Raw genomic sequence first — 57096 nt, 5'->3', positions numbered from 1 at the left:
TCAGCGGCGCTGAGTTGGGCCTTGGCCGTGTCTGCGGCGGTTTTGATCTGATCGTAGGCCGATGCGGAAATGGCGCCGGCGCTGACCAGAGTGCGATAGCGGGCTTCGTCATCGGCTGTCTGCCTGGCGCGGGCCCGTGCGGCGATGACCGACTCCTGCTGCGCGCGTGCCTGCAGCCCCAAGTCGATGGGGTCGAGCCGCATCAGCGGCTGACCGCGTTTGACGCTCTGCCCCGTGTCAACCAGACGCTCAAGCACCTTGCCCGAAACGCGAAACCCCAGATCGCCCTGAATGCGCGCCGTCACCACCCCCGTGAAGGTGCGGGAACCGTCAACCGCAGCCTGAACGGCGGCGAACCTGACCAGAGGCGCCTGTGTGCGCGGGTCTGCAACGGATGAGGAATCACCGCACGCCGCCAGGGCGAGTGGCAACAGGCATGCGGCAATAGGGGAAATTCGAAGCCGGTGCATAGGTTCACTTACTGAAATAGGATGACCATCATATTCTCATCTTTGTGACCAATATCGTCAACAGTCACATTCCATGAGGTATTCGACGCTCCATTTTTATCATTAATGCCGTGAATGCCTTTTCAAGCCTTAATTGACACGTTGTGACCATTACGTAATATGGTCACGAAAGTCTCGTTAAGGAACGCCGATGCCTCCCCTGCGCCCGATTGCTCTTTTGGTTACCGCCAGCCTCCTGGCAGGTTGTGCGGTGGGTCCGGATTACCATCATCCAGACGCCCCGCTTTCAGATCATTACCTGGGGCAGTCCGCTGTCGAACCGCGATCCGGATCGACACCGGACAGCCTTGCCGTCTGGTGGGAAAGCTTTAATGATCCGCTGCTGACCGACCTCATCGACCAGGCCTTGCAGCAGAATCTGGATCTGGCACAGGCTTCGGCGCGCGTCACCCAGGCCAAGGCCGGCCTGGGCGCCGCAAATGCAGCACTGCTGCCCTCGGCGAACATCAGCGCACAGGCGGCACGCGCTTATCAGTCCGTCGAGACGCCACTGGGCCAGGTATTGAATTCAACACCCGGCTATGACCGTTACGGCAATGCCTACGAGGCCAATCTCGAGGCGGGCTGGGAAGTCGATGTCTTTGGCGGACTGCGCCGCGGGCGTGAGGCGGCACTGGCTGAGTATCAGGCCTCAGCAGCGGGTGTCACGGCGACGAGGTTGGCGATCGCTGCGCAAACGGCCGATATCTACATCACTCTGCGCGGATTGCAGGCGCGGCTGGACATCGCCAACCGGCAAGTCGATACCCGGCGCGCGTTGCTGGAAAAGGTCCGGTTGCTTTACGGCAAGGGGCTGGCCGCGGAGTATCAGGTGCGCCAGGCCGAGGGTGAGTTGTCGCAAGTCGAGGCGACCGTTCCGGTACTGCAAAGCGGTCTGGAGGCAGCCATGAATGCGATGGACGTGCTGCTCGGCACGCCTCCCGGCACTCACCGCACGCAACTGGCACGTGAGGGCGAGATTCCCGATGTGCCGTCGCTGACTGCGCTGGGCACACCGGCAGATCTGCTGCGGCGCAGACCGGACCTGATCGTGGCTGAACGCCGCCTCGCGGCCTCCAACGCGCGTATCGGTGAAGCGATTGCCGAGTACTACCCGAAATTTTCCCTCAGCGCCTTGCTCGGCAGCGCGACAGCCGTCTCCGGCGGCAATCTTTTCAGCAGCGGCGCGAGCCAGTCGAGCGCTGTCTTGGGTTTGCGCTGGCGGCTATTTGACTTCGGACGCATCAACGCCCGGATCGATCAAGCCAAAGGTCAGGAATCTGAAGCATTGGCCGCGTATCGCCAGTCGGTACTGCGCGCAACCGAAGATGTAGAGAACGCGCTGTCCTCACTGGTGAATCGGCAAACCCAGACCACCACCCTGGCCGGCGGCGAAGCGGCGCTGACTCAAGCACGCCAGTCCTCGTTCACCGCCTATGAAAAAGGCACCGCCAGCCTGATCGATGTCCTGCACGCCGACGAAACATTGCTGCAGGCCTCCGACGCCAGAGCGCAGGCGCGGACCGAATCGGCCCGTGCGGCGGTGGCGGTATTCAAGTCGCTTGGCGGTGGTTGGCGACCCGCTGAATCACAACCTGTAGCGGCACGCTGAGCAGCACCAGCAGATCGCTTTCAGGTCAGGGCATCAGGCTGCGCAGAATGAGGTTGGAGGTCAGCGTGGGCGCTACCTCGATAAAATCGAGATTGTGCTGCAGCAACAACGGGTTGACGAAGGGACGCAGGGCCAGATGAATCGCCTCGACGGTCTCGTCCAGCGGAGTCTTGCGCTCGAACTCTCCGAGCTCTCGCCCTTCACGCACGATGTCGAAGATAAAGCGCTTGATCTGCTCCTCATACACCTGAGCACTTGGCCAACGCTCCGCTGCGGAGAATGCCGCGATGTCGTAAAGCTTGCGATCATTGAAGAACAGGTCCACACCCGTGGCAATCACGGTCTTCACCAGCCGGCGGAAACGCTCGGTCGGCGAAATCCCCTCTGCGTTAACAGCCTGTTCGACCGCTGCAACCATTTGCCCCAGACAATTTGAGCAGATCGCTTCGCCGATCGCCTGCTTGGAATCAAAGAATTTATAGACGTACGCCTTGGAAAAACCGATGGCCCTGGCCAGATCGGAAACCGTGGTTTTGCCATAGCCGTATTGGCTGAAGTGTTCATTGGCTGCCGCGACAATCTGATCACGAATGTCGTGATCGACTGGGCCACGTGGGCCGGGCGAAGATATGGATGGCTGATTCATGGGCGTAGCTTACTCAGCCTGTCGAGGTCTTACAAATCGTGACCAATAGCGTACATATTTCACGAAAATCCGACTGGCTGAAAACGCGCTGACGTTCACGCCGTCGAACAGGGCGGATCGGCCCTTCTACGGCGTTTCCACTTCATCGACCGGCAACACCGGCAATGAAGCAAACATTTCGGCGCGGCATACCTCAAGGATTTCATCCGCCAAGGCGGAATCATCCGGACAGGCGCGCGACAAGACAATTGCACCGACCGCACGCGACAGCAAGTCGATCATTTTCTTCCTGCCCTCGCCCTCCACGGCATCCGGCCCTGTCGGATATTTTTCCCCCAGAGTTTGCAGGGTGCGCTCAATACCTTCGGCAAACGTTGCTTTCACATCGTCCGATTGACGCGCCGCGTCGCCACACAGTGCGGCCATCGTGCAACCGCTGCCGCGTCCGTCGCGATGTTCTCTGTTCACATAAACGTTGATGAAACCGGGGACATCGAGCGCCTGGGCACCGGTCAACGATTTGCCGAGACTGCAGGCCGAAGCTTCGGCCATCAGGTCGGCCTTCGACCCGAAATGCTTGTAGAAGCCTCCATGGGTGAAACCGGCAGCCGCCATGAGATCCGCCACACCGACGCCGTCAAAGCCACGCTCACGGAACAGCTCTGAGGCCGTCTCAACGATGTGTTCTCGATTGGCCTGCGCCTGGGCCTTGGTCACTCTCACGTGCAATACCTCGTGTTTAGCGGGAATTCCTGCCTCCGATGATACATAGATGTCGCCCATAATCAAAACCGTTGACAGTTTAGATTTCGATCATCATCCTAATTTCACACCCCACCGATCTCCATTCACGGGCACGGAAGATTCATCAGATGACCAAACAGACTCTGTTCACCCCCTACACCCTGGGCAGTCTCACGCTGTCGAACCGCGTCGTTCTCGCACCGCTGACACGCAACCGCGCAGGCCAGGGCTTTGTCCCCAGCGAATTCGCGGCTGTCTATTACAGCCAGCGCGCCAGCGCCGGTTTGCTGATCAGCGAAGCGACGCAAATTTCCCGACAGGGTCAGGGTTATCAGGACACCCCCGGGATCTACACACAGGCGCAGATAGACGGTTGGCGCACAGTCACCGATGCCGTCCACGCCAAAGGCGGAAAAATCTTCCTGCAGCTGTGGCATGTCGGCCGCGTGTCGCACGTTGACTTGCAAGAAAACGGCGCAGCACCGGTGGCTCCTTCTGCGTTGCGTGCCGCGACCAAAGTGTTCGTCAACAACCGCTTTGAAGACGTTTCCGAACCCCGCGCGCTGGAACTCGGCGAACTGCCGGGGATCGTCGCCGATTTCCGCCAGGCCGCGGCCAACGCGGTCGTCGCCGGGTTCGATGGCGTGGAAATTCACGGTGCAAACGGCTATTTGCTGGATCAATTCCTCAAGGACAACGCCAATCTGCGAACCGACGCTTACGGCGGTTCGATTGAAAATCGTGCGCGTCTGTTGCTCGAAGTGACGGAGGCGGTCGTCAATGAGATCGGCGCGGATCGCACCGGTGTGCGTCTGTCTCCAGTGTCGCCGGCCAACGGCGTATCCAGCAGCGATCCGCAGGCGCAATTCAATTACGTCGTCGAGCAACTCGACGCCCTCGGTGTGGTTTATCTGCACGTGGTCGAAGGCGCGACCGGCGGCCCGCGCGACGTGGCGCCTTTCGATTTTGGCGCCCTGCGCCAGCGCTTCAAAAACACCTATATCGCCAACAACGGCTATGACCTGGACCTGGCGAACGCGCGGCTCGCCGAAGACCAGGCCGACCTGATCGCCTTCGGTCGACCGTTCATTGGCAACCCGGATCTGGTGGAGCGCCTCAAGCAGGGCGCGCCGCTGTCCGCGTTCAATCCCGCCACCCTCTACGGCGGCGGCGCGGCGGGCTACATCGACTACCCGAAGCTGGCTGAATCAAGCGTCAGCGCAAGCTGAGCGCGTTCCGTTTCTCACCTTCTGAAAGAGAGATACCCCATGAGCACTCGCCCTACTGTTCTCATCACCGGCGCCTCCACCGGCATTGGCGCCGTCTATGCCGAACGCTTCGCCAAACGTGGTCACGATCTGGTACTGGTCGCCCGCGATCAGGTTCGCCTGGACACACTGGCAGCGCGCTTGCGCAGCGAGCACGACGTCGCCGTCGATGTCATCCCGGCAGACCTGACCCAACTGGATGATCTGACCACAGTTGAAAGCCGCCTGCGCGACGACGCCCGTATCGGCATCCTCGTCAACAACGCCGGCGCTGCGCTGTCCGGCCACTTTGTCGACCAAAGCACCGACAGCGTTGCGCAACTGGTTGCCCTGAACACCACGGCGCTGGTGCGGCTCGCCAGCGCCATCGCCCCACGCCTGGCCAAGGCCGGCGACGGCGCAATCATCAACATCGGTTCGGTGGTGGGCCTGGCGCCGGAGTTCGGCATGAGCGTCTACGGTGCGACCAAGGCCTTCGTGCTGTTCCTGTCCCAGGGTCTGAGCCTGGAACTGTCGCCGCAAGGTGTCTATGTGCAAGCTGTGCTGCCCGCCGCCACTCGCACGGAAATCTGGGATCGCTCCGGCGTCGACATCAACACCCTGAGCGAAATCATGGAAGTGGGTGATCTGGTAGATGCCGCACTGGTCGGTTTTGATCGTCGCGAACCTGTGACCATCCCGCCGCTGCACGAAGCCGAGCGCTGGGATGACCTGCAGGGCGCACGCCAGGGCCTGCTGGGGCAAATTCGCCAGTCTGCGGTTGCCCAACGCTACCAGACGCCACAGTGATTTTTTGCTAGCGAGCATTCGCGGCAGATTCGATGCAGGCACATGGTATTGCATCGAATCCTGCCCGCTGGCCGGAGTGACAATGAGTTCAATACAGACAAATTCCCGCCCGGGTTCGCCGACGTCATTCATCGACGCGGCGAACCAGTCGATCACGGTCAACGGCATTCCCTTCGCCTACCGCGACACCGGGCCCACAACCGGCGTGCCCCTCGTGCTGTTCAATCATTGGGGCGCGGTGCTGGACAACTTCGACCCCGCGATCATCGATGGCCTGGCGCAAACCAGACGCGTCATCACCACAGACTATCGCGGCATCGGCAACTCGGGTGGGACCGCGCCACTGACGGTGGGTGAAATGGCCGACGATGCCATCCAGCTGATCAGGGCGCTGGGGCTGAAAACCGTGGATGTGCTCGGATTTTCCCTCGGAGGTTTCGTCGCTCAGGACATTGCCCTCAAGGCGCCTGACTTGGTACGCCGGTTGATTCTGACCGGCACCGGACCGGCGGGCGGCACCGGCATCGACAAGGTCGGCACAGTGTCATGGCCATTGATCCTCAAAGGCTTGCTGACCCTGCGCGATCCCAAGTTCTACCTTTTCTTCACCTCGTCGGCCAATGGGCGACGGTCTGCCTCGCAGTATTTAAGACGCCTCAAGGCACGCAAGAACAATCGCGACAAGGGCCCGACGCCGCGCGCCTTCCTGCGGCAATTGAAAGCCATCACGGCGTGGGGCAAACAACCGCGGCAAGCGCTTGGACGCTTGCGCACGCCGACGCTGGTCGTCAACGGCGACAACGACATCATGGTGCCCAGCGTTAACTCGTTTGAACTGGCCAGGCTTATCCCCGACGCGCAGTTGGTGATTTATGAGGATGCCGGGCACGGCGGGATTTTCCAGCATCACGCCGACTTTGTGGCCAAGGCGCAGGCGTTTCTCGATGCTTGATCACGTCACGCAGCAACACCGCAACCCACCGACTACCCTCCGTACAACCAGCAAGAGCCGCACCACGATGAAAGCATTTCTGATTGATGGCTATGGCAAGAACCCCGGACGCATTGGCGAAGCGCCCGCCCCCGCAGTCGGTGCCCACGACGTCTTGATCGAGGTCCATGCGAGCAGTGTCAACGTGCTGGATTCGAAGATCAGCAAAGGCGAGTTCAAGCTGATCCTGCCCTACGCCTTGCCGTTGATCCTGGGCAATGACCTGGCGGGAGTCGTGGTTGAAGTCGGTTCGAAGGTGACACGCTTCAAACCGGGAGACGAGGTGTACGCTCGCCCGCCCGAAGCGCGGATCGGGACGTTCGCCCAATTGATCGCCGTGAACGAAACCGCGGTCGCTCTGAAACCTGCCAATACCAGCATGGTACAAGCCGCGTCCCTGCCCCTTGTTGCACTGACTGCCTGGCAAGTACTGGTTGAAACCGCCCGGCTGCAAAAGGGCCAGAAAGTGCTGATTCACGCAGGCTCAGGCGGCGTCGGCACCATTGCCATCCAGCTTGCCAAACACCTCGGTGCGTTTGTCGCCACAACCACCAGCACCGCCAATGTCGAATGGGTCAAGGCGCTGGGGGCCGATCTGGTGATCGACTACACAGAGCAGGACTTCGAAAAAGTGCTGCGAGACTACGACGTGGTGCTGAACAGCCTCGGCGCCGACGTGCTGGAGAAGTCACTCAAGGTCCTCAAGCCCGGCGGCCAACTCATTTCCATCTCGGGCCCACCCACTGTGCAGTTCGCGCAGGAGCAAGGGTTGTCCTGGCCATTGCAGCAAGTCATGCGCCTGCTGAGCCTTGGCATTCGTCGCAAAGCGCGCAAGCAGGACGTCAGCTATGCGTTTGTGTTCATGCGGGCCAATGGCGCTCAACTGCAACGCATCACTGCGCTCGTTGAGGACGGGATCATCAAACCAGTGGTTGATCGTTCCTTCCCCTTTGAATCAACGGCCGAGGCATTGAAGTACGTTGAGCAGGGACGCGCCAAGGGCAAGGTCGTTGTTGCGCTCAAATGACCACGCCGCCTGTTTCTGAATCGAACGTAGACACTGCACAGCCTTTACTGCTGGAGCGGCCCTCAGCCGAGGTGATTTCGCCAGAGGAGCAGCAAGTGCTTCAACCGGATGATGTGCAGGTTCAACCACCCGTTATCGTTTGGCGCAGTTTGATGCTTGAGCCATGAGGAAGGTTGCAGGTGATCTCGTCAGGCTGTCGCGCTCGACTCGACAAGATGAATTTGCGTGGCATTGCGTCCGGCCAGCCAGGCCAGCACGGAAGCGGCGACCAGGACAGCGGCGCTAAGCTCGAAGGTCGCTTTGTAGCCGCTCAAATCAAAGGCCAGACCGCCAATGATTGCGCCGCCGGCAATTGCCAGTTGGACGATGGCTACCAGCAAGCCGCCTCCCGCCTCAGCATCATCCGGGAGCGTTTGCGCCAGCCATGTCCACCAGCCGACCGGCGCGGCCGTGGCGACCAGCCCCCAGAGTCCGAGCAACACGGCGGTCAGCACCGGCGATTTGCCGAAACTGATCAACGCCAGCGCAATCACCGCCATGATCAGTGGAATGGCGGTCAGCGTGCGGTAGAGGCCGCGCCCCATAAACCGTTCGATCAGAAAGGTGCCGATAAACCCGGCCAGTCCCAGCCCCAGCAGCATGAACGACAAGGTTGAGACACTGACGCCCGTCACGCCCTCAAGAAATGGTCGCAGGTAGGTGAACAGCATGAACTGGCCCATGAAAAAGACGCTGACGGCGACCATGCCCAAGGCCACTGGCAATTGCTTCATCAGCCGCAGAACGTTGCCGCTACCGACCTGGCGCTCGGCCTTGAAGGACGGCAGGCTGATCAGCAGCCACACGGCGGCAAGCACCGCGACCGGAACCACACAGAAGAATGCGCCGCGCCAGCCGATCAACGAGCCCAGAAAGCTCCCCGCCGGAGCGGCGATGACCGTGGCCAAAGCGTTGCCGCCATTGACGATGGCCAGCGCGCGGGAAACCTGTTCAGGCTTCACCAGGCGCATGGCAGTCGCCGCCGACAACGACCAGAAACCACCGATCGCAATCCCGATCAGCGCACGTCCGAACATGAATGACGGGTAGCCCGGGGCGAGCGCGACGACCGTTCCGGAGACGATCATCAGCAAGGTCAGGCCCAGCAGAAGCTGCTTGCGTTCGATGCGAGCGGCGACCGAGGCGATCAACAAACTGGTGATCAAGGCAAAGCCACCGGACACGGAAATCCCCTGCCCGGCCTGGCCTTCGGTGATGTGCAGGTCTGCCGCAATCGGCGTCAGCAGGCTGACGGGCATGAACTCTGAAGCGACCAAAGCGAATGCGGCCAGCGACATCGCCAGCACGGCGCTCCAGCCGCCTGTTCTTTTAGAAGGATCTGTAGAAGGAAACGTCATGGAAACTACCTGTGATGCGAAAAACGTGGGGGGTGATGCGCAGGGGCAAGCAGTTTGTCGCCCGTCCGGGCACTGCCCCTGTAACAGATAGACACATTCTCCCGGTCAATCCGGTGCTTCCCTAGTGCATTCCTCTTGAATGCTTGCCTGATCCTCTGGGGATGCAGGGTGATAGATAGGAAACGTCTCGCGCGCGCATTAGAGTTCGGTCAAAGGAGTGAGCCCACATGATCCCTACCCCTCTGCCCCAGGAATCACCTTTGGCACGGCACATCGACCCGCGTGTGAACGCACCGGGTGACTTCGCCACGTCGATACCCGGGCTGTCGCTGTTTCGTCGCGACCAGCCGGCGCCCCCCGTGGTGTGCATGATCGAACCCAGCCTGATTCTCGTGGGCCGCGGCGAAAAGCGCTTGTGGGTCGGCGGTGAGGGCTACAGCTATGACCCGTCGCGGTTTCTGGTCACGTCGCTGGATCTGCCCGCGAACTCCGAAGTGATGCTCGCCAGTCCCGAGCGGCCCTGTGTCGGCTTCGTGCTGAAGCTGGATGTCAGCATGCTTGCCGAGGTCATCACCAAGAGCGGCTTGCCCGCGAAACGCCAGCCATCAACGGGTACGGGCGCCGCGATTGGCAGCCTGTCGTCTGCCCTGGAAGACGCGCTCGATCGCCTGCTGGCCCTGCTCGATGAACCCGAGGCGATCCCGGTCCTGGCGCCGCTGATCCTGCGAGAAATCCACTATCGGCTGCTCCATACCGACCAAGGCCCACGGCTGCGGCAGATCACTGCCGTCGACGGTCAGGGTTATCGCATCGCCAAGGCCATTGACTGGCTGAAGGTCAACTACACCGATGCCCTGCGCATCGACGATCTGGCCGCGCGAGTGCAGATGAGCGCGCCGACCTTTCACCATCATTTCCGCCAGCTCACCGGCATGAGTCCGCTGCAGTACCAGAAATGGCTGCGGCTCAACGAAGCCCGGCGGCTGATGCTGGTCGAGCGCCTGGACGTGTCGCGGGCGGCGTTTGCGGTCGGCTATGAAAGCCCTTCGCAGTTCAGCCGCGAATATGGCCGCCTGTTCGGTACCGCACCGAGCCGCGACATGGCCCTTTTACGCGGACAGCCCTACGAGGCAGAAGCGCTCGGCACAGTCGCGAATTGAACGAAAACCGGTGATGCGCCTCGCTGCGTGTCACTGCTTATAACAATGCACGTCAACCGATGATCAGCGGGTGAATCATGGAACTACGAATCAACCAGAAGACCTATCAGGTCGATGCCGACGCCGATACGCCCTTGCTGTGGGTGATCCGCGATGATCTGGGCATGACCGGCACCAAGTACGGCTGCGGTCTTGCGCAATGCGGCGCCTGCTCGGTGCTGGTGGACGGCAACGTCGTGCGCTCGTGCGTCACGCCAGTGGCCGGTGTGGTTGGCCGCGAGGTCACCACCATTGAGGCCATCGAAGCCGATGACGTGGGCAAGCGGGTGGTCTCGACCTGGGTCGATCTGCAGGTCGCCCAGTGCGGCTACTGCCAGTCCGGGCAGGTAATGGCCGCCACCGCGCTGCTCAAGCAGAACCCCAAACCGAGTGATGCGCAGATCGAGGCGGCGATGGTCAATCTGTGCCGCTGCGGTACTTACAACGCCATCCATGCCGCCGTGCATGAGCTTGCCGGCAAGGGGGACGCGTGATGAACGTTCGTATCGACCCTTCACAACACGTTTCAGTCCTGGATCTGCAGGAACCGATCAATGTGTCGCGCAGACGTTTTCTGACCGGTACCGCCGTCGGCGCACTGGTGCTCGGCTTCGGTCTGCCACTGGGTACGACGCGCGTACAAGCTGCCGCTTCTGCGACGGCCGAGCGCGGCACGCAGGTCCCGGCGTTTCTCGAGATCCGCCCGGATAACCGCGTGCGTCTGCTCTGCCCGTTCATGGAAGGCGGACAAGGGACGTTCACCGCCATGGCGCAGATCGTCGGTGAAGAACTGGATGCCGACCCAGCGACCTTCCTGGTCGAAGCCGCCCCGCCCGGCGAAGCCTATGTGGTGATGGAAAACGGCATGCGCATCACCGGCGGCAGTATGTCGGTGCGCATGAGTTACCCGGTCATGCGTCGCCTCGGCGCCCTCGCCCGCGCCATGCTGTTGCAGGCCGGCGCGCAGCAACTGGGCGTGCCGGTGAGCGAGTTGACCACCGAGCCTGGCAAAGTCGTGCACGCCAAGTCGGGCCGCTCGCTGGCCTACGGTGAACTGGCCGAGCGCGCAATGGATTTGCCGGTTCCCGGTCCGGCCTCTGTGAAGCTGCGCGATCCGAGTCAGTTCCGCTGGATCGGCAAACCGGTGAAGCGCCTCGATGCCTACGACAAGTCCACGGGCAAGGCGCTGTACAGCATCGATCTGAAGGTCGACGACATGCTGCATGCCGCCGTTCAACATGCCCCGCGCCTGGGGATGACCGTGGGCAACTTGCGCAACGAAGACCAGGTCAAGGCGATGAAAGGCGTGCATTCCGTGCATCGTCTGCCGGGTGCCGTGGCGGTGGTCGCCGAGCGCTGGTGGCACGCCAAACGTGCCGTCGAGGCGATCCAGGTCGACTGGCAAGAGCCGACGGCCGACAGCCAAGTGCGGCCGATGCCCGCCGACTTTTCCAGCGATGCGTGGTTCAAGCGCCTCGCTGAAGATAAAAGCCCCGCCAGAGACGATGAACATGAGGGCGATGTGGCTTCGATTCTCAAGGAGTCCAAGACCCGGATCGACGCCACTTACCACAACCAATACCTGAACCACGGCCAACTGGAACCGCCTTCAGCGCTGGCCCGGTTCAATCCGGACAGTTCGCTGGAAGTCTGGTTGCCGAATCAGGCGCCGGACATGTTTCGCGCCGACATCGCCAAGCGCACAGGACTGGATCCGTCGCGCATCACCTTGCATTCGCCGCTGCTGGGCGGCTTCTTTGGCCGACATTTCCTTTACGACTCGGCCAGTCCCTATCCTCAGGCGATCGCGCTGTCCAAAGCGGTTGGTCGCCCGGTCAAACTGATCTGGAGTCGTGAGGAAGAGTTCCTGCGTGACGTGCTTCGCCCGGTTGCCGCCGTGAATTTCCGTGCCGCGCTGGACAACGACGGCTGGCCGCTGGCAATCGAAGCGATCAGTGCCACCGAAGGCCCGACCGAAGCCCTCGCCGGCAAGCAAGGTGAAAAGCTCGACCCGACGGCGCTTGAAGGGTTGTCAGGCAAGTCCTATGCGATCCCCAACAAGCGCATCGCACAGATCTACGTCAAAGGTCCGGCGATGCTTGGCTACTGGCGCTCGGTGGGTAATTCCCTCAACGACTTCTTCTATGAATCGTTCCTCGATGAACTGGCCGACAAGGGCGGCAAAGACCCGTTCGACCTGCGCCTGCATTTGCTGCGCGACAACCAACGGCTGACCACACTGCTGCAAGCCGTGGGTGAACTGTCGGGCGGCTGGAAGCGTGGGCCGTTTACCGCCGAGGATGGCAGCCGGCGCGCGCGCGGGGTGGCCATGGCTTCGCCGTTTGGTACGGAGACGGCGGTGATCGCCGAGGTGTCCATCGAGAACGGCCAGGTCAAGGTGCATGACATCTGGCAGGCGATTGACCCGGGCAGCATCGTCAATCCGGCGATTGTCGAGGCTCAGGTCAATGGCGCCGTGGCGCTGGGTCTGTCGCAGACGTTGGTGGAAGAAGCCGTGTGGATCGATGGCAAGCCGCGGGCGCGCAACTATGACTTGTATCCGATCCTGCCGCCTGCGCGAATGGCACGGGTTCATGTGCGCGTGGTCGAGAGCGGGGAAAAAATGGGTGGCATCGGTGAACCGCCGTTGCCTGCGGTCGCGCCCGCTGTCGCTAACGCGGTGGCAGCGCTGACCGGTCAGCGGGTGCGCAGCCTGCCCATGAGCCGACACACCTTCAGTTGATCAGCGCCGGAGCGTCCATGAATAACAGCCGATTCGCAAGAACCGCTGGCTGGCTGGCGGTGCCGTGCCTGGTCGCGGCAGGCCTGCTGGCCTGGTATGTCACCCGCGAGCCTGTCCCGCGTCTGGAAAACCATCAGATCGCCGTGGCCGACATCGACCCGGCGCTGGTCGCCCGTGGCGAATACGTCGCCAGGCTCAGCGATTGCGTGGCCTGTCACAGCGTGCCGGGTGGCGCGCCATTCGCCGGCGGCCTGGAAATGGCCACGCCGCTGGGCGCGATCCATGCGACCAATATCACCCCGGACCCGGAAACCGGCATCGGCCACTACAGTCTGGCGGACTTTGATCGTGCCGTTCGCCACGGCGTGGCGCCCGACAGTCGCCGTTTATACCCGGCCATGCCCTACCCGTCCTACGCCAGGCTCAGTGATGACGACGTGCGAGCGCTGTATGCGTTCTTCATGAAAGGCGTGGCGCCGGTCAAACAGGCGAACATCCCCAGTGCCATTCCGTTTCCGCTGAACCTGCGCTGGCCGATTGCACTGTGGAACGGTGTGTTTGTCGACGCCGAACCTTATGTGACCAAACCGTCGCAGGATGAACGATGGAACCGCGGCGCTTATCTCGTGCAGGGTGCCGGACACTGCGGCAGTTGCCACACGCCGCGCGGCCTGGCGTTCAACGAGAAGGCACTGGACGAGTCCGGCAAGCCATACCTGGCCGGTGCCCTGCTCGATGGCTGGTACGCACCGAGCCTGCGCGATGACCACAACACCGGGCTGGGCCGCTGGAGCGAGGAAGAGATCGTGCAGTTCCTCAAGACCGGTCGCAACCAGCACGCGGTGGTCTACGGCTCGATGACCGAGGCGTTCAACAACTCCACGCAGTTCATGAGCGACGACGATCTGACCGCGATTGCCCACTACCTGAAGTCGCTACCCGGGGATCGCGAACGCGATGGCGCGCCTTGGCAGTATCAAGCGGTTTCGGCAGCGCAACATCTGGACTCGCCCGGTGCGCATACCTACGTGACGCGCTGTGCGTCGTGCCACGGTCTGGACGGCAAGGGTCAATCGCAGTGGATGCCGCCACTGGCGGGCGCCACCTCGGCATTGGCCAAGGAAAGTGCCTCGGCAATCAACATCACTCTGAATGGATCGCAACGAGTGGTGACGGCCGGCGTGCCGGATGCCTATCGCATGCCGGCCTTCCGTGAGCAGCTGTCGGATCAGCAGATCGCCGAGGTGCTGACCTTCATGCGCAGCACCTGGGGCAATCAGGGCAGTGCTGTTGATGCAAACACGGTTGGCAAGCTACGTGAGCACACCGATCCGGCCAGCAGCAGTCCGATCATCCTGCAGATGCGTTAAGAGGAAAACCCGACGGGAGCCATCGACTTGCGTGTGGAAACGCTCTTGCGCCGTAGCACATTCCACACCTCGTCGAATGAACATACATTCATCTAAAACATCGCTCCAAGCGTCTAGTCTGCGGGTTCCGACATAGTGACTACAGGAGTTACCCACCATGTTCTCGCATGAAAGCATCCCGCTGATCATCATCTTCACCATCATGCTGCTTGGCGTTCTCGTCGCCGTCCTCCACCCGGTACATGCGGTCATCACGTGGCTTCGCAGACGCCGCGAAGCATCTGCAACGCAACGTACGCGAAACGCCGATTCGCGCTGAATACGTCCATCACCCGCCCGGCAAGGTCCGGGCTTTCGGCTCCCCCCTGCGCTGCACCCGGTTAAAAACGGCCAGGTGTGAATACGAGATCAACCGCCAGTCAGCTCTATCCGTTTCACTCTGGACTAACGCCACCTGCAAGTCCTCTCCCACATACATCCAGCCTGGTTGCGCCCTTGACCTCTTCCACGCCGATAAGGCTACAGAGCGATACAAAAGCGCCACTGCACGACACATCCCGGGTACACGCCAATGCAAAAGTGTGGGCCATCGGAACCTTCGCTGTCCGACATCCCCCATCACTCAGGCAGGTATTTCCATGATCAATCAACTCGACACCGTGCTTTACACCGGCAAGACCCGCACCACTGGCGGGCGCGATGGCGCATCGCGCAGTTCGGACGGCAATCTGGACATCAAGCTTTCGCCACCGGGTTCGAATGGCAGCGGCACCAATCCGGAACAACTGTTGGCCGCCGGTTGGTCGGCCTGCTTCATCGGCGCCATGGGCAAGGCAGCCGCGGCACAGAAGATCAGGCTTCCGGCGGATGTGGCGGTCGAAACCGAAATCGATCTGGGCAAGGCCGGCGATGCATTCTTTCTTCAGGCGCGCTTGAGTGTCAGCCTGCCGGGGCTGGAGCCTTCGGTTGCCCAGGCGCTGGTGGACGCTGCGCATCAGACCTGCCGTTACTCAAAGGCCACTCGCGGCAACATCGACGTCACCCTGCGGCTGATCTGAATCAGCCCTGTTTGATCCTGCAAACCGCCCGATGCACGGCTTCGGGCGGTTTTTTTTTACAGAGTTGAGCGATGCCGTTCCTCCGGTTCAAACAACCAGAGGAGCGAACGGTCATTGAATGATTTACGCGAACGATGTCTCGTGCTCGCTTTCGTGGACGTAAATCCACGAGATTCCCGATGGCGAATCCGGGTCGAGGCGCATGAGCGCCGAGTCGACTTTCTTCTTGGTGATCCCGTTCTTGACCAGGTCGAAAACCGTCAGGAAGAAATCACCGGGAAGCGGCGTGATCGAGAGATTGATGATGTGTGATTCGGGGCTGCCGGCACGCTGGCCGTGCAGGCCCCAAAGGCGTTCCCAGTAATTTTCCCGGTTCATGATCTGACCGTCCGTGAGCACCACCCGGAAATCATTCGCCAGGGCATCGTACAGAGGCTTGATCGCGTCTTCCGACTGGGAAGCCACACCGCGCGACCACGGGAAAAAGAGGTTGTACCAGCGGTACACCTCGGCTTTGACGAGTGCGGTTTTATCGGTTGTTTCGGTGACTCGGCTGATTGCCATCTGCGTTCTCCTTAACGAGCTCAAAGGCGCGGGTTCTCCGTTACGCATCGCCTGGGCGATGCTCCGCGCCTCATTCAAGATCCATCCTGAAATCAACGTCACGGGGTCAGCTCGAAAGCGCTTAATGACTTCAGAATGTCTCCTGTCATTTGGCTGACCCGGCCACAAAAGTAGACACCAACCTGTTGGTTTGCATGGCAAGCTGACCAACGGTGTAACCGGCTCCTGCGCTGCAAGTGCCGCGCTTAAGCGGTTCCTTGATCACGTTTGTCCCCTCCCTCTCCTCCTGTGCAATTTCACATTTTTTTCACGAAGCGCTTTGTTGCTGTAAAAAACCCTGACACAATTATTAGCAATGATTCTCAACAGCTCTTTGTTTGCTATTTAAAAATCAGGAAGCCTTCATGTCGCGCCCTACCTCGCCGCATCGTTTCAACCCGTCACGCAACCTCCTGTCCATGGCCATCTGCATGGCCGTCATGGCCCCGGCGCTGGCCGATGAAACCCGCGAGGCGCAGGACACCGCCCCGCCCGCCACCCTCGAGCTCGGCGCGACCGCCATCACATCGACCCAGCTGGGCAGCACCACCGAAGGCTCCGAGTCCTACACCACCGGCACCATGGCCACCGCCACCAAACTGCCGTTGACCCTGCGCGAAACACCGCAAGCCGTCACCGTGATCACCCGCCAGCGCATGGACGATCAGGCGATGACCAGCATCAACGACGTGGTCAACGCCACGCCAGGGCTGTTCCTCGACTACTCCAGCGGCCCAGGCCGACAGGCCTACAAAGCCCGGGGCTTCAACATCGACAACCTGATGTACGACGGCATTCCGAGCGGCTACGACGGCGTGAACGTCGGATCCCAGCCGAATCTGGCGATGTTCGATCGGGTCGAGGTGGTCCGCGGTGCGACCGGTCTGGTCACCGGTGCCGGCAACCCTTCGGCGGCGATCAACCTGGTGCGCAAACGGCCATTGGCCGAGCAGCGCGTCACCCTGACCGGCGCCGCCGGGACCTGGGACAACTATCGCGGCGAGCTCGATGCTTCCAGCCCGCTCAACGACAGCGGCACCCTGCGCGGCCGGGTGGTCACGTCCTACCACGACGCCAACAGCTTCATCGATGACGTGGACGAACAACACAACCTGTTCTACGCCGTCACCGAAGCCGATCTGAGCGACGACACCACTTTGACCCTCGGTTTCTCGCACCAGAAGGACAGGACCAACTACTTCTGGGGGTCATCAATGATCGGTCTCGACGGCCATCACCTTGATCTGCCGCGCTCGTATAACCCCGGCACCTCCTGGGAGGACAAGGATCAGGAGATCAACACGGTCTTCGCCGAGATCCGTCAGCAACTGGCCAACGACTGGAAGCTGCAGGTCAACGCCAACTATTCCGAGCAGAACGCGCTGTTCTCCGGCTCGTACCAGTCGCGCTGGGTCAACGACACTCTGGCCCGCACGGTTTACCAGTCCAAGGCCGATGAAAACCAGGCAGGTCTCGACGCCTTCTTCAGCGGCCCGTTCGAAGCCTTCGGGCGCAGCCATGAACTGGTGGTCGGCGCCAGCAAACGCATCTACGACCTGACCACTCACAACTACTCACCCTACGACACCAACTGGCCGATCAACGCCGGCAAACCGGACTTCGTCCACACCAACAACACGCGTGAAGTCACCACTCAGGACGGCGTGTACCTGACGACTCGCCTGAGCCTGGCCGACCCGCTGAAGCTGATCCTCGGCGGACGTCTGGACTGGTACGACTACGACAACCGCGATGGCGACGGCGATTACAAAGTCACCCGCAACGTCACCCGCTATGCCGGCCTGATCTACGAGCTGGACGACCATCATTCGGTGTACGCCAGCTACAGCGACATCTTCACCCCGCAGAGCAACAAGGGCACCTCCGGTAACCCGGTCAAGCCGATCGTGGGCAAGAACTACGAGGTCGGCATCAAGGGCGAATACCTGGGCGGCGCGCTGAACGCCAGCCTCGCCGTGTTCCGCGTCGATCAGGAAAACCGCGCGGTGCAGGTGTTCGTGCCGAACTGCCCGCAGTCGTCCTGCTATGAAGCCTCCGGCGAGATCCGCAGCCAGGGTATCGACCTCGAGCTGCAAGGCGCGCTCACCGACAACTGGCAGATCGGCGGCGGCTACACCTACGCCCGCACGCACACCATCAAGGACGAGGCGAACCCGCAGAACGTCAACAAGCAGTTCGACACCGACACCCCGGAGCACCTGTTCAAACTGACCACCCGCTACAACTTCCAGGGCCCGCTGGAAAAACTGCGTGTGGGCGGCAACATCTCCTGGCAGAGCCGCATGTACAACGATATCGAACTGCTCGATGGCGGCAACTACCGCCTCAAGCAAGGCGCGTACGCCGTGACCGACCTGATGGCCGGCTACCGGGTCAATGACAACCTCGACCTGCAACTCAACGCCAACAACATCTTCGACCGCAAGTACTACTCCACCATCGCCAACTCCGTCAGCTACGGCGGCGACAGCTATGGCACGCCGCGCAACATGATGCTGACGGCCAAGTACACCTTCTGAGTTGTCCAGGCGCAGGGACGCGCCAACCCCGCAGCACTCCTCCCGCCACGCCCTACATACCAAAGCGTTAATTTCAAAAACCCATGTCTGGTGGTCAGTCGTACCCCTTTGCCCAAAGATTGCCTTCGGCCAGGGCTGCAGCCTTGTGCCGCCTGTGCAACTTCTTTAACTCAATGGGTGTTCAAAATGACTGACGAGAAAAACGGAACCACCCGTCGTGGCTTGATCACGACGGGCGCCATGGCCGCAACCCTGGCGGTGGCATTGCCGGCGCTGGCGACACAGCAGACACCAGCATCCGCGTCAGGGGTCAGCAAAAGCGCCGGCAACGGCAGTGGCTCGGGAATGCTCACCGTCAGGGATGGCACGCAGATTTTCTACAAGGACTGGGGCCACGGCCAGTCGATCGTTTTCCACCACGGCTGGCCCCTTTCGAGTGATGACTGGGACACGCAAATGCTGTTCTTCCTCAACAAGGGCTTTCGCGTCATCGCCCATGATCGACGTGGCCACGGTCGCTCTTCGCAGACCGCCACGGGCAACGAAATGGACACCTACGCCGCCGACGTAGCCGAGTTGATGGCGCACCTGAACATCCGCAACGCCGTGCACATCGGCCACTCCACCGGCGGCGGTGAAGTGGCGCGCTACGTGGCGCGGCATGGTCGCGGCCGGGTGGCCAAGGCCGTGCTGATCGGCGCCGTGCCGCCCATCATGCTGCGCACCGCAAAAAATCCCGGCGGCCTGCCGATGGAGGTGTTTGACGGGTTGCGCAAGGCACTCGCGCAGAATCGCAGCCAGTTTTATCGAGACTTCCCGAGCGGCCCGTTTTACGGCTTCAATCGCCCAGGTGCGAAAGTGTCTGAAGCTATCGTCGAAAACTGGTGGCGTCAGGGCATGAACGGCGGGATCAAGGCGCAATACGACTGCATCAGCGCGTTCTCCGAAACCGACTTCACCGATGACCTGAAAAACATCGATGTGCCGACCCTGGTGCTGCACGGTGAAGATGACCAGATCGTGCCGATCACCAATTCGGCTCACCTCTCAATCAAATTGCTCAAGCACGGTACGCTGAAAACCTACCCCGGCCAGCCCCATGGCATGTGCACCACCCACGGCGACACCATCAACGCGGACCTTCTGGCGTTTATCAATGCATGAGGTTCCAGGGCCGCGCCCTCACGACAAGCCACGTACAGCCCCCTGAAAAGAAAAGCTCCGATCGAGTCGGAGCTTTTTTTATTGGGCGAATCACACAGCCGTTGCAGTTATCTACCGGGCCATCATCAACGTCTGATCGAAGGGCAACGCCGGGCGCAGCTTGGGCACTACCTGCAACTCAATCGGCGTGCCAAGAAATGCCTGGCAACGCGAACGCAGCCAACGCTGAGCGCAATCGTTGTGCGCAGCGGCACGCCAGACCATGGAAAGCTCCCGCGATGGCAGCAACAGAGGGGCCGGCTCGGCCCTGATGCCATTCACCGAGGCCATGGCCCTGGCCACGTAATCCGGAACGATGACCAGCATGTCGCTCTGCGCCAACAACCTTGGCAAGGCACTGAACTGCGGCACTGCAAGCACCACTTTGCGCCGACGTCCGAGCAGGTCCAGCGCGTGGTCGGTGTCGTCTTTGGCTTTGCCCATGGATGACACGATGGCGTGCGGTCGCTCGCAGAATTCATCAAGCGCCAGCAGGCCCGGGCGGGTATCCGAGCGCAGGAGCATTGGCCGGATCGACCGTAGACTCTTGCGTCGAGCGTTGGCCGGCAGATCGAGCGTAGGGCTGATGCCCAGAGAAATCTCGCCATTGAACAGCCGCTGCGACATCTGCTGCTGATCGACGCGCAGCACCACCAAGGCAATATTCGGCGCCTCGCTACGAAGCTGGCGCAGCAATCGCGGGAGCAACGCGTATTCGACATCGTCGGACAGGCCGACCTGAAAGGTCACCTCGCTGGTAGCTGGGTCGAAGGGCTGGCAACGGCTCAACGCCGCGACAACGCCATCCAGCGCCGGCGTCAGGTTGGCGAAAATTTCCTCGGCCCGCCTTGTCGGCTCCATCACCCTCCCCGCACGAACGAACAGCGGGTCGTCGAAAAGCACGCGCAAACGGCCCAGCGCTGCACTGATGGTCGGTTGACCGAGAAACAGCTTCTCGCCGACCCGGCTGACGTTGCGCTCATGCATCAGCGTCTCGAAGACCACCAGCAGATTGATGTCGACACGACGGAGTTCATTTCTGTTCATGAAGTTCACCACCCGGCACGCGGCCATTGAAATCGACGGAGAGCTGATAAAGGTTAAGGGCGCGCCTGCCGGACGTCTGTGGTACTTGGGGACAGCGAGATCATGCGTTAGGTGAGTGTTTTGATACTTGTGTATGAACCGTTTGAAACGATAGCTGCATCGGGCCGCGCAAAGACCGGTGCAATGGCCGTTTTTTCGGGTTTTTTGTCCTAGCTGACGGCGTGCTGCGCCACTACGATGCTTAACCGTCTATCTACTCACGCCCACACCTGCGCAACGTGTCGCACGGCGCTATCGCCAGCGGGACCGTGTCTCTGGTCGGGCATCAACCCGCACGAGCAAACACCGGCCGCCGGGCCAAGGGATTCGCCACAACGTCACAACCTTTTGGGAAAAGAGCAATGAACAACAATCCCATCAGCAACAACCCCAGCGAGCCGGTGGTATTCATCGTCGACGACGATGCCGCGTTGCGCGAATCCCTCGGCAGCCTGTTGCGCTCCATTGGTCTGCGGGTGGAGCTGTTCGGGTCGGTCGCCGAGTTCATGACGTATCAACGTCCGGACACGCTGAGTTGCCTGGTACTCGACGTGCGCCTGCAAGGCAGCAGCGGGCTGGATTTCCAGAATGAACTGGCCACCGCCGGAATCAATGTGCCAATCGTGTTCATCACCGGACACGGCGATATCGCCATGACCGTGCGCGCGATGAAAGCCGGCGCGGTGGACTTCCTGACCAAACCGTTTCGCGAGCAGGACCTGATCGATGCCGTCTGCGCCGCACACTCGCGGGACAAGCAGCGTCGCGAGTCAGGGCGGCATGCCGATGAGCTGCGCGCCCGCCATGGGACGCTGACACCCCGCGAGCAAACGGTCATGGCACTGGCGGCCTCGGGCCTGATGAACAAGCAAATCGCCGGGGAAATCGGCCTCAGTGAAATCACTGTGAAGATCCACCGGGGCCAGGCCATGCGCAAGATGGGCGCGCGCTCATTTGCCGACCTGGTGCGCATGGCCGAAGTCATCGCGGCGCTGCCTGCACATCGGTGACCGAATGAAACGATACGGTATGGCTCAAGCCGCCGTGGCTGGCCGGCACCATCAACACTCAAGTTCCGAACAACTAACACTTGGGTATATCCATTTCATACGCAGTCATATTGCAAATGACCCAATGCAGCAGTGCCAGCGTAGAAGTCTTCGAATAAGATCTTTATTCAAATAACCATTACTCAATACAACGATTGGTGAATGACAGACAGTCGCCAACAACCGTCATGCCTGAAAAACAACTTCAGACTTTTTAACCTCTTCATTAATACGCCTTTCATAGCGTTTGCCTGCTTCATCGAAAGAACACGCCCTGCCGTCCGATAGCAAAAATCTGGAAGAATAAATGTCTATCATCAAACGTCGCGCACAACTTCTTTGTTCAGACGCCTTCGCCTGGCTTTGCGCCATAGCGGTCGGCAGCATGATCTATATCACCAACGCGTACCTCGATCTGGACGTTGCGCCGACGTTGTTCTACATCACGCTGGTATTCATGTCAGCGAACATCTTCCCGGTACCGGTATTTCTTGCCGTCGCGTTGGGTTGCCTCACGCTGCTGACGGCCGACTTCCTGGTCGATGAAGGTTATCGCGATCACCGCAGCATCGCCGGATTCGTCAGGTGCCTGATCGCGCTGACGACCATTTCTCTGCTCGCGTTGCGCAGCAAACGCGCCACTGAAACGCTGCGGCGCAAGGAAGCGTTCTTTCTGGGCGCACAGAAACTTACCCACACCGGCAGTATCGGTTTCATCATCGATAAAAAAGTCAGCGTGTCATGGTCGCAAGAGTCGTCGCGTATTTTCGAGTACTCGCCGGACGTCACCCCGACACTGGCGCTGGTCAAGTCACGCACTCATCCCGACGACCTGCCGGTTATCGATCAGGTGCTGGAGCAGTTTGCGCGCCGGCAGGAGCTGGTCGAAGTCGAGCATCGGCTGCTCATGCCGGATGGTCGGATCAAGCACGTGCAGATGATCGCCAGCCCCTTGCCCAGACGTCGCGGGCGCACGCAATACGCCGGGGCGCTGATGGACGTCACCGCCAGCAAACAGTCGGAAGAGGCGTTGTTTCACTCGCAAGCCACCCTCGCCCACGTCACGCGCCTGACTTCCATGGGCGAACTGGCGGCCTCCATCGCCCACGAAATCAATCAGCCGCTGGCAGCGGTCATCACCAGCGGTGAATCCTGCAAACGCTGGATCAACCGGCCCGAACCCAACCTGGAAGAAGCCCGCCGTTCGCTGGACCGGATCATTCAAAACTCGGTCAGGGTCTCCGATGTCATCGCCTGTATTCGAGCGTTATCGCGACACAGCGAGGTGCAGCGCAATGTCGAAGTGTTCGACGACATCGTCAGTGACTCGCTGACGCTGATGCAACATGACATCAGCTTCCATGAGGTTCGCCCGCACGCCCGACTGGGCACTCACGGTGCGCGGATCAAAGGTGACCGGGTACAACTGCAGCAAGTCATCATCAATCTGATCATCAACGCCTGCCAGGCCATGGCCAATGTGCTTGACCGCGCCCGGACGCTGCGGATCACCACCTCGATCCTGCACAACGAGGCCGTGCTTGAAATCGCCGACTCCGGCGTCGGCATTGCCGAGGACATCCTGCCTTCGCTGTTCGACCCATTCTTCACCACCAAGCCCACCGGCCTGGGAATGGGCCTCTCGATTTGCCGTTCGATCATTGAATTCCACGGCGGCCGCATCTGGGTCAACAGCACCGAGGGCGTCGGCACGCAGTTTGTGTTTGCGATTCCATTGGCTGCGCTCGAACACGATCAATGACAACTATCCACCCCTGATGTCGCCCGGTGGCGATATGGAGACCCACATTGTCTATCCAACGTACAAACCCCGGCGCAGAACCCGAAACCCCGGTACACGAACGAACCGTCGTTTTCGTGGCATACCCGCAAATGGGCCTGCTGGATCTGACCGGTGCGCAGACCGTTTTCTGGGCGGCGACGCGCGGACTGGCGCAACTCGGTTTGCCCGGTTATGCCTTGCACACCGCGAGCCTGCAAGGCGGGCCGGTGCAGACCGGCGAAGGCCTGGTGGTTCAAACCCGGCGGCTGGATGAGCTCGGCGACGAGCCGATCAATACGTTGATCGTTCCGGGCTCGGCGTTCATCAGCCAGGCGTTGCGAGACAACGCGCCGCTGGTCGATTGGTTGCGCGTCACGTCAGCCACGGCCAACCGTACGACGTCGGTATGCAGCGGTGCTTTTTTCCTGGCTCAGGCCGGACTGCTCGACGGCCTGCGCGTGGCGACACACTGGTTGATGGCTGACATGTTCGAGCGGCTGTTCCCCAAGGTCGAGCTGGATCGCGAGGCCATCTTCGTTCACCAGGCATCGGTGTGGACCTCCGCCGGCGTCAGCGCAGGGATCGATCTGGCGCTGGCACTGGTCGAGGCCGATCACGGTCGCGAGCTGGCCATGCAGGTCGCCCGGCGCATGGTGGTTTACTACCGACGCCCGGACAACCAGAAACAGTGGAGTCCGCTGCTGCAATCACAACATTCAATCGCGCACGAGCGCTAGCCGGAGACGGTGGTCATGAACGCACCGCACACACTGTACCTGGTCAGTCACCCGCCCTGCGTCACCCGCTATGGCACGCACACATCGTTGTCCACCGCTGAGCGCGTGGAGATCATCGACGCATTGACGCAGACCCTGAGCGCGACGCTGAGCATTCTGGCGCGGCTCAAGCACAGCCAGCAGACACTGCACGCTGTCAGCTTTCTACCGGTGCAGACGCTGTTTCGCAGGCTGTTGAATGCCAATACCCGTTACGCCGACTTTCTCGTCACCGGCATCACCGACCTGGGCGGCCATGCCCAGCGCGACGCGCTCTACCACCTCAATGAGGCTCCCGAACCTTTATGCTTTGCCGACTGCCTTAAAGGCATTGACCGCGCCCTGCGCCGACTACGGGCCGCCGATGCCTTGTTCCGCGACTGTCGCGCCAGCGCAATTGCCAACAACGACTACGCGAGCCGACAACTCTTTGAAGCCTGCACTCGACATAACAGTTACTTTCTTTCGTTAATCAACAACCATTTATTTGCTGAACATTGATTAACTTTCGCAACTAACAAAAAAACCAACCAAACATACCCACGTATACTATTCCACAATTTTTGAAAGCGTATCTTGCAAGTATGGCGGGCGCGACAGACACCCGCAAAGAACGCAAGGTTTCCCATGTTCAACTCAGCTATTGTTTCAGTTGTCGATGATGACGAACTTGTTCTGGTTTCAATGGACAGTTTGTTGCGGTCTTGCGGTTATACGGTCAAGACATTCAACAGTGCTTTTGCATTTCTTGAATCGAGCGCGCCAGAGCAGACCGGGTGCCTGATCTCGGACATTCAGATGCCCGGCATGTGCGGGGTCGAAATGTACGAGGCGCTGGCGGTCAGGAAGATCCACATTCCGACGATTTTCATCACTGGCAAACCGGGCCTGCCCCCCGAGTTCAGTGCCCGGGTGAAGACGCCGGAAGGTTATTTCTCCAAACCGTTCCATACCGAGGCTCTGCTGGCTTGCATCGAGCAGGCGCTGATGCGCCGTCGTTGAGCGGTCCTCTCGAACAACTCGATGCAGAGCCGCCGCTGCCCGACCGACAAACCTCAAAGCAAAAAAAGGCCCCGCAAGTTCATCACTTGCGGGGCCTGATTTTTATCGAGCCCGGCCGAATGCAGCCAGGCCGCCGACTGCCGATCAGTAATCCCAGAACGCTGCAATCCAGCGGAACGCATCGCCATCGACCGCCACGCGGCCCACCGACGGGAACGGCAGGTGGGTGGCGACAAACCACTCGCCGCTTGCCGCCGCCTCACGCATCAGGCGTACGCGGACACGCACCGACTCTTCAGGATCATGCTCGAAACCGTTGTGCCATTCCGGATGCTCGAAGGCCACCGGAAACAGGGCGTCGCCAGCAAAGGTCAGGCGTTCGCCGCCCGAGTTGACGTAGACAATGCTGTGCCCCGGCGTATGCCCGCCGGTGAGTTTCACCACCACCCCCGGCGCCACTTCGTATTCATCCTCGAAGGTGCGCACCTGGCGGCGGTAATCGTTGATGAACTGATTGGCCGTCGCGCGCAGAACGTCAGGCACTGGCGCCGGCATGACGGTCTGGGTGAAGTCCGGCGTCTCCCAGAACTCGACCTCTTTTGCCGAGACGTGAATGCGCACGTCCGCACGCAACCGGCTCTTCACCTCGTCGACCAGCAGACCGCCGACATGGTCCATGTGCATGTGGGTGATCACGATGTCAGTCACGCTGGCCAGATCGATGCCCGCCGCTTCCAGGCGTTTCGGCAACTGGCCGGCCCGGGGGAAACCGGGAAACTGCCCGCCCAGTCCGGCGTCGACCAGAATGATCTGCTCGCCGCTGCGCACGACCAGCACGTTGAGTGCCCAGTCAAACGCGTCCGGCCCCAGGAACATGTCCTTGAACCAGGCGGCGCGAGCCTGCGGGTCGGCATTTGTGGACATGGTCGAGGTCGGCAGCGGCAGCACGCCGTCGCTGATCACCACCACGTCGATGTCGCCGACCTGCAGTGCGTAGCGCGATGGCACCAGCTCCTGCGCCGGAGCGAATGGCTGGCGGGTGACGGACGCCTGCCGGTCATCGGTTGCGTTGGTTTGATTGGAGTGATTCAGATACGTTGACATGGTCGCTTTCCTCTTGGCTGAGTCAAAATTTCCCGGACGAATGCCCTTGCTGGCGCAAGCGCTGAATGGCGCGCCTTGAAATCGAGTGTGCATCGCGACCACGACGTCCAACACCATACGCGGGTATAGGGCTTGAACCACATCGACCGAGTAACGCCGCTGTTGAGGTGGCTGTGGCCCATACCAATGTATATTCGCGCTCCTGCCCGCAAACACCGAAACTACGGCGCACCGGATCGCCGAAAAGCGGGCGATCATCAGGTCCCTGAGCAGTCATGAACTCTATTTTTCACCAACCCGACCCTCTCACCTGCTTGCTCGCGCAACCGCGCACGCTGGTGTTCCTGGCGTATCCGCAGATGGGCTTGCTGGACCTGACCGGCGCACAAACCGTGTTCTGGGCCGCGTCCAAGGCCATGGCCGAACGCGGCTTGCCTGGCTACGCGTTGCACACCGCAAGCCTGGACGGCGGATTGATCGCCACCGCCGAAGGGCTGTCGGTCAACACCTTGGCCCTGCGCACCTTTGACGAGACAACCATCGATACGCTGATCGTGCCCGGTGCGCCGAACATCCGTCAGGCCATGCTCGACAATGTTGCGTTGGTCGACTGGCTGCGCGCGGCGTCAGCCAAGGCCAGACGCACCGCCTCGGTGTGCAGCGGCACTTTTCTGCTGGCCCAGGCCGGGCTGCTGGAAGGCTTGCGCGCAACCACCCACTGGGGCATGTGCGACATGCTCAAGGGTGGTTTTCCGAGTGTCGATGTCGACCTTGATGCGATCTACATCCAGCAAGGCAACGTCTGGACTTCCGCCGGGGTCACCACCGGGATCGACATGGCGCTGGCGCTGGTCGAGGCCGATTGCGGCCGCGCCGTGGCGTTGAAGGTGGCGCGGGAGCTGGTGGTTTTTCTCAAACGCCCTGGCGGTCAGGCGCAGTTCAGCCAGTTGCTGCAAGCGCAGATCGACGACAGAGGCTGCTTCGAAGAATTGCACCTGTGGATCAGCGAAAACCTCGGCGACCCGCAATTGAGCGTCGAATCGCTGGCCCGACAGGCGCAGATGAGCCCGCGCAATTTCGCGCGGGTCTACAAACGCAAGATCGGCCGCACGCCGGCCAAGGCACTCGAGCTGTTTCGCCTGGAAGCGGCGCGACGAATGCTCGAAGACTCTCAGCGCAACATCGACCAGATCGCACAGTTGTGCGGGTTTGGCGACGAAGAACGCATGCGCGACACCTTCTACCGTCACCTCTCGGTCTCGCCCCGGGAATACCGCAGCCGGTTCTCGCGCTGACGCCACACAGCGCAATGGCGCCGGGCTCGCAGACATTCAAATACGGTCGCTATACACACGTATAAGTACGCCGCCGAACCGAGCGGCGTATCGTGCGGCAATGGCGGGCGTCCTTGACGGGCTACCCGAGATCAGCCCTGGTAAAGCAATGTCCCACACCGCTGTTGTATCGGTTGTCGATGATGATGAGTCCGTGCGCATGGCGCTGGACAGCCTGTTGCGCTCTCACGGCTACACCGTGCAGTTGTACCCGAACGCGGAGGCTTTTCTGGCGATGAAGGCGCCGCCCCGCCCCGGCTGCATCATCTCGGACATCCAGATGCCCGGTCTGTCCGGCATCGAGATGTACGATGAGCTGTGCGCCCGAGGCGTGCGCATCCCGATCATTTTCATCACGGGTTACCAGGGGCGTCCGCCAAGGGTTAACGCCGCATTCCCCGAGCCCCTCGCCTATTTCCCTAAACCCTTCCCGTGCGGCGAACTCATCACCTGCATCGAAAGCGCATTCAATCGCGCCGTTTGACGGCCCTCTTTCTATACCTGTGTATACCTCACCCCATACCTAAGCATGTCGGCACTGACCCTATGTAGAAGTGTCTCGCCGCACCTTCCCCGATAGCATCTTCCCCAGCGAATCGAACCGGCTCTGCGGTTGTTCACAACCACCTGCTTCGTGCAGTGCGGCAGACGCTCACGCATGAACGGACAAACCGTTCAACGACCAGAATTTCCACAGGAGTCATCCGATGAAACAACACATTTTAGTGATAGGCGCAGGGTTTGGTGGAGTCTGGAGCGCCTTGAGCGCCGCACGTCTGCTGGACCAGCATGATCGTAACGACGTGCAGATCACCGTCCTCGCGCCCCAGGCAGAACTGCGCATCCGCCCGCGCTTCTACGAGCCGGATGTCCACAACATGAAAGCGCCGCTGGGTGAACTGTTCGATGCCGTGGGGGTGAAATTTGTCAAAGGCATCGCCGACAGCATCGACACCGCCAGCAAGCAAGTGACCTACAGCGATGCCTTCGGTACGCAAGGCACACTGAGCTATGACCGGCTGGTGTTGGCCGCCGGCAGCCGCGTGATCCGGCCACCGCTCAAGGGCATGATCGAACACGCCTTCGATGTCGATCAGATCGAAGAAGCCGCGCGCCTCGAAGCCCATATCAAGTCGTTGAAGGACCAGCCGTCGAGCGCTGCGCGTAATACCGTGGTGGTCGCCGGTGGTGGTTTTACCGGGATCGAAACCGCCACCGAAATGCCGGCCCGCCTGCGTGCCGCACTGGGTGACGATGCGCCGATCAGGGTCATCGTGGTGGACCGTTCGCCGCAAATCGCCGCGACGCTGGGTGACGGGATTCGGCCCTCCATTGTGGAAGCGTCCCGAGAGTTGGGCATTGAATGGATAGTCGACGCCTCGGTCGCCTCGGTGGATGCCGGCGGCGTGACTTTGGCTGACGGCAAACGTATCGAGTCCAACACCGTCATCTGGACTGTTGGCTTTCGCGCCAGCCCGCTCACTGAACAGATTCCGGGCAGCCGTGATCCGCAAGGTCGCCTGCACGTCGACGGTCACCTGAAAGTGCTGGGGCACGTGGATGTCTTCGCTGCCGGCGACGTCGCTTATGCCGCTACGGATGATCTCGGAAACTACGCCGCGATGTCCTGCCAGCATGCGATCAGCCTGGGCCGTTATGCCGGCAACAATGTGGCCGCTGACCTGATCGGTGTCGCACCGGTCACCTACCGCCAGCCCAAGTACGTGACCTGCCTTGACCTCGGTGCCTGGGGCGCGGTGTTCACCGAGGGCTGGGACCGTCAATTGAAACTGGTCGGGCAAGAGGCCAAAGACCTCAAGACCCAGATCAACACCGTGTGGATTTACCCGCCGGCTGCCGATCGTGCAACCGCACTGGCCGCGGCCGACCCATTGATTCCGGTGGCCTGATCACCCGACGGTTCACACTTCCCTATCGCTGCGCATTCCCAGGCGCCCGCCACGGTTTTTTTGGCGGGCGCTTTTTTTATGCAGAACTCACAAAGCGTCGGGCGGCAATAAACGGCACTCTAGCGTTGACGCGATGGCTCCGCTGCCAGAATGTCTTCCAGAAAGTCGATGAACACATTGATACGACTGGAGCCCCGGTGATTGGGCAGGTACAACGCATTGATGCAGCAGCTCGCATTACCGGGGTTGACTTCATAACCCTCCAGCAGCCGCGTCAACCGACCGGACTCGACATCGGCGCGCACCAGCCAGTCGGCCAGCAGGGCCACCCCGCGCCCCGCCACCGCCGCTTCGCGCAGGATATCGGCGTTGTTGCTTTGCAGGCGACCATGCACATTGAGCTGGATGGTTTCCTCGTCGCCCTGGAACGTCCAGTGCTGGTGCGAACCCGCGTAGTCGAAGCGCAGGCATTGATGCTCGAGCAAGTCTCGCGGATGCGCCGGCACAGCGTGACGGCTCAGGTAATCCGGACTCGCCACCACCCAGCGCTGGAAGCCCCCCACGCGCTTGCTGACGATATCGTCACTGACCACCGATGATCCCAGTCGCACCGAGACATCGATCTGCTCGCTCAGCAGATCGCTGACCTGATCGCTCAACGACACACTGATTTCAAGCCCCGGATGGCGGTCGAGCAATACCCCCAGTTGCGGCGCAATGATCTGCCGGCCGAACTCCACCGGCACGCTGATGCGCAGGCGTCCCTGCGCCTCGCTGCCACGGTCGGCGACCACCGCGTCGGCCTCGTCGATGGCATCGAGAATGGCCAGCGCTTTCTCGAAATAGGTTTGGCCGGCGACCGTCACGCTAGTGTTGCGTGTCGTGCGGTTGAGCAGGCTGGCGCCCAATTCGCTTTCCAGCCCGGCCACCTGGCGTGTCACCGAAGAGGTGGAGATGCCGAGTTTGCGCGCCGCCGAGGAATAACCACCGCAACGGACGGTTTCAACGAACATCTTCAGTGCCAGCAACTTGTCCATAAGTGGAGCCCGATCGAAAGGAAACGGTGATGATTGTGCATCACCGTTCGCCAATCGTCTTGTAAGACCGTGCTTCATCGGACTCAGCGGTGCCTGCGGTTCAGGCATCGGCCTTGCGGCTCAGGAACAGCGCCAGGGCCAGCGCCGGCAGCAACGCCACGGTCACGGCGGACAGGTTCCAGCCAAAATGTTCGTAGAGCGGACTGGCGACCAGCGATCCCAGCGCGCCGCCGACGAAGATGCTGGTCATGTACACGGCATTCAGGCGGGCCCGGCTGTGCGGATCGAGGGCGTACACCTCGCGCTGACCCAGCACCATGTTCAGTTGCACGGCGAAATCCAGCAGCACCGCGCAAACCACCAGCCAGACATAGCTGCTGCCCGGCAGCGCGGCGATCAGCAACGAGGCTGGCGCCAGCATCAGTGCCACGAGCGTCCCGCGCCGACCGTGCCCGGCATCGGCCAGCCGCCCGGCAATCGGCGCTGCGACCGCGCCGACGGCGCCGACCAGGGCAAAAATCGCCACTTGTGCCTGACTGAAACCGTGGTGCCGCATCAGCTCGATCGGTGCGAGGGTCCAGAACAGGCTGAAGCTGGCGAACAGCAAGCCCTGATACAGCGAACGCTGACGCAGAACCGCGTGCCGACGGGCCAGCGCAAACACCGAGCCGATCAGCGCAGCGTACGTCGCCTGATGGCTCGGGACGCGGCGCGGCAAGGCAATCGCCATGATCAGGGCGATGACGGCCATCAGTGCCGCCGCGCTGAAAAACACCCCGCGCCAGCCGAACACTTCCACCAGCAGACTCGACAGTGGCCGCGACAGCAGAATGCCCAGCAACAGGCCACTCATGATGTTGCCCACCACCCGGCCACGGCTCGCCTCGGGCGCCAGGTGCGCGGCCAACGGCACGAGGATCTGCACCGCCACCGAAGTCAGGCCGATCAGCAACGACAGGACAAGGAACATCGACGGCGAATGCGTCAGGCCGGCGCACAACAACGTCACGCTCGCCGCCAGGGTAAACCCGACCACCAGCCGGCGGTTTTCCATCAGGTCGGCCAGCGGCACCAGCAACAGCAGGCCCAATGCATAACCGAACTGCGTGAGTGAAACGATCAGACTGGCATTGGCGCTGGACAGGCCGATCTGCGGCGCGATCAGTTCGACGATCGGCTGAGCGTAATAAAGGTTAGCCACGACCGCGCCGCAGCAGAATGCCAGGAACGCGACCATCAGGCCGGAAAGAGAAGCGGATGGCTCGGCCTTGGCCGCCGCTGCCGGATTGCCCGTAAGCATGATGACACCTCAATGAGTTGGGAAAGTGACGCCAAGGCTAAGGGTCGCGCAGGCCTTCGAGTATCCATCCCAAAGGCAATTGAGTGATGCGCCAAATGCAACGACCCTCGGCGTTGCACTTGGCGCAACGTGCTATTGCGCGGTCTGGCAATACTCGGACGTTTGCACCTTCTCTACCCTTGGGCACCTGGCGCAGGGCTTTGCATCGGCGCCCTTCCCCGGTCGTTCAAGGAGTTGTCGAAGATGCCGAATCCGTCCCTCACGCCCACCGCGTGCCTCTTGGGCAACCGCTCATGAACGGCCAATTCATGAAATCCAGAGCGCTATGGGTCAGCGCGGCAGCCCTCGCGTCGATCGGTACAATCGCGGCCCTGGCGCTGATGTGGCGTCCGGCAATTGCGCCGGTCGAGCGCCCGCAAACCTTCGATTCCGCACAACTGCAACGCGGCGCGCGCGTCGTCGAGGCGGGCGACTGTGCGGTGTGTCACACGCGTCCCGGCGGCCAATACCTGGCCGGTGGACTGCCGCTGGTGACGCCGTTCGGCACCCTCTACAGCACCAACATCACCCCGGATCCACAGACCGGAATCGGCCAATGGTCGTTGCCGGCCTTCGAGCGGGCGATGCGTGAAGGGATCTCCCGCGACGGCCACTTCCTGTACCCGGCCTTCCCTTACGTTCATTACCGGCGCATGAGCCAAGACGACATCGCCGACGCCTATGCGTACCTGATGAGCGGCCCGGCCGTGGACTCGCCGCCACAACAGAACCGCATGAACTTCCCGATGAACATCCGGCCACTGGTGTCGTTCTGGAACCTGCTGTTCCTGCATGGGAAGCCGCTAACGCCGGTGGCGCAGCAATCGCAAGCGTGGAATCGCGGGCGTTACCTGGTCGAGGGGCCCGGTCACTGCGCGGGCTGTCATTCGCCGTTGAACCTGATCGGTGCCGAGAAATCCGGCGAAAACCTGGCCGGCGGCAGCGTGGATGGCTGGGACGCGCCGTCACTGCTGGGCATGGCGCACCGGGCAAACCCATGGAGCAGCGAACAATTGGTGAGTTACCTGCGAGCCGAAGTGGTCGACGGACACGGCACGGCGGCGGGCCCGATGCGCCCGGTCAGTCTCAGTCTCGCGCGCTTGCCCGTGGAAGATGCACAGGCGATTACCGAATACCTGCTGAGTCTGCCGGCGAAAACCGCGATCAACGAAATTCCGAGCGCCAGCGCTGAACCTGCGGATCGATCCTCTGGCGCGTTGCTGTTCGCCAGTGCCTGCGCCGGCTGCCATGCCCAAGGCGCGCCGATGCGTGACATCGACGGACGCCCGGCACTGGATCGCACCTCGGCGCTGCAGTCCGCCAGCCCGCGCAACTTTGTGAAAACCGTACTCGAAGGCATCCCTGCAGAACCCGGCCAGCCGGGGCCGGTGATGCCCTCGTTCGCCGCCAGTCTCGATAACACCCAACTCAACGCCCTGGCCGTCTACCTGCGCCATCAGGCCAGCCCCGATCAACCGTGGACCGACCTTTCCGCCACCCTCGAAGCGCTACGTCAGGAGACGAAATGACTCAGATCACCCTCAACGTCAACGGTTCTTCCCGGGCTCTCGAGCTGGAACCCGACATGCCGCTGCTCTATGCGCTGCGCAATCACCTGGGCCTGAACGGCGCCAAGTACGGGTGTGGCCTGGGCCAATGCGGCGCCTGCACCGTCATCGTCGATGACCAGCCGGTGTTTTCCTGCCTGACACCCTGCGCGGGTCTTGAGGGCAAAAAGGTGCGGACGGTCGAGAGCCTGGGCACCGCCGAACGCCCCGGCACTTTGCAGCAAGCATTCATCGACAAACAGGCCGCTCAATGCGGTTACTGCATCGCCGGCATGTTGATGCGTGCGCAGTCACTGCTCGAAAGCAATCCGCATCCCGACGAGCAGACCATCCGCGAGCACATGGCAGGCAACCTGTGCCGCTGCGGCACGCACTTGCGCATCATCGAGGCGATCAGCCTGGTCGCCCGGCAAAACGGGAGTGCGCAATGACCACGATCAATGAGGTCGATCAAAGTCGCCGTGCGTTCCTGCGCGGGGGCGCGCTGCTGGTGGCGTTTGCTTTGGTGCCGGTCTCGCGCCGCGCCCTGGCTGACACCGAAGTCGATACTCTCGGCACGGTCGTGCTGGCGCCGGACCTGCCCGGCAGCCTGCGCACCAACCCCTGGCTCGATGCCTGGATCCGCGTCGGCCCCGACGGCATCACCGTCTACACCGGCAAGGTCGAATTGGGCACCGGGGTCAAAACCGCGTTGCTGCAGATTGCCGCTGAACGGCTGGAGGTCGCCCCGACCGCGATCAACCTGCTCACCGCCGACACCGCACTCACGCCGAACGAAGGCTACACCGCAGGCAGCCACACGATTTTCGACAGCGGCACCGCGCTGTTCAACGCGGCGGCACAAGTGCGCGAGATGCTGCTGGAATCGGCCGGGCGCAGCTGGAACGTTGCGCCGGCATTGCTGACGACTCGCGACGGCAGCATTCTCGGCCCGACCGGGCAACACATGTCTTACGCCGACGCCGTGCAGCAGGTCGATCTGCACCGCTATGCAACGTCCGAGTCACCCTCGATGCCGCCGGCGTCATTCAAGCTCATCGGCCATTCGCTGCCACGCCTGGACATCCCGGGCAAAGTCAGCGGCGGCGCGGCGTTCGTGCAGGACATTCGCCTGCCGGGCATGCTCCACGCCCGGGTCATCCGCCCGCCGCGCCCCGGCTGCACGCTGGAAGTCATCGATATTGAATCGATCAAGGCGCTGTCCGGGGTGGTGCAGGTGATTCGCGACGGCAATTATCTGGCCGTGGTCGCGCGGGACGAATGGCAAGCGATCAAAGCCATGCGTCATGGATACGCCTCGGCGCGCTGGAGCGGCGGACTGGCGATTCCCGAATCGCGGGACATCCACACCTTGCTCGAACGTCTGCCTTCACGGCGTTATCCGATCAGCCATGAAGGCACGCCCCAAGGCAAGACCGACAACGAATATCGCGCCCGGGTGACCAAGCAATATCTGATGCATGGCTCGATCGGTCCGTCCTGCGCCGTGGCCTGGTTCAAGGATGGCGCCCTCACCGTCTGGACCCACACCCAGGGCGTGTATCCGCTGCGCGCCGGGATCGCCGAAATGCTGCGGCTGCCGCCCGAGCGCGTGCGCTGCATCCACACCGAAGGTTCCGGCTGTTACGGCCATAACGGCGCAGACGATGCCGCGGCCGACGCGGCGTTGATTGCCATGCGCGTACCGGGCACGCCGGTGCGGGTGCAATGGATGCGCGAGCAGGAAAACCTCTGGGAGCCCTACAGCTCGGCGATGGTCAGCGAGGTGCAAGCCAACCTTGACGCACAGAGTCGGCTGCAGGACTGGAACTATGAGCTGTGGACCACCCCGCATAACGAACGCATCGTCAACGCCGGGCGCTTGCTGCCCGCACGCCTGCTGGCCCGGCCGTTCGCTTCCGCACCCTCGGTGCCGATCGCTCAGCCCGAAGGCGACGGCGATCGCAACGCGGTGCCGCTGTACACCGTGGCCTCCTCGCGGATCGACATGAACTTCATCACTGAAATGCCGTTTCGCACTTCAGCCATGCGCTCGCTCGGCGCGCACATCAACGTCTTCGCCATCGAAGCCTGTATCGACGAGCTGGCCGCCAAGGCCGCAGTCGATCCGGTTGCCCTGCGCCTGGCGCACCTGACAGACCCTCGGGCGCGGGCGGTGGTGGAACGGGTGCGCGATGCAATCGACTGGCCGCACAAAAGCAGCGACCCTGGCGCAGGTCTTGGCTTCGCCTTCGCGCGCTACAAAAACATCATGGGTTACTGCGCCATTGCCGTGCGTCTGCGGGTGCATCCGCAGACCGGCGAAGTGCAGATCGATCACGTCGTCACGGCGGTCGACGTGGGGCAGATCGTCAGTCCCGATGGCCTGCGCAACCAGGTCGAGGGCGGGATCGTGCAGTCCACCAGCTGGACGCTGTATGAAAAGGTCGCCTATGACGCCGGTGGCATCCGCAGCTACGACTGGAGCGGCTACCCGATCCTGCGCTTCTCGCAAGTGCCCAAAAAGGTCGACGTTCACCTGCTCGACCAGCCGGGGCAACCGTTTCTCGGTGCCGCCGAAATCGTCCAGGGCCCCATGGCAGCTGCCATCGGCAATGCCGTGGCGAATGCCACCGGACGGCGCTGGCTGAACCTGCCCCTGACCCGCTCGCAACAGCCTTCCTGAAACGCGCCACGTTGCATTTCACGCAATGCAGCGTGGCGTCGCGTGTGGATTATCAAGCACCGGACAGCCGCTTAACGTAGGGCCATCCGGTGTCGGGCCAAATGTCCCGACACCGTCCACCGACCTTTTTCGAAGACTGGAGAACCTCCATGACACAACAACTGTTCCGTCCCATCGCCCTCGGCCCCTACACACTTCCCCATCGGGTGGCGATGGCGCCGTTGACTCGCTCCCGTGCCGGCCAGCCGGGCGACATCCCGACATCCATGAACGCCGAGTACTACCGCCAGCGGGCGAGCGCCGCGCTGATCATCACCGAGGCCACGCAGATTTCCCGTCAGGGCCAGGGTTATGCGTGGACGCCTGGCATCTACAACGACGAACAGGTGCAAGCCTGGCGCGAAGTCAGCCGCCAGGTACACGAGGCTGGCGGGTTGATCTTCATGCAGCTGTGGCATGTGGGCCGCGTATCGCACCCAAGCTTTCAACCGGACAACGCCTTGCCGGTGGCGCCGAGCGCCTTGCCTGTACCGGGCAAGACTTTCATCGTCGATGCCGAGGGCAATGGTGTGTGGGGCGACGTGCCAGTGCCGCGTGCACTGCAGGCTTCGGAAATCGCCGACATCATCAACGACTACCGCCGGGCCGCACGCAATGCGCTGAAGGCCGGGATGGATGGCGTGGAAATTCACGCTGGCAACGGCTATCTGCTGGACCAGTTCATCAACAGCAACAGCAACCAGCGCACCGACGGTTATGGCGGCACCCTGGAAAATCGCGCGCGCCTGTTACTGGAAGTGGTGGCGTCCGTGGTCGACGAAGTCGGTGCCGACCGGGTCGGCGTGCGCCTGACGCCCATGGGACGCTTCATGGGCATGGGCGATGAAACCCCGCAAGCCACGTTCGGCTACATCGTGCGCTCGCTGAACCGCTGGAAACTGGCCTACCTGCATCTGGTCGAGCCGGCCGTGGTCGGCACCGTCAAGGACGAGAATTTCGACCCGCGCTGGGACGCGATCATCGGCCAGTTGCGTGCGGCATGGGAAGGCGTGCTGATGATCGCCGGCGGCTACGACCCCGAGTCGGCGGAACAGGCCCTGGCCGACGGTCGCGCCGACATTATCGCGTTTGGCCGACCGTTTCTGGCCAACCCTGATCTGCCTCGGCGAATCCGCGAAGGCCTGACGCTCAACGCACCGGACCCGAGCACGTTCTTTGGCGGCGATCAGCGTGGCTACATTGACTACCCGTCCCATGCCTGACCCGCTGACCGCAGGGTGCTGACCGAGGGAATTTAATAACTCTTCAGGATTGTTTAAGGACTTTAAAGGGCGTCGACGCAGAGACTTTGCACAACGATAAGGAGAGCAAACATGAGCCCGCAATCGCTGATTTCCGACCATCCACGCCCCCTGATGCGCCCGCTGGGATCGTTGACCAGTTGGCAGGAACGTCGCGCCAAAGAACTGATGCTCAGGGACCTGAGCCGCAGCGCGCGCATCAGCGAGATCGCCGGCCTCTGCAATCTTTCGCGCAGTCATTTTTCCCGTGCGTTCAAAAAGAACACCGGGTACTCACCGCAGGAGTGGTGGCTGAGGATGAAGATCGAGAAAGCCAAAAGCCTGCTGATCACTTCGATGCCGATCACCGAGGTCGTCTACGAATGCGGGTTTTCGGACCATTCGCACTTCACCCGCACCTTCAACCGCCTCGAAGGCATGCCGCCCCGAGAATGGCGTCGCGCCTTCGTCGCCAACCGCGCGCCCATCGCGCTTCAGTTGCCTGCCATCGAACTCGACGCTGCACTCTGGAGCGTGCACAACGCTGGGCACGCCCACCCCTCGCACGCTTGACCTGACCGAACCTGACGTTACCCGCTCCTCCCCTTTGGCCGCTGATGCGGCCTTTTTTTATTCGGCGCCAGCCGGTTCCAGCGGCAGGTCGAAACTGAGTCGGGCACCCTGCTCGCTGTCCTCGATCAGCAACGTTCCGCCATGTGCGCCGATCACTGATCTGCAGATGGCCAGGCCCATTCCCATGCCGCTGCCCTTGGTGGTGTAAAAGGCATCGAATACCTGCTCGCGCTGAGGCACGCCAATCCCCGGCCCGTTGTCCTGGAACGTCACCCGCACATGGCCGTCCCTGACGGTGGAGCTGATGACGATGCGCCCATCCGGCACCCCGGCGCCGGCGATCGCCTCCATCGCATTGGTGATCAGGTTGTACACCACCTGCTGGATCTGCACCGAGTCGCCCCACACCTGACATTGCGCATCGAGTCGGGTGTGCAGTGCGACGTTGCGGTTGGCCAGTTCGGTCGCCGTCAGTTGAACGACGCCACTCACCAACTCGTCAATTTGCACCGGCAAACGCTTGAGCGGCGCCTGCCTGGCCAGTGCGCGCAACGCCTGGACAATGTCGGCGGCCCGCGTGCTGTCCGAGCGGATGTCTTCCAGGCCCTGAATCGCCTCGTCCAGATCGGGCTTTTCACGCTTGAGCCAGCGCAGGCTGGCCGAGGCATTGGATTGAATGCCAAGCAGCGGCTGACTGATCTCGTGGGCGATGGAGGCTGAAAGTTCGCCCATGACCTTGAGGTGCGAGTTGCGCGCCAGTTCGGCGCGGGAGCTGCGCAGATCCGCTTCCATCTGCGCCCGCAGGCGGTTGTCTTCCACCAATTGCGCATACAGCCGGGCGGTCTCCAGCGACACCGCTGCCTGGGAGGCAAGAATTTCCAGCATGGTCAGCCGTTCGGCACTGAACAGGCCGGGCACCAGGCTGTTTTCCAGATAGACCAGACCGATCAACGTGCCTTGTCTGAGCAGCGGCAGGCACAACATCGAGCGGGTCTGCCGTCGACGCAGATCGGCGCCATAGGCTTCCGGGCAATCGACCCGCACATCGTCGAGCACCAGGGGTGCACGGGTGCGCATCGTTGCATTGAGCACCGACGCAGGCGCCAGCGCCTCGAGCGCCTGATCGCTGTCCAGCGCAATCAGCAGATTGCCGGCTTCCATCGACGCGGCGGCCGCCAGGCGCAGGTCGCCTTCAGCGACCATCATCAGCACACCTTGGTCAGCCCCGGCCTGAACCATCAGGTGGTTCATCAAGGTCTCGACCAGCCGATCCAGCAAGACCTCCTGGGACAGTGCCCGCGCGGCCTCGATACCCGCCTCCAGGTCCAGCCGGCCCCGGTTGATCGGTTGTGAAGGTTGCGAAGCGGGTTCCGTGCGCAGAAACGGATGGCGTTTTTCCAGTTGCCGCGCCTTGGCGCTCGCCCCCCAGAGGTCGTAGCAATCCCGGGCAAAACGCAGGTGGTGATGAGCCCCCGAGACCAGCTCATTGGACATGCAGACGTCGGCCAGTTGCTCGTGCGCCAATGCCTGTTCGTGAACGAAACCGGCGGCGGCCGCTGCGATCTGCGATTGATCGAAGCAACGGATGGCAATCAGGTCCTGACCGCGCAAGCGCGCGATCACGCCCTCGATCAACAGCAGTTTGTTGCGGAACGTCGCCGGATTGAGCACGGCCCATGCAAGAAAGCGCTGGCGTTGCTGATCAAGCATTTGCAGCTTCCGCTCAACGTCACCCGGCACTTGCGCACTGGCCAGTGCGAGGCTGCGAAAGAGATGGTAATCGGCAAGATTGATATGCGCCGGAATGGACCAGGCCACCGTCGCGGCGTCTTCGAAACGCCGCCAGGCATACAGCGCATCGCCTGCATAAAAGGCCGACATGCCGGAATACAGCCACGACAGGAACAACGTCGACTGCGAAACGCAGGCGCGATCAATGGGGCCGAAACGGTCGTGTTCCACGCCCTCCAGTTCAGACAGTGCCCGCACGGGGCGACCGTCGCGCAGGTCGTTGGCGAACGCTTGCTGCGCCAGCAGAATGCGTTCGATATCGATGTAATTGAACTGCCTCACCCAGGCCAGACCGTGCTCCAGTTCGTCCAGCACCTTTTGCAAGGGTTCGCCCATGAACAGCAAGTCGGAAACAATGTGATTGCAGGCATAGCAGGACATGCCCAGGTCCCCCCCGGCCTGACCGCACTCGAACGCCGCGAGCGCTGTCTGCCGGGCATACGCCATCGGCCGGGTCCATGGGCTGACCTGATCGAGCGCCACCAGGGTGCCTGTGCGACCGGCCTCATAGCCATGCAGGTCAGTCAGTTTCAGGGCGACTTGCGCAAATGCCAGTCCGTCCACGTATTCGCCGAAACGCTCGGCGATCATCACGCCAAACCACGCAAATCCGTAGCCACTGCTTGGCGTAGTGCCGTGCTCGAGCGTGAGTTCGACCATTTTCGCCAGGTGTAGCAAGCGGAGATCGTCATCGACGAAGAACGAAGGAATCAATGTGCCGAGCAGCTCCATGGCCGCCTCGATCTGCGCATCCTCAGCCTTGGGCAAATGAACCAGATCGGCGATCGCTCGCGTGCCGATCAGGTCGCGCACCTGCGCAAAGGCCCGGGTCAGATGATCCTCGGGAGGTTTGCGTTGCAAGGTGATGCCCAGCAGCGCCAGGCCGGTCAAAGCCTCGGTGATCGCCCCTTCATAGTCGGAGTGCAGCGTGCGCAACGTGGCACGCAAGCGAAAGGTTTTCGCGCGATCAGCGTCCGTGAGCGCGTGGTTCAGGCAATCATCGAGACGTCCCCGGGCCCCCGCCAGATCCGCCAGCAGCATCGCGCACTCGGCAGCCAGCCAGGTGCTGGCGAACGCTTGCGGATAGAGGTGGGTCCAGCCGCTCTGACCGAGCAGGCGTCCGGCCGTCTGCAGATAATCCGCCGCCAGTTGCACGGCGGCCGAATCCCTCGCGCGTTCGGCAGCCTCGACCAGGACATCAATAAACGCGGCGCGGTGCGGCTCCGCCAGCACAGCATCGTCGACACGCTGAATCTGACTGGCAATCTCGAACACGCGCTCATGCGCCTGTTCGCCCCACAGGTCCAGCATGGCAGCGGCGATGCGCGCATGCTCACTGCCACGCCCCACCGGCGAAGGCAGCTGACAGGCCGCCTCGAGCACCCGGTCGTGGCCGAACACCAGTTGCGCGCCGGCGCGCAGCAGTAATCCCCCATCGACCAGACTTTGTACATCGCGCGCCAGTTGCACCGAATCAAACGGCAACAACCGGCCCAGCAGCGACTCGTCACAGCGACCGCCGATGTAACCCGCCGTGCGCAGTACGTCTCGTTCGGTCAGTGTCAGACGGTCCAGTCGCTGCACCATCAACTCGGCGACGTTGTCGGCATAGCGATAGCTGTCCACGTCGCTCTGGTTCCAGACCCAGCGATCCGCCGCCGCGTCGAAACGCACCAGACGCTCATCGATCAGCGCCCGCAACACCTGGCTGACGAACAGCGGATTGCCGGCCGTTTTCAAATGGACGACCTGGGCGAGCACTTCAATGCTGGCGGGATCGGTGTCCAGTTCTGCGGCCAGCAGTTGCGCGACGGCGGACACCGACAAGGCGCCCAGCGTGATGTGAATGCCGGGCAATGCCTGTTCGCCGCGCAGCACGTCGAGTATGACGTCCTCCCGCGCAAAGGCCTTCGACCCGCTGTCCCGGTACGCCAGGATCAGTACCAGATGCCGCGGTGGCCGGGCGAAGAAAGCGCGCAGAAACGCAAGCGTCGAATCGTCCGCCCACTGCACGTCATCCACGAACAGCACCAGCGGCCGCCCGGGCTGAGCAAACACGTCCAGCGCATCGAGCAACGTGCGATTGACCCGCTCAAGTGCGTGCCGGGCGGGCATGTTGGGTAATTCCGGCGTGGCACCGATCACCAGTTCGGCCTCGGGGGCCAGATCTACCAGGATCCTGCCGCGCCCCTTGAGCCGTTCAATCAGTTGCGCGCCGAGGGTTTGCAGTTCCAGTGCGGGTTTGCCCAGCAACTGAGTCATCAGCGAACGAAAGATTTCCGCCAGCGGCGCATTGGGGATTTCCTGCTGCAACAGGTTGATCTTGCCGCTGGCCCAATAGCCGGGAACCAACGGCCGCACGCCCTGATGGATCAGGGTTGACTTGCCCGCCCCCGGTGTACCGCCCACCAATAGCACTCGGGCGATACCGTCGCTGCGCACCTGGCTGATCTGCTCGAGCAGTTGTGCGCGCTCCGCCTCCCGACCAAACAGCACCGGGTCGTCAGCAACGGATGGCAGTGCATCGAAGGTGCCCAGCCTGAAAGCCTTCACATGGCCATGCTCCAGCCATTGCTGACGGCACCAGACAAGGTCAGTGGCCATCGACTCCATGCTCTGATAGCGAGCGCCCGGCTCCTTGGCCAGGCCTTTGAGCAACACGCGGCAGAGGCCTTCCGGCAGGTCGGCGACATGCACGGCCGGCGATGCCGGCTGGACCGCGGCATGCACATGCCGCCAGTGCGAAGGGTCGCGCGCCGTCAGGGGCGGCTGGCCGGTCAAGGCGTGATAAAGAATGCTCGACAGCGCGTAGACATTGCTGCGCTCATCGAAACCGGCGCCATCGCGCCGAACCTGCTCGGGGGCCAGGTAGGGCCAGTGCTCCAGCGCAGGAAGCTCGGCGACGGCGCCCGCCTGCTCGTCGGTGTGATAACCCAGAAGGCACACCGAATCATCGGCGCCCACCCGCAAGTGCCAGGGCAACAGATTGGACTGTCGTGTGCCGGCCTTCCCGGCATTGACCAGCGCATGGGCCGCGGCGACCGCGATGGCAAGCAAGCGGCCCGGCGGCAGGCCAGGCTGACCGAGCAGATCAGACAGGGCCACGCCCGTCTCGGGGTAGATCAGCAACGGCCCTTCTGCCGAACGGATGAAGGCGACCGGCCGGATGGCCCAGGCTGAATCCGGACGCAGATGAAAGTCCCGTTCCAGACGCTTGCCCACGTCAGGACGCTGGATCGGTGCGCGAGCGGCCAGCCAGCGGGAGTCCGACCGAGGATCGTGGATGGTGAACCAGGTCAGGTCGTTTTCCCGGCGCAGCAGCTCGAATGCACAGCCCTCCAGCCAGGCGTCATCCGGCACGACATCCGGGTTGCAGAGGGCTGGAGAGGAGGAAAGTCTGCCGGGCATTCGCTGTCACCGCTCATTATTCGTTTCAGGCCTGGCGCAGGAGTATACGCAAGGCTCTGGCGCAGAGGTTTCGTCGTGATGCCCATGTCCGCATCCGGCACCATCATGGCCGTCGAGCGCCTGTCCCGACCGGTTGCAGGGATTGAAAAACCACCGGCCTTATCCCTCGGGATAATTGCATTGTGCGAGGTCGTCGCCTAGCGTGTCGTCCTGATGAACCGGCGCCCTGTGCCACTCCCTCGACACCACGCAGAGAACCGTATGATCCGACTCGGCCAAGCGACTATTTCCCTGGAGCGGCGTGAAGCCTTTCTTGACGGGCGGCCGCTGCGCGTGGGAGGACGGGCGTTCGAACTGCTGTCGGTGCTGATGCAGGCCGATGGCCGGATCGTCAGCAAAGATGAATTGCTCACCCAGGTCTGGCCCGATACCGTCGTCGAGGAAAACAATCTTCAAGTGCAGATCTCATCGCTGCGCAAGTTATTTGGAGAGAATGAGATCATCCAGACGGTCCCGCGCCGAGGTTACCGATTATTGAAAGACAGTGCCCCTTCCCTGCCCCCGTTCCACCCGGTCGCTGCGAGCGCCCCTGCAGCAGAGCATCAGCCTGCGATCGATCCGGACAGCGTGCCGGTGTTCATCGTGGACGACGAGGCTTCCGTGCGCACGTCACTCAGCCGCCTGCTACGGGCCGAAGGCGTGCCCCACCGGATCTTCAATTCGGCTGAAGAGCTGCTTGGCGCTGATATCGAGGCCGGACCCGCCTGCCTGTTGCTCGACGTCAGCCTGCCGGAGGCCACCGGTCTGCAGCTGCAGTCGACGCTCGGCGAGCGAGGACATCCATGGCCGGTCATTTTCATGACCGGTTACGGCACCATCCCGATGTCGGTACAAGCGATGAAAGCGGGCGCCGTCGAGTTTCTGACCAAGCCGTTCGACGACGACCAGTTGCTGGCCATCCTGCAAGCGACCCGCCAGCGCGCAGCGGTTGATTTCCAGCAGTGGCAGCGGGTCCAGAGCGTGCGCCAGCGAGCCGCCCTGCTGACGCCACGGGAGCGTGAAGTGTTGCCGTTGATCGTTGCGGGCCTGTCCAACAAGCACATCGCCAACAGGCTGGGCACCAGTGAAGTGACGGCCAAGGTTCATCGCAAACACATCATGGTGAAAATGCAGACGCGCTCGCTGGTCGGGCTCGTCGAGCTGTATGGCCTGATCAGCGCGCCGCCACCGTCCGGCGTGCAGAACCCTTCATGAGTCAGGACACCGACACGCCCGCGCTCACCGTCAGCGCGGTTATCGTCTGTATCGTCGACGACGATGCTTCCGTACGTAAAAGCCTCGCCAACCTGCTGCGCTCCGCTGGTTACCACGCCCGGTTATACAGCGGTGGCGAGGATTTCCTGGCGCAGGAACATTTCGAGGACATTGCGTGCCTGTTGCTGGACCTGAAAATGCACGGTTTGTCAGGGATCGAGGTGATGCAGGCGCTGGCGTCCCGAGACAGGAAATTCCCGGTCATTTGCATGTCCGCCCATTGGGACGACGCCGCCCTGGCCGAGACCCGTCGCTACAACGCCTTCGCCTGCCTGGGCAAGCCGTTCTCCGGTGATGTGCTGCTCAGGGCCGTGGAGTCGGCACTCGAAAACGACAGTTGAAACAGTCGTTCGCCGCGACCCACGACTTTTGCTGCACGCCAGACGCAAGAAGGCCTGCCAAAGCGGCAGGCCTTCTTCGTTTTCGCGGAGCGTTACTGCTTGAGAATCAACAACGGCTCGCCCTTCTTCACAATGTAAGTCGCCAGCTCCGAGCCCTTCTCGTTGCCAACGTTCCTGGCGATATGCGCCACGCCCGCCGGGATGAACAGCGAATCCCCCGCCTTGAGCGTCACCGGCGCCTGGCCTTCCAGTCGGTATTCGAACGTGCCGCTGATCACGTAAGCCACTTCCACACCCGGATGCGCGTGGTTGGGCGACGTGACACCCGGTTCGAAATCGACGCGAGCCTGGATCACCTCGCGATCTGCAGCACCCAGATCCTGACGGACCAGATCGGTACGGCTCAGGCCTTGTTGCCAGTTCTTCGCCGGGGCGGCGGATGGGGTTTCCGCCGCGTGGGCGAGGCCGGTCAGCGAAACGAGTACGGCGGCAGCGGTCATCAGAAGTGTGCGGCGCATGGTGTTGTCCTCTTGGAAGTCGTGGTGTGTTGGCACCTACTTTGGGCGAGGCCTGTATGCGGGATGTGTCCTGATGACGGGGTTTGTTACCCGTTTGTGTACGGCGGCGCGATGGATACACGCTTATACAAAGGGTTTGGCCAGCACCTGCGATAGCCAGCCTCTGAACGCCACGATCTTTTTCGATTCGGCCTGATCGTGGGGCGTGACGAGGTAAAAGCCGGAAGCGGATTTCAAGCGCAAATCAAACGGCGCCACCAGCCTGCCCGCGCGCAGATCATCATCGACATAGGTCGAGCGACCGATGCACACGCCCTGCCCGTCAATCGCCGCCTGCACCGCCATCATCGCCAGGTCGAAGGTCAATCGCGGGCCCTTGGCCGTCAGCGGTGGCTGGCCTGCCGCATGCAACCAGTCGTTCCAGTCATTGGCGGTCACGCCGCTGACTTGCAGCAAAGGGTGATGGGCCAAGTCCACCGGCGTATTCAACGGTTTGTCGCCGGTCAGCAAGCGCGGGCTGCATACCGGGAAGATCTCGTCGGACATCAACCAGTCGGCCCGCAGCCCCGGCCAGTTCCCGTCGCCGTAGCGGATAGCCGCATCGATGCCACCCTTGCGAAAGTCCACCCACTCGGTGGAGGCGCTGATCCGCACATCAATGTCCGGATGCGCCTCGCGAAATGACGGCAGACGCGGCAACAGCCATTTGGACGCCACCGACACCAGGGTGCTGATGGTCAGGACGCTGTTGTTGCTGGATTCCAGTAGCTTTTCAGTCGAGTAACGCAATTCAAGAAACGCCGAACGAATGCCGGGCAAGTACGCATTGCCCTCCTCAGTCAACGCCAAACCGTCCTTCAAACGCATGAACAGGCGCACGCCGAGTTCATCCTCGAGGCGACGGATCTGATGGCTGATCGCGGTTTGCGTGACGTTCAGTTCTTCGGCGGCGCGGGTGAAGCTCATATGCCGGGCGGCGCATTCGAAGGCGCGCAATCCGTTGAGCGATGGCAGTCGGGGGAGCATATGACCTCTTCAGTCCATGAGATTTTGTCATACGCTAGCACCGGATTTGTCCTTTGCGAAGCCGAGCCGCGATGGCGGATTCTGAGCCTCCATCTGTAAGGAGATCCCATGAAACTATACTTCGCCCCCATGACCTGTTCACTGGCGCCGCACATCGTATTGCGCGAACTGGAGCTGCCGTTCGAGCTGATCCGGGTCAACAACCAGACCAAGCAAACCGCCGACGGCCGGGACTTTCGCCAGATCAACCCTAAGGGTTATGTGGCCGCACTGATGCTGGACAACGGTGAAGTGCTGACCGAAGGCCCGGCCATTCTGCAATACCTCGCCGACCTCGTGCCCGACCATGCACTGGCCCCGGCCAATGGCACTTGGGAGCGCTCGCGCCTTCAGGAATACCTGAACTTCATCAGCTCGGAAATTCATGGGGGCAGCGCGCCGTTGTTCAGCAGCGAAATCCCGGAATCCACCAAAACGCTCTTTAAACACAAGCTGTTCAAGCGTCTGGATTACCTGAACCGCCTCCTCGCCACCCAGCCGTTTCTGATGCAGGCCTTCAGCGTAGCGGATGCCTATCTGTTCACCGTGCTGAAGTGGTTGCCGACATTCAGTATCGCTATCGAAGACTGGCCAGCGCTGGCGAGCTACATGTCGCGCATCGCCGAGCGGCCCAGTGTGCGGGCTGCCATCGCGGCAGAGGGAGCCACGCAACCGGTGCTCTGACGCGACCGATTGCGCTGAACGCCCTCAAATGGGCCGGCGCGCAGTCAGGCGCCCGACTCCGGATCGCTCGCCGGCAGGCCACGCGCTTCTCTGTCTTCATCATCCTTGTCGGTGCTTTGCGGGTTGGCGTTGGCGCTTCCCGAGCGGTTGCCGTCCTGCGGATGCTCGGATCCCACCGAATCGTTGGCCGCCACATCGCTCATGTCTTCTTCAAGTGGTGCTTCATCGTCCGGCGGCAAGGGGACTGGCGACTCATCCTTGCGGGGATCATGGCCGGTTTCGTTGTCGGTGGTGCGCGTCACGGCCTGTTGTGACAGGTTGCCGGGTGCATTTTCATCAATGTCCATGGAGGGCTCCGTTTTGTTGCGGGATTTTCGTACCTGAAGGTGTGAAACGAGTGAGTGGTGCTTAGTGCCCGGTATTGGACGAATGGCACCCCGGTTGCCGAATGCCCCAGCGCTTCTATAGTGAAGGGGTTCAAGCCCTCCTCCGTCGAGCGCCCCATGGCCAGCACCGATCAACTGATCATCTGCGAGCATTGCGACTGCGTGTACGAAAAAGTCGTGCTGGCCAAACACCAGAAGACCCTCTGCGTGCGTTGCGGCGCCGTGCTCCAGCGCTACAACAACCTGAGCGTGGAGCAAAGGCTGGCCCTGAGCTTCACCGCAGCGATGCTGTGGCTGTTCGCCAATTTCTACCCGGTGATGAGCATCAGCATGAAAGGCCTGAAGAACAGCGCGACCCTGTGGGATTCAGTGTTGGCCCTGAGTCAGGGGCCGATCACCTTCATGGCGATGGTCGCGGCGATCTCGATCATCATCGCCCCGGCCTTTCAATTGGTTTTGTTGATCTGGGTCTTGAGCTTCGCCCTCGCCTCGCGCCGTTCACCGGGGTTCAAGCTGTGCATGCGCTGGCTGGAAACGCTGCGGCCGTGGAGCATGCTCGAAGTGTGCCTGCTCGGCGCGATGGTGGCGGTGTTCAAACTGGCGGGCATGCTCGACGTCATTCCCGGCATCGGCCTGTTTGCCCTGGCCGTGCTCAGCCTGTTGCTGATCCGCATCGCCGGGCGCGACGTGCGTGAACTGTGGGACATCCTATGAAACGGCCACCGACTGCCAGCGAACTCAACCTCTGCCTGTGCCACAGCTGCGGGCTGGCCTGCGACATGACCGGCGAACCGCACCAATGCCCGCGCTGCGACGCGCCGCTGCACCGACGCAAGACCAACTCGCTGACCCGCACCTGGGCCTACATGTTCGCCGCGCTGGCGTTTTACGTGCCGGCCAATCTGCTGCCGGTGATGAACACCACCCTGCTCGGCAGCGGCGCCGACAGCACCATCATGAGCGGCGTGCTGGAGTTCTGGGAGCACGGTGCGTGGGACATCGCCGTCATCATCTTCGTCGCCAGCATCGCCGTGCCGGGGGTGAAATTCGTGGCGCTGACCTTGCTGCTGGTCACCGTGCAACGGGACAGCCATTGGGCGCGCAAGGAGCGTTCGAAGCTGTACCGCTTCGTCGAGCTGATCGGCTATTGGTCGATGCTCGATGTGCTGGTAGTCGCGCTGGTGGCGGCGCTGGTGAAATTCCAGGCGCTGGGGGATATCGAGCCGCGCGTAGGGATTCTGTTCTTCGGCCTGGTGGTCGTGTTCACCATGCTCTCGGCCATGAGTTTCGACCCGCGCCTGATCTGGGACAACGCGCCGGACGAAGAAACGGAAAAACCCCGGCACTCGACTGAACAAGTGCCGGGGCATCAAGCGGTTTAAATCACATCAGGTCTGCGCAGTACCGCCGTCGACAAACAACTCGATGCCATTGACGAAGCTGCTGTCATCCGAGGCCAGGAACAGCGCAGCCTTGGCAATCTCGCTCGGCTCGCCCAGACGCCCGATCGGCACGATCGACGCCAGTTGATCGAACAGCCCCTGGGTGTGTTCCGCCGGCACCAGCCCTGCCAGACCTGGCGTGCGCACCGGGCCAGGGCTGATGGCGTTGACGCGGATGCGCCGTGGTTTCAAGTCCAGCAACCATGACCGAGCGAAGTTGCGCACCGCCGCTTTACTCGCGCTGTAGACGCTGAAGTTCTCCGTGCCCTGCACCGAAGTGGTCGACGAGGTCAGCAGAATCGAGGCGCCATCGCGCAGCAGCGGCAAGGCCTTCTGCACGGTGAACAGCGTGCCCTTCACGTTGGCGTCGAAAATCCGGTCGAAGTGCTCTTCGGTGATCGAGCCCAGCGGCAGCATGTCCCCGCCGCCGGCGTTGGCGAACAGGATGTCGAGGTGCCCGGCCTTCGCGGCGATCTCGCTGTAGATGCGATCCAGATCGTCCAGCTTCGCCACGTCGCCCTGAATGCCGATGGCCCGTGGGCCGATGGCGGCGACTGCTTTGTCCAGTTCGGCCTGACGACGTCCAGTGATAAATACCGTGGCGCCCTGGGCGACGAATTCCTGCGCCGAAGCCAGGCCGATGCCGGTGGTGCCGCCAGTGATCAGTGCGATTTTGCCTTCAAGTCTGTTGCTCATGATGAATCTCCAGTAACCGTTTCGAGGTTGGTGACGGGTCGTAGGTGAGCCGTTGGAAGCGACTTTAGGCCGATCGATTGAATTGAAAAATCCGCAAAATCGGTTTTGTTTGTGCACAGACATGCACAATACTCAGCCGCATCTACCCCACCGAGCCCGAATCGATGAATCAGTTAATGGCGATCCGCACCTTCGCCCGCGTCGTGGAAAGCGGTTCTTTCACCAAAGCCGCCGACTCGCTGAACCTGCCGAAAACCACGGTCAGCAAACTGATCGGCCAACTGGAAAACCACCTCGGCGTACGCCTGCTGCAACGCACCACCCGCCGCCTCACCGTCACCGCCGACGGCGCCTCTTATTACCAGTTGACCCAACAACTGCTGCATCAACTGGACGACATCGACCAAGGCTTCAGCCAGGCCCAAGGCCTGCCGCGCGGCAAGATCCGCGTGGACATCGGCGGCTCGACCGCGACGATGCTGGTGATCCCCGAACTGCCGAAGTTCTTCGAACGCTATCCGGATATCCAGGTTGATCTGGGCGTCAGCGACCGCCCGGTGGACCTGATCAGTGAACGGGTCGACTGCGTGATTCGCGGCGGCCAGCTGACCGAACAAACCCTCGCGGTACGCCGCCTCGGCGAAGTGTCCTGGACCACCTGCGCCACGCCCGATTATCTGCAACGCCATGGCACCCCGAGCCACCCGCTCGACCTGGCCAGCCATCAGCTGATCGCCTACCGCTCGGCCTCCACCGGGCGCATCCTGCCGTCGAACTTCCAGCGCAACGGCGAACGCCATCAGATCGAAGGCAAAGGCCTGATCAGCGTCAACGAGAGCAACGCGCACCTGGCGGCCGGGCTCGCCGGACTGGGCATCATCCACACCTTCAGCTACACGGTCAGGACCGCCATCGAGCGCGGCGAACTGGTGCCGATCCTCGAGGATTGGCGGCCACCGGCCTATCCGTTTCATGTGCTGTATCCGCCGAACCGGCATTTGAGCAATCGGGTGCGGGTGTTCATTGATTGGCTGGTGGAGCGGTTTGCGCAGGTCGATTGAGGTGCTGCACGAGCATTGCTGACTTTTACGCAAAACACCTTTGACCCAGGGCCGGTTCTTCTCATGCACGTTGCCACCGATACTGGCGGCCATTGACAGTCATGGGAAACCGCACAATGCAAACCGATTACGCTGCCTGGGCCTGGACGTCCGGCCAAGGGCTGGATGGCCTGACACTGACCCGCAAACCCCTCGTGCAACCCGGCCCCGGGCAAGTGCTGGTGGCCAACCGCGCCATCGCCTTGAACCCGGTGGACTGGAAGATCATCGAGTGGGGCCATCCCGCCTGGAGCACCGGCCGTGTGCCGGGTGTCGACGGCATGGGCGTGGTGGTCGCGGCCGGCGCCGGCGTGACACTGCAACCGGGCAGTCGCGTGGCGTATCACCAATCACTGGCGAGCGATGGCAGCTTCGCCGAGTACTGCCTGCTGGACGCCGCCACCGTGCTGTCAGTGCCCGCCGCGCTCGATGATGCCGCGGCGGCGTCACTGCCCTGCCCCGGTTTGACCACGTGGCAAGCCGTGGAAAAAGTCCCCGCGAATGGCGCGGCCGATGTGCTGGTGATCGGCGCCGGCGGCGCGGTCGGCCTGCTGCTGGTGCAACTGGCGGTACAACGCGGATGGCGGGTCTGGGCGACCGCGTCCGGCGCGCATCATGAAAAGCTCAAGGCCCTGGGCGCAGTCGGCGTATTCGATTACCGCGAACCGGACTGGCAAACCGCACTCGCAGCCAGCCTCGGCGAACGTCGTTTGCACGCCGTATTCGACACGGTCAGCGGCGCTCATGCGGCGAAAATGGCCGACCTGCTGGGCTACAACGGCCATCTGGTGTGCATTCAGGATCGTCAGGAAAGCGCGCCGCTGCCGGCGTTCACCAGCGCGATTTCGCTGCATGAAGTGGCATTGAACAGCTTCCACGTCCACGCCAGCCTGCACGATCGCCAGACCTTGCGCCGCAACGGCGAGCAGTTGCTGCAAGCGCTGCTCGACGGCAGCCTGATCGGCCCGGCGCTGCAGATGTTCAACTTCGATGAATTGCCCCAGGCCTTGCGCGCCCTGAAGGACGGCGCGGGTGGCGGGAAATGGGTGACGCGTCTGCCCGTCGTTTGAATCGCGTCAGTCGAGGCCTTCCCCAGCGCCTTGACTGACCTCCCGGGTCAAACAGTCAATCAACGCCCGCGCCGAAGCCGACAGCTGCCGGTGCGGCGGATAGATCACCGAGAACGGTCGGGAGCGCCCGCCCGACTGTTCAAGCAGCCGCACCAGTCGCCCGCTCTCGATCCGCTCGCGGACAATGAAGTCATAGGTCTGGCAGATGCCCAGCCCCTGCTCCGCCAGCGACACAATCCCCAGCACATCGTCGGACACCTGAATATTGGCGCTGGGCAACCATTCGCGGTCTTCGCCCTGCTCACGGAACAGCCACGGCCCGACGCGCCCGGTGCTGGGCATCACGAACGGCAGGCACGCATGCCGCTGCAAATCGTCGACGCTCTGCGGTGTTCCGGCCCGTCGCAGGTAATCCGGCGCGGCCACCACACATAAACCCGCGTCTTCCAGTTTGCGACCGATCAGCCCGCTGTCCGGCAACGCGCCCAGCCGAATAGCCAGGTCGAAGCCTTCGGCCACCAGATCGACGTTGCGATTGCTGATGCTCAACTCAACGCGCACTTGCGGATGCTGCCGGGTGAAACGGGCGAGCATGGCCGGCAAACGATAGTGGCCGTAAGTGGTCGGCACGCTGAGGCGCACGCGGCCGCTGAGTTCGCCGTCCTGTCCCTGAATCGTGCGCTCGGCGTCGTCGATCAGGCCGAATGCCGCCCGCGACTGCTCCAGATACAACACCCCGGCATCGGTCAGACTCAGGCGCCGCGTGGTGCGCCGCAGCAACTGCACACCCAGGCGCGCCTCCAGCCGCGAAATCGCCCGGCTGACCACCGACGGCGTGGTTGCGAGAAACACTGCACCGGCGCTCAGCGACCCCTTCTCCACCACCGTGACGAACACTTCGACGTCGGCCAGATAATCGAATCGGCGACTCATCTTGATCTCCAGAGAACAAATGCTTTGCTGTGGCGCGAGTTTATCGCCGCCATGAGCATCAATACAGTGAGCCGCACTTTCTTCCACGTTCAGGAATCGCCATGCGCTCAATTACACGTCTTGCTTTCGCCTTGTCTCTCTCCGTTGCCGCGTTGAACGCCCAGGCGGCCAATGTGCTGGTGGTGCTGTCGGACTCCGACCATCTCGATCTGAAGGACGGCAAGGTCTTCAGCACCGGTTTCTACCTCAACGAACTGATGCAACCGGTCAAGCTGCTGCTCGATGCCGGCCACACCGTGACCTTCGCCACCCCGACCGGCAAGGCGCCGACACTGGATCGTTCCTCCGACGACAAGATGTATTTCAACAATGACGTGGCAGCCTTGCAGACCCACAAGGCGCTGCTGCAACAACTGAAGATCACCTCGCCCGGTGAATCGCCGGTCATCAGCCTGTCGCGGGTCGAGCAAGTCGGCTACGAGCATTTCGATGCCGTCTACATTCCGGGTGGCCATGCACCGATGCAGGATCTGCTGCACAGCCAGGCGCTGGGCAAACTGCTGAACAACTTCCATCGAACAGGCAAAACCACAGCGCTGGTGTGCCACGGCCCGATTGCACTGCTGTCGACCCTGACGGATCCGACCGCATTCACCCGCCGACTGGAAACCGGCAAAACCACGACGGCAAACAACTGGACCTACGCCGGCTACAAATTCACGGTCATCAGCAATCAGGAAGAAGAAATCGCCAAAGGCCTGTTGAACGGCGGCGCGATGAAGTTCTATCCGCAGACGGCCCTGGAAAAGGCTGGCGGCGTTTTCAGCAGTAACACGGCGCCGTGGGCCAGCCATGTGGTGGTCGATCGCGAACTGGTCACCGGACAGAACCCGGCGTCGGCCCTGGCCGTGGGCAAGACCCTCGTTGACCGCTTGAAGTGATCTCGGCGCCCTCGCACTTTCACCGTTTCGTCTAACCTGACGTTGCACCCGACGATGATTGCCCATCGACGGGTGCATCGACCTTGATGCCCACGAAACGGAGAATTCCATGCTCAAGCGAACCCTGGCACTGACCGCTGGTCTGGCCCTGTCCCTGTCCGCCGTGCTGGCGCAAGCCGCGGAGGTGTTGAAGGTCAGCGCGATTCCCGACGAAGCCCCGACCGAGCTGCTGCGCAAGTTCGAACCTCTGGGCAAGTACCTGCAACAGCAATTGGGCATGGACGTGCAGTTCGTCCCCGTGGCGGATTACCCGGCGGTGGTTGAAGCGCTGGCTACTGACCGTCTCGACCTGGCGTGGCTCGGCGGTTTCACCTTCGTCCAGGCGCGGCTGAAAACCGGCAACGCCATTCCGCTGGTGCAGCGTGAGCAAGACGCGCAGTTCACCAGCAAATTCATCACCGCCGACCCGAACGTCAAAAGCCTCGCCGACCTCAAGGGCAAGACCTTCGCCTTCGGCTCCGTGTCGTCCACCTCCGGCAGCCTGATGCCGCGCTATTTCATGCTCAAGGACGGCATCAAACCGGAAAGCTATTTCAGCCGCGTCGGCTACTCCGGCGCCCACGACGCCACCGTGGCCTGGGTGCAGGCCGGCAAGGTCGACGCCGGTGTGCTGAACGCCAGCGTCTGGCAGAAACTGGTGGACGCCGGCAAGGTCGACACCAACAAGGTCAAAGTCTTCGCCACCACCCCGGCCTACTTCGATTACAACTGGACCGTGCGCGGCACCCTCGACCCGGCGCTGGCGGCGAAGATCAAAAAAGCCTTCCTCGACCTCGACCCGGCCAACCCCGAGCACAAGAAAATCCTCGACCTGCAAGCCGCCAGCCGTTTCATCGAAACCAGCCCGGACAATTACAAAGGCATCGAGGAAGCCGCCCGCGCCGCCGACTTGCTGAAATGACGCTGCGCCTCAAACAGGCTTTTCTGCACCACACCAATGGCGTGGAGGCCTTGCGCGGCGTGGATTTGCAGATCGAGGCCGGCGAACAGGTGGCGATCATCGGCCCGTCCGGCGCCGGCAAATCCAGCCTGCTGAACCTGCTGGCAACCGCCATTCGACCCAGCAGCGGCGACATCGAAGTGCTGGGCGAGCGCGCCTGGCATTTGTCCGCCCGCCAACGACAACGCCTGCGCGCCCGCATCGGCCTGGTGCATCAGGCGCCGCCCCTGCCGCCCCGGCAACGGGTGGTGACGGCGGTGCTGGCCGGCAAACTCGGCCAATGGAGCCTGGGCAAAAGCCTGATCAACCTGCTGCATCCGCTCGACGTGCCCGGCGCTCGCGCGGCCCTGGCAAAACTGGATCTGGCCGACAAACTCTTCAGCCAATGCCAGCAACTGTCCGGCGGGCAGTTGCAGCGGGTCGGCATTGCCCGCGTGCTGTATCAGGCGCCGGAGGTGTTGCTGGCCGACGAACCGGTCTCGGCGATGGACCCGGTGCTGGCCGGGCACACGCTGTCGATCCTGTCGCGCCATGCCCGCGAGCATAACGTCACGCTGGTGGCGAGCCTGCACGCGGTGGAACTGGCGCTGGCGCACTTCCCGCGAATCATCGGTTTGCGCGAGGGGCAGATCCTGTTCGACTGCCCGTCCGCGCAAGTCAGCCGCGACATGCTCGACACCCTCTACGCCAACGAACAACTGCAATCCCCGGCGCCCGCCGTCACCCCGCTGATTGTGCAGATTCCGCGATGCTGAACGCCGACACCCGCGACCCCGCCGCGCTGCCACGGTTGCTGCTGACCGGGCTGGCGATTGCCTTGCTGTGGCCCGGCATTCAGCTCAGCGAACTGGATCTGGGCGTGCTGTTTCACGCCGACAGCCAGAGTGAAATGGGCCGCTTCGTGTCAATGTTCTGGCCTCCGGCCCATGATCGCGAGTTTCTTCAATTACTCCTCAAAGCCACCCTGCAAACCCTGGCCATCGCCACCGCCGGCATGGCCTTGGCGCTGCTGTTGGCGGTGCCGGCCAGCCTGCTCGCCAGCCGCGCCCTGTCGCTGACCGCCGCCTCCCGCAGCGGCCGCCCGAGCCTGTTGGGCCGCCTGCTGCGCTGGCCAGTGCGCGGCTTGCTGATCTTCCTGCGCAGCGTGCCGGAAATCGTCTGGGCGCTGCTGTTCGTACGCGCCGTCGGCCTCGGCCCGGCGGCGGGCGTGCTGGCCATCGCCATCACCTACAGCGGCATGCTCGGCAAGGTCTACGCCGAAATCTACGAATCCACCGACCAACGCCCGGCCCACGCCCTGCTCCAGGCCGGCAGCGGCCGCCTCGCCAGCTTCGCCTACGGCGTACTGCCCAACGTCGCGGCGGAACTGCTCTCCTACACCGTCTACCGCTGGGAATGCGCCATCCGCGCCTCGGTGGTCATGGGCTTCGTCGGCGCCGGCGGCCTCGGCCAACAGATCGACCTGTCGATCCGCATGTTCGCCGGCGGCGAAGTCGCCAGCATGCTCCTCACCTTCCTCCTCCTCGTCCTCGGCGCCGACCAACTCAGCCGCCTGCTGCGCTGGAGGCTGGCATGAAACGCCTGATCAATTCGGTGCTGATACTCGCCATTGTCGCGGCCGTTATCGCGTCGTTTGCCTACCTGGGCCTTGATCTTGAAGAACTTGGCAGCGCCACCAGCCTGAAACAGATGGGCTTGTATGTGGCACGTTTCCTCAGCCCCGACCTGAGCGCTGACTACCTGAGCGCCATCCTGCGTGGCTCGATGGAAACCCTCGCCATGTCCGCCCTCGGAACCCTCCTCGCCGCTGTGCTGGGCTTGTTATTGGCGCTCCCCGCCGCTGGCCGCTTTGGCTGGTTTTTTCAGAGTGCCGCGCGCCTGCTGCTCAATGCACTGCGCGCGATTCCCGAACTGGTGTGGGCTGCGTTGATGGTGCTGGCGGCTGGGCTTGGGCCGAATGCCGGGACACTTGCGCTGGCCCTGCACACCACGGGCGTGTTGGGGCGGTTGTTTGCTGAGGCGCTGGAGAACACGCCGCCGGAACCGGCGGATGCGATTCGGTTGCAGGGGGGGAATCCGGTTTTGGCGTTCTGCTACGGCACGCTGCCGAACCTGGCGCCGCAGTTGCTGGCGTACTGTTTGTATCGGTGGGAGAACAATATCCGGATGGCCAGCGTGCTGGGGTTTGTCGGGGCTGGGGGG

52 protein-coding genes and 1 pseudogene (1 of these 53 only partly in view) are annotated in these 57096 nt (G+C 62.2%); 38 read left to right on the top strand and 15 right to left on the bottom strand.

Annotation, left to right across the window (positions count from 1 at the left end):
• Positions 1 to 470, bottom strand: the beginning of a protein-coding gene (locus tag CAF76_RS00260) for an efflux RND transporter periplasmic adaptor subunit (RefSeq protein ID WP_085646425.1). The gene continues 640 nt to the left of window position 1, outside the view; the window shows 470 of its 1110 coding nt (coding positions 1-470); it begins with the start codon at positions 468 to 470; its stop codon lies beyond the left edge, outside the window.
• 190 nt (positions 471 to 660) lie between these two features.
• Between CAF76_RS00260 and CAF76_RS00255 the strand changes: the two genes are divergently transcribed.
• Positions 661 to 2121: an efflux transporter outer membrane subunit gene (locus CAF76_RS00255; protein ID WP_085646424.1), complete on the top strand. Its 1461-nt coding sequence runs from the start codon at positions 661 to 663 to the stop codon at positions 2119 to 2121.
• 25 nt (positions 2122 to 2146) lie between these two features.
• On the opposite strand, the gene CAF76_RS00250 is transcribed toward CAF76_RS00255, so the two are convergent.
• Both CAF76_RS00250 and CAF76_RS00245 read right to left on the bottom strand, forming a co-directional pair.
• Complete coding sequence (locus tag CAF76_RS00250; RefSeq protein WP_085646423.1) at positions 2147 to 2767, bottom strand: TetR/AcrR family transcriptional regulator; 621 nt, start codon at positions 2765 to 2767, stop codon at positions 2147 to 2149.
• A 126-nt stretch (positions 2768 to 2893) separates the two neighbouring features.
• The gene (locus CAF76_RS00245) at positions 2894 to 3490 is read right to left on the bottom strand and encodes a TetR/AcrR family transcriptional regulator (protein WP_178076151.1); all 597 of its coding nucleotides are present in this window, start codon (positions 3488 to 3490) and stop codon (positions 2894 to 2896) included.
• 149 nt (positions 3491 to 3639) lie between these two features.
• Here CAF76_RS00245 and CAF76_RS00240 point away from each other — a divergent pair, with 149 nt between their 5' ends.
• The 4 genes from CAF76_RS00240 (at position 3640) to CAF76_RS00225 (ending at position 7586) form a co-directional block, all read left to right on the top strand.
• Positions 3640 to 4740 carry an alkene reductase gene (locus tag CAF76_RS00240; protein ID WP_085646421.1) on the top strand — a complete coding sequence of 367 codons (1101 nt, stop codon included), beginning with the start codon at positions 3640 to 3642 and terminating at the stop codon, positions 4738 to 4740.
• A 39-nt stretch (positions 4741 to 4779) separates the two neighbouring features.
• Positions 4780 to 5568, top strand: coding sequence for an SDR family oxidoreductase (locus CAF76_RS00235; protein ID WP_085646420.1), 789 nt, complete (start codon positions 4780 to 4782; stop codon positions 5566 to 5568).
• Positions 5569 to 5650: 82 nt separating this feature from the next.
• Positions 5651 to 6520 (top strand): alpha/beta fold hydrolase, encoded by an 870-nt coding sequence (locus tag CAF76_RS00230; RefSeq protein WP_085646419.1) that lies wholly within the window; start codon positions 5651 to 5653, stop codon positions 6518 to 6520.
• A 67-nt stretch (positions 6521 to 6587) separates the two neighbouring features.
• On the top strand, positions 6588 to 7586 hold the full coding sequence (locus tag CAF76_RS00225; protein ID WP_085646418.1) for an NADP-dependent oxidoreductase: 999 nt from the start codon (positions 6588 to 6590) through the stop codon (positions 7584 to 7586).
• Between the two features lie 188 nt (positions 7587 to 7774).
• Here the strand turns inward: CAF76_RS00225 and CAF76_RS00220 are convergent, their stop codons facing one another.
• Positions 7775 to 8983 carry an MFS transporter gene (locus CAF76_RS00220; protein WP_085646417.1) on the bottom strand — a complete coding sequence of 403 codons (1209 nt, stop codon included), beginning with the start codon at positions 8981 to 8983 and terminating at the stop codon, positions 7775 to 7777.
• A gap of 227 nt (positions 8984 to 9210) precedes the next feature.
• Between CAF76_RS00220 and CAF76_RS00215 the strand changes: the two genes are divergently transcribed.
• The 6 genes from CAF76_RS00215 to CAF76_RS00195 all read left to right on the top strand — a co-directional run bounded on the left by CAF76_RS00215 (position 9211) and on the right by CAF76_RS00195 (position 15353).
• Positions 9211 to 10143 (top strand): AraC family transcriptional regulator, encoded by a 933-nt coding sequence (locus CAF76_RS00215; protein ID WP_085646416.1) that lies wholly within the window; start codon positions 9211 to 9213, stop codon positions 10141 to 10143.
• A gap of 77 nt (positions 10144 to 10220) precedes the next feature.
• The gene (locus tag CAF76_RS00210; RefSeq protein ID WP_027613020.1) at positions 10221 to 10676 is read left to right on the top strand and encodes a (2Fe-2S)-binding protein; all 456 of its coding nucleotides are present in this window, start codon (positions 10221 to 10223) and stop codon (positions 10674 to 10676) included.
• Positions 10676 to 12925 (top strand): molybdopterin cofactor-binding domain-containing protein, encoded by a 2250-nt coding sequence (locus CAF76_RS00205; protein ID WP_085646415.1) that lies wholly within the window; start codon positions 10676 to 10678, stop codon positions 12923 to 12925. Before CAF76_RS00210 ends, CAF76_RS00205 begins: the two co-directional genes overlap by 1 nt.
• Positions 12926 to 12942: 17 nt before the next feature.
• The gene (locus CAF76_RS00200; protein WP_085646414.1) at positions 12943 to 14295 is read left to right on the top strand and encodes a cytochrome c; all 1353 of its coding nucleotides are present in this window, start codon (positions 12943 to 12945) and stop codon (positions 14293 to 14295) included.
• A 157-nt stretch (positions 14296 to 14452) separates the two neighbouring features.
• A complete protein-coding gene (locus CAF76_RS28675) occupies positions 14453 to 14614 on the top strand; it encodes a hypothetical protein (RefSeq protein ID WP_172829481.1) in 162 nt (53 codons plus the stop codon).
• A 319-nt stretch (positions 14615 to 14933) separates the two neighbouring features.
• Complete coding sequence (locus CAF76_RS00195) at positions 14934 to 15353, top strand: organic hydroperoxide resistance protein (protein WP_085646413.1); 420 nt, start codon at positions 14934 to 14936, stop codon at positions 15351 to 15353.
• Between the two features lie 123 nt (positions 15354 to 15476).
• Here CAF76_RS00195 and CAF76_RS00190 read toward each other — a convergent pair whose 3' ends face one another.
• Positions 15477 to 15995 carry a hypothetical protein gene (locus CAF76_RS00190; RefSeq protein ID WP_256579568.1) on the bottom strand — a complete coding sequence of 173 codons (519 nt, stop codon included), beginning with the start codon at positions 15993 to 15995 and terminating at the stop codon, positions 15477 to 15479.
• Positions 15996 to 16321: 326 nt separating this feature from the next.
• Between CAF76_RS00190 and CAF76_RS00185 the strand changes: the two genes are divergently transcribed.
• Positions 16322 to 18496: a TonB-dependent siderophore receptor gene (locus CAF76_RS00185; protein WP_085646411.1), complete on the top strand. Its 2175-nt coding sequence runs from the start codon at positions 16322 to 16324 to the stop codon at positions 18494 to 18496.
• A gap of 345 nt (positions 18497 to 18841) precedes the next feature.
• The gene (locus CAF76_RS00180) at positions 18842 to 19660 is read left to right on the top strand and encodes an alpha/beta fold hydrolase (protein ID WP_218190794.1); all 819 of its coding nucleotides are present in this window, start codon (positions 18842 to 18844) and stop codon (positions 19658 to 19660) included.
• Positions 19661 to 19771: 111 nt separating this feature from the next.
• Here the strand turns inward: CAF76_RS00180 and CAF76_RS00175 are convergent, their stop codons facing one another.
• On the bottom strand, positions 19772 to 20746 hold the full coding sequence (locus CAF76_RS00175) for a LysR family transcriptional regulator (protein WP_039772405.1): 975 nt from the start codon (positions 20744 to 20746) through the stop codon (positions 19772 to 19774).
• A 401-nt stretch (positions 20747 to 21147) separates the two neighbouring features.
• On the opposite strand from CAF76_RS00175, the gene CAF76_RS00170 reads away from it, so the two are divergent.
• The 5 genes from CAF76_RS00170 (at position 21148) to CAF76_RS00150 (ending at position 25395) form a co-directional block, all read left to right on the top strand.
• Positions 21148 to 21795 carry a response regulator transcription factor gene (locus CAF76_RS00170; RefSeq protein ID WP_011333881.1) on the top strand — a complete coding sequence of 216 codons (648 nt, stop codon included), beginning with the start codon at positions 21148 to 21150 and terminating at the stop codon, positions 21793 to 21795.
• A 346-nt stretch (positions 21796 to 22141) separates the two neighbouring features.
• On the top strand, positions 22142 to 23596 hold the full coding sequence (locus CAF76_RS00165; protein ID WP_085646409.1) for a sensor histidine kinase: 1455 nt from the start codon (positions 22142 to 22144) through the stop codon (positions 23594 to 23596).
• Between the two features lie 116 nt (positions 23597 to 23712).
• Complete coding sequence (locus CAF76_RS00160; protein WP_371857873.1) at positions 23713 to 24354, top strand: AraC family transcriptional regulator; 642 nt, start codon at positions 23713 to 23715, stop codon at positions 24352 to 24354.
• A gap of 15 nt (positions 24355 to 24369) precedes the next feature.
• A complete protein-coding gene (locus CAF76_RS00155; protein WP_085646407.1) occupies positions 24370 to 24894 on the top strand; it encodes a hypothetical protein in 525 nt (174 codons plus the stop codon).
• A gap of 126 nt (positions 24895 to 25020) precedes the next feature.
• Positions 25021 to 25395, top strand: coding sequence for a response regulator (locus CAF76_RS00150; protein ID WP_064596040.1), 375 nt, complete (start codon positions 25021 to 25023; stop codon positions 25393 to 25395).
• A 144-nt stretch (positions 25396 to 25539) separates the two neighbouring features.
• Here CAF76_RS00150 and CAF76_RS00145 read toward each other — a convergent pair whose 3' ends face one another.
• On the bottom strand, positions 25540 to 26499 hold the full coding sequence (locus tag CAF76_RS00145; protein WP_064596038.1) for an MBL fold metallo-hydrolase: 960 nt from the start codon (positions 26497 to 26499) through the stop codon (positions 25540 to 25542).
• A gap of 275 nt (positions 26500 to 26774) precedes the next feature.
• On the opposite strand from CAF76_RS00145, the gene CAF76_RS00140 reads away from it, so the two are divergent.
• From CAF76_RS00140 to CAF76_RS00130, 3 genes are all read left to right on the top strand, one after another.
• Positions 26775 to 27794 carry a GlxA family transcriptional regulator gene (locus tag CAF76_RS00140; protein WP_011333875.1) on the top strand — a complete coding sequence of 340 codons (1020 nt, stop codon included), beginning with the start codon at positions 26775 to 26777 and terminating at the stop codon, positions 27792 to 27794.
• A 148-nt stretch (positions 27795 to 27942) separates the two neighbouring features.
• A complete protein-coding gene (locus CAF76_RS00135) occupies positions 27943 to 28317 on the top strand; it encodes a response regulator transcription factor (protein WP_041475244.1) in 375 nt (124 codons plus the stop codon).
• A 223-nt stretch (positions 28318 to 28540) separates the two neighbouring features.
• Complete coding sequence (locus CAF76_RS00130) at positions 28541 to 29743, top strand: NAD(P)/FAD-dependent oxidoreductase (RefSeq protein ID WP_085646406.1); 1203 nt, start codon at positions 28541 to 28543, stop codon at positions 29741 to 29743.
• A 119-nt stretch (positions 29744 to 29862) separates the two neighbouring features.
• Here the strand turns inward: CAF76_RS00130 and CAF76_RS00125 are convergent, their stop codons facing one another.
• On the bottom strand, positions 29863 to 30780 hold the full coding sequence (locus CAF76_RS00125; protein WP_085646405.1) for a LysR family transcriptional regulator: 918 nt from the start codon (positions 30778 to 30780) through the stop codon (positions 29863 to 29865).
• Positions 30781 to 30880: 100 nt separating this feature from the next.
• Entirely contained in the window at positions 30881 to 32080 is a 1200-nt protein-coding gene (locus CAF76_RS00120) for an MFS transporter (protein ID WP_085646404.1), read from the bottom strand.
• A 308-nt stretch (positions 32081 to 32388) separates the two neighbouring features.
• Here CAF76_RS00120 and CAF76_RS00115 point away from each other — a divergent pair, with 308 nt between their 5' ends.
• From CAF76_RS00115 to CAF76_RS00095, 5 genes are all read left to right on the top strand, one after another.
• A complete protein-coding gene (locus CAF76_RS00115; RefSeq protein WP_085646403.1) occupies positions 32389 to 33648 on the top strand; it encodes a c-type cytochrome in 1260 nt (419 codons plus the stop codon).
• Positions 33645 to 34118, top strand: a complete 474-nt coding sequence (locus tag CAF76_RS00110) for a (2Fe-2S)-binding protein (protein ID WP_064596021.1) — start codon at positions 33645 to 33647, stop codon at positions 34116 to 34118. Before CAF76_RS00115 ends, CAF76_RS00110 begins: the two co-directional genes overlap by 4 nt.
• On the top strand, positions 34115 to 36352 hold the full coding sequence (locus tag CAF76_RS00105) for a molybdopterin cofactor-binding domain-containing protein (RefSeq protein ID WP_085646402.1): 2238 nt from the start codon (positions 34115 to 34117) through the stop codon (positions 36350 to 36352). Before CAF76_RS00110 ends, CAF76_RS00105 begins: the two co-directional genes overlap by 4 nt.
• A gap of 149 nt (positions 36353 to 36501) precedes the next feature.
• Positions 36502 to 37614, top strand: coding sequence for an alkene reductase (locus CAF76_RS00100; RefSeq protein ID WP_085646401.1), 1113 nt, complete (start codon positions 36502 to 36504; stop codon positions 37612 to 37614).
• Between the two features lie 111 nt (positions 37615 to 37725).
• Positions 37726 to 38205: a helix-turn-helix domain-containing protein gene (locus CAF76_RS00095; protein ID WP_039772141.1), complete on the top strand. Its 480-nt coding sequence runs from the start codon at positions 37726 to 37728 to the stop codon at positions 38203 to 38205.
• Positions 38206 to 38262: 57 nt separating this feature from the next.
• Here CAF76_RS00095 and CAF76_RS00090 read toward each other — a convergent pair whose 3' ends face one another.
• Positions 38263 to 43317 (bottom strand): ATP-binding sensor histidine kinase, encoded by a 5055-nt coding sequence (locus CAF76_RS00090; RefSeq protein WP_085646848.1) that lies wholly within the window; start codon positions 43315 to 43317, stop codon positions 38263 to 38265.
• Between the two features lie 348 nt (positions 43318 to 43665).
• On the opposite strand from CAF76_RS00090, the gene CAF76_RS00085 reads away from it, so the two are divergent.
• Positions 43666 to 44658 (top strand): response regulator, encoded by a 993-nt coding sequence (locus CAF76_RS00085; RefSeq protein WP_085646400.1) that lies wholly within the window; start codon positions 43666 to 43668, stop codon positions 44656 to 44658.
• On the top strand, positions 44655 to 45059 hold the full coding sequence (locus tag CAF76_RS00080) for a response regulator transcription factor (RefSeq protein WP_052266604.1): 405 nt from the start codon (positions 44655 to 44657) through the stop codon (positions 45057 to 45059). Before CAF76_RS00085 ends, CAF76_RS00080 begins: the two co-directional genes overlap by 4 nt.
• Before the next feature lie 92 nt (positions 45060 to 45151).
• Here CAF76_RS00080 and CAF76_RS00075 read toward each other — a convergent pair whose 3' ends face one another.
• A complete protein-coding gene (locus CAF76_RS00075; RefSeq protein WP_085646399.1) occupies positions 45152 to 45577 on the bottom strand; it encodes a cupin domain-containing protein in 426 nt (141 codons plus the stop codon).
• A gap of 123 nt (positions 45578 to 45700) precedes the next feature.
• Positions 45701 to 46603 (bottom strand): transcriptional regulator GcvA, encoded by a 903-nt coding sequence (locus CAF76_RS00070; protein ID WP_085646398.1) that lies wholly within the window; start codon positions 46601 to 46603, stop codon positions 45701 to 45703.
• Between the two features lie 108 nt (positions 46604 to 46711).
• Here CAF76_RS00070 and gstA point away from each other — a divergent pair, with 108 nt between their 5' ends.
• Complete coding sequence (gstA, locus tag CAF76_RS00065) at positions 46712 to 47326, top strand: glutathione transferase GstA (RefSeq protein WP_085646397.1); 615 nt, start codon at positions 46712 to 46714, stop codon at positions 47324 to 47326.
• 155 nt (positions 47327 to 47481) lie between these two features.
• On the opposite strand, the pseudogene CAF76_RS28970 reads toward gstA, so the two are convergent.
• Positions 47482 to 47673 (bottom strand): annotated as a pseudogene (locus CAF76_RS28970) (hypothetical protein); the annotation flags it as partial.
• Positions 47674 to 47829: 156 nt separating this feature from the next.
• Here CAF76_RS28970 and CAF76_RS00055 point away from each other — a divergent pair.
• Positions 47830 to 48426 (top strand): paraquat-inducible protein A, encoded by a 597-nt coding sequence (locus CAF76_RS00055; protein ID WP_011333863.1) that lies wholly within the window; start codon positions 47830 to 47832, stop codon positions 48424 to 48426.
• On the top strand, positions 48423 to 49094 hold the full coding sequence (locus tag CAF76_RS00050) for a paraquat-inducible protein A (protein ID WP_064381884.1): 672 nt from the start codon (positions 48423 to 48425) through the stop codon (positions 49092 to 49094). The genes CAF76_RS00055 and CAF76_RS00050 overlap by 4 nt, the downstream gene beginning before the upstream one ends.
• A 6-nt stretch (positions 49095 to 49100) precedes the next feature.
• Here CAF76_RS00050 and CAF76_RS00045 read toward each other — a convergent pair whose 3' ends face one another.
• On the bottom strand, positions 49101 to 49850 hold the full coding sequence (locus CAF76_RS00045) for an SDR family NAD(P)-dependent oxidoreductase (protein WP_085646395.1): 750 nt from the start codon (positions 49848 to 49850) through the stop codon (positions 49101 to 49103).
• Between the two features lie 164 nt (positions 49851 to 50014).
• Between CAF76_RS00045 and CAF76_RS00040 the strand changes: the two genes are divergently transcribed.
• Together CAF76_RS00040 and CAF76_RS00035 are read left to right on the top strand one after the other, a co-directional pair.
• Positions 50015 to 50911: a LysR family transcriptional regulator gene (locus tag CAF76_RS00040; protein ID WP_085646394.1), complete on the top strand. Its 897-nt coding sequence runs from the start codon at positions 50015 to 50017 to the stop codon at positions 50909 to 50911.
• Positions 50912 to 51027: 116 nt separating this feature from the next.
• On the top strand, positions 51028 to 52020 hold the full coding sequence (locus tag CAF76_RS00035) for a zinc-binding dehydrogenase (protein WP_085646393.1): 993 nt from the start codon (positions 51028 to 51030) through the stop codon (positions 52018 to 52020).
• Between the two features lie 6 nt (positions 52021 to 52026).
• On the opposite strand, the gene CAF76_RS00030 is transcribed toward CAF76_RS00035, so the two are convergent.
• Entirely contained in the window at positions 52027 to 52953 is a 927-nt protein-coding gene (locus CAF76_RS00030) for a LysR family transcriptional regulator (protein WP_085646392.1), read from the bottom strand.
• 101 nt (positions 52954 to 53054) lie between these two features.
• Between CAF76_RS00030 and CAF76_RS00025 the strand changes: the two genes are divergently transcribed.
• The 5 genes from CAF76_RS00025 to CAF76_RS00005 form a co-directional block, all read left to right on the top strand.
• A complete protein-coding gene (locus CAF76_RS00025; protein WP_085646391.1) occupies positions 53055 to 53894 on the top strand; it encodes a type 1 glutamine amidotransferase domain-containing protein in 840 nt (279 codons plus the stop codon).
• A 109-nt stretch (positions 53895 to 54003) separates the two neighbouring features.
• The gene (locus tag CAF76_RS00020; protein WP_007955223.1) at positions 54004 to 54855 is read left to right on the top strand and encodes a putative selenate ABC transporter substrate-binding protein; all 852 of its coding nucleotides are present in this window, start codon (positions 54004 to 54006) and stop codon (positions 54853 to 54855) included.
• Positions 54852 to 55649, top strand: a complete 798-nt coding sequence (locus CAF76_RS00015; protein ID WP_085611809.1) for a phosphonate ABC transporter ATP-binding protein — start codon at positions 54852 to 54854, stop codon at positions 55647 to 55649. The genes CAF76_RS00020 and CAF76_RS00015 overlap by 4 nt, the downstream gene beginning before the upstream one ends.
• On the top strand, positions 55643 to 56470 hold the full coding sequence (locus CAF76_RS00010; protein ID WP_085646390.1) for an ABC transporter permease: 828 nt from the start codon (positions 55643 to 55645) through the stop codon (positions 56468 to 56470). The genes CAF76_RS00015 and CAF76_RS00010 overlap by 7 nt, the downstream gene beginning before the upstream one ends.
• Positions 56467 to 57096, top strand: a 630-nt coding sequence (locus CAF76_RS00005) for a phosphate/phosphonate ABC transporter permease (protein ID WP_085695469.1), incomplete at its 3' end; no start/stop codon positions are given. The genes CAF76_RS00010 and CAF76_RS00005, both read left to right, overlap by 4 nt.

The sequence above is a fragment of the Pseudomonas sp. B40(2017) genome (genome assembly GCF_002112855.1).
Taxonomy (GTDB): Bacteria; Pseudomonadota; Gammaproteobacteria; order Pseudomonadales; family Pseudomonadaceae; genus Aquipseudomonas; species Aquipseudomonas pharyngis.
This window is presented reverse-complemented; position numbering and strand designations above follow the sequence as displayed.

Bases quoted from the DNA above. Each gene is read 5' to 3' on its own strand.
- CAF76_RS00195 (WP_085646413.1), top strand. From the start codon at position 14,934: ATGATCAATCAACTCGACACCGTGCTTTACACCGGCAAGACCCGCACC.
- CAF76_RS00110 (WP_064596021.1), top strand. From the start codon at position 33,645: ATGACTCAGATCACCCTCAACGTCAACGGTTCTTCCCGGGCTCTCGAG.
- CAF76_RS00220 (WP_085646417.1), bottom strand. From the start codon at position 8,983: ATGACGTTTCCTTCTACAGATCCTTCTAAAAGAACAGGCGGCTGGAGC.
- CAF76_RS00130 (WP_085646406.1), top strand. From the start codon at position 28,541: ATGAAACAACACATTTTAGTGATAGGCGCAGGGTTTGGTGGAGTCTGG.
- CAF76_RS00180 (WP_218190794.1), top strand. From the start codon at position 18,842: ATGCTCACCGTCAGGGATGGCACGCAGATTTTCTACAAGGACTGGGGC.
- CAF76_RS00085 (WP_085646400.1), top strand. From the start codon at position 43,666: ATGATCCGACTCGGCCAAGCGACTATTTCCCTGGAGCGGCGTGAAGCC.
- CAF76_RS00105 (WP_085646402.1), top strand. From the start codon at position 34,115: ATGACCACGATCAATGAGGTCGATCAAAGTCGCCGTGCGTTCCTGCGC.
- CAF76_RS00070 (WP_085646398.1), bottom strand. From the start codon at position 46,603: ATGCTCCCCCGACTGCCATCGCTCAACGGATTGCGCGCCTTCGAATGC.
- CAF76_RS00210 (WP_027613020.1), top strand. From the start codon at position 10,221: ATGGAACTACGAATCAACCAGAAGACCTATCAGGTCGATGCCGACGCC.
- CAF76_RS00135 (WP_041475244.1), top strand. From the start codon at position 27,943: ATGTCCCACACCGCTGTTGTATCGGTTGTCGATGATGATGAGTCCGTG.
- CAF76_RS00010 (WP_085646390.1), top strand. From the start codon at position 55,643: ATGCTGAACGCCGACACCCGCGACCCCGCCGCGCTGCCACGGTTGCTG.
- CAF76_RS00015 (WP_085611809.1), top strand. From the start codon at position 54,852: ATGACGCTGCGCCTCAAACAGGCTTTTCTGCACCACACCAATGGCGTG.
- CAF76_RS00200 (WP_085646414.1), top strand. From the start codon at position 12,943: ATGAATAACAGCCGATTCGCAAGAACCGCTGGCTGGCTGGCGGTGCCG.
- CAF76_RS00230 (WP_085646419.1), top strand. From the start codon at position 5,651: ATGAGTTCAATACAGACAAATTCCCGCCCGGGTTCGCCGACGTCATTC.
- CAF76_RS28675 (WP_172829481.1), top strand. From the start codon at position 14,453: ATGTTCTCGCATGAAAGCATCCCGCTGATCATCATCTTCACCATCATG.
- CAF76_RS00120 (WP_085646404.1), bottom strand. From the start codon at position 32,080: ATGCTTACGGGCAATCCGGCAGCGGCGGCCAAGGCCGAGCCATCCGCT.
- CAF76_RS00035 (WP_085646393.1), top strand. From the start codon at position 51,028: ATGCAAACCGATTACGCTGCCTGGGCCTGGACGTCCGGCCAAGGGCTG.
- CAF76_RS00080 (WP_052266604.1), top strand. From the start codon at position 44,655: ATGAGTCAGGACACCGACACGCCCGCGCTCACCGTCAGCGCGGTTATC.
- CAF76_RS00235 (WP_085646420.1), top strand. From the start codon at position 4,780: ATGAGCACTCGCCCTACTGTTCTCATCACCGGCGCCTCCACCGGCATT.
- CAF76_RS00225 (WP_085646418.1), top strand. From the start codon at position 6,588: ATGAAAGCATTTCTGATTGATGGCTATGGCAAGAACCCCGGACGCATT.
- CAF76_RS00140 (WP_011333875.1), top strand. From the start codon at position 26,775: ATGAACTCTATTTTTCACCAACCCGACCCTCTCACCTGCTTGCTCGCG.
- CAF76_RS00145 (WP_064596038.1), bottom strand. From the start codon at position 26,499: ATGTCAACGTATCTGAATCACTCCAATCAAACCAACGCAACCGATGAC.
- CAF76_RS00050 (WP_064381884.1), top strand. From the start codon at position 48,423: ATGAAACGGCCACCGACTGCCAGCGAACTCAACCTCTGCCTGTGCCAC.
- CAF76_RS00055 (WP_011333863.1), top strand. From the start codon at position 47,830: ATGGCCAGCACCGATCAACTGATCATCTGCGAGCATTGCGACTGCGTG.
- CAF76_RS00170 (WP_011333881.1), top strand. From the start codon at position 21,148: ATGAACAACAATCCCATCAGCAACAACCCCAGCGAGCCGGTGGTATTC.
- CAF76_RS00255 (WP_085646424.1), top strand. From the start codon at position 661: ATGCCTCCCCTGCGCCCGATTGCTCTTTTGGTTACCGCCAGCCTCCTG.
- CAF76_RS00250 (WP_085646423.1), bottom strand. From the start codon at position 2,767: ATGAATCAGCCATCCATATCTTCGCCCGGCCCACGTGGCCCAGTCGAT.
- CAF76_RS00020 (WP_007955223.1), top strand. From the start codon at position 54,004: ATGCTCAAGCGAACCCTGGCACTGACCGCTGGTCTGGCCCTGTCCCTG.
- CAF76_RS00205 (WP_085646415.1), top strand. From the start codon at position 10,676: ATGAACGTTCGTATCGACCCTTCACAACACGTTTCAGTCCTGGATCTG.
- CAF76_RS00040 (WP_085646394.1), top strand. From the start codon at position 50,015: ATGAATCAGTTAATGGCGATCCGCACCTTCGCCCGCGTCGTGGAAAGC.
- gstA (WP_085646397.1), top strand. From the start codon at position 46,712: ATGAAACTATACTTCGCCCCCATGACCTGTTCACTGGCGCCGCACATC.
- CAF76_RS00125 (WP_085646405.1), bottom strand. From the start codon at position 30,780: ATGGACAAGTTGCTGGCACTGAAGATGTTCGTTGAAACCGTCCGTTGC.
- CAF76_RS00100 (WP_085646401.1), top strand. From the start codon at position 36,502: ATGACACAACAACTGTTCCGTCCCATCGCCCTCGGCCCCTACACACTT.
- CAF76_RS00175 (WP_039772405.1), bottom strand. From the start codon at position 20,746: ATGAACAGAAATGAACTCCGTCGTGTCGACATCAATCTGCTGGTGGTC.
- CAF76_RS00215 (WP_085646416.1), top strand. From the start codon at position 9,211: ATGATCCCTACCCCTCTGCCCCAGGAATCACCTTTGGCACGGCACATC.
- CAF76_RS00150 (WP_064596040.1), top strand. From the start codon at position 25,021: ATGTTCAACTCAGCTATTGTTTCAGTTGTCGATGATGACGAACTTGTT.
- CAF76_RS00075 (WP_085646399.1), bottom strand. From the start codon at position 45,577: ATGCGCCGCACACTTCTGATGACCGCTGCCGCCGTACTCGTTTCGCTG.
- CAF76_RS00095 (WP_039772141.1), top strand. From the start codon at position 37,726: ATGAGCCCGCAATCGCTGATTTCCGACCATCCACGCCCCCTGATGCGC.
- CAF76_RS00155 (WP_085646407.1), top strand. From the start codon at position 24,370: ATGAACGCACCGCACACACTGTACCTGGTCAGTCACCCGCCCTGCGTC.
- CAF76_RS00165 (WP_085646409.1), top strand. From the start codon at position 22,142: ATGTCTATCATCAAACGTCGCGCACAACTTCTTTGTTCAGACGCCTTC.
- CAF76_RS00115 (WP_085646403.1), top strand. From the start codon at position 32,389: ATGAAATCCAGAGCGCTATGGGTCAGCGCGGCAGCCCTCGCGTCGATC.
- CAF76_RS00025 (WP_085646391.1), top strand. From the start codon at position 53,055: ATGCGCTCAATTACACGTCTTGCTTTCGCCTTGTCTCTCTCCGTTGCC.
- CAF76_RS00045 (WP_085646395.1), bottom strand. From the start codon at position 49,850: ATGAGCAACAGACTTGAAGGCAAAATCGCACTGATCACTGGCGGCACC.
- CAF76_RS00240 (WP_085646421.1), top strand. From the start codon at position 3,640: ATGACCAAACAGACTCTGTTCACCCCCTACACCCTGGGCAGTCTCACG.
- CAF76_RS00030 (WP_085646392.1), bottom strand. From the start codon at position 52,953: ATGAGTCGCCGATTCGATTATCTGGCCGACGTCGAAGTGTTCGTCACG.
- CAF76_RS00185 (WP_085646411.1), top strand. From the start codon at position 16,322: ATGTCGCGCCCTACCTCGCCGCATCGTTTCAACCCGTCACGCAACCTC.